Raw genomic sequence first — 55,530 nt, forward strand, 5'->3', positions numbered from 1 at the left:
CGAATCCCGCCCACCGATCCGTTCATCCCCGTCCACCCGCCACTGCAGGAGAACCGCCATGCCTTTCACCACCCGCCGCCGCTTTGCCGCCGCCACGCTCGCCACCGCGGCCTGGGCTGTCCTGGGCACCGCCCATGCCGCCGATCCGATCAAGGTCGGCCTGGTCACCGCGCTCTCGGGCCAGTCGGCGCTGGCGGGGGACGCCATCACGCGCGGCCTGACCATCGCCATCGAAGAGATCAACGCCAAGGGTGGCCTGCTCGGCGGCCGCAAGCTCGAACTGGTGCGCCGCGACGACGAGGCCAACCCCGCCAAGGGCGTGACCGCAGCGCGCGAGCTGATCTACAAGGAAAAGGTGGCCGTGCTCTTCGGCGGGCTGGACACGCCGGTCTCCATCGCCATCGTGCAGCTGGCCAACCAGGAGAAGGTGCCTTTCATGGGCCCCTGGGCCGCAGGCACGCCGGTGACCAAGAACGGTGCCAAGCCCAACTTCGCGTTCCGCGTCTCGGCCGTGGACGAGATCGTCGACCGCGGCATGCTGGCCTATGCGCAAAAGACCTTCAATGCCAAGAACCCCGGCATGATCCTGGTGAACAACCCCTGGGGCGAGTCCAACGAGAAGGGCCTGACCGCAGCGCTGACCGCCAAGGGCATGAAGGCCGCCGGCATCGAGAAGTTCGGCGACAGCGACGTGGACGTGGTGCCCCAGCTCACGCGCCTGAAGGCCGCCGGCGCCGACGCGCTGTTCCTGGTGGGCAACGTGGGTCCCTCGGCCCAGGTGGTCAAGTCGCTGGACCGCATGGGCTGGCAGGTGCCCATCGTTTCGCACTGGGGCCCTGCGGGCGGCCGCTTCACCGAACTGGCCGGCCCCAACGCCAAGAACGTGCACTTCGTGCAGACCTACAGCTTCTTCGGCAAGCAAGGCCCGGTGGGCGAGAAGGTGGTGGCGGCGCTCAAGGCCAAGTACCCCGAGATCAAGGGCCCCGACAACATCACCCCCGCCGTGGGCGTGGCCAATGCCTACGACGCCATGCAGCTCGCGGCCCTGGCCATCACCCAGGCCGGCAGCACCGAAGGCGATGCCGTGCGCCAGGGCTTCTACAAGATCGGCAAGTACGAGGGCCTGATCAAGGGCTATGACAAGCCCTTCAGCGAAGCCAACCACGACGCGCTGAGCGAGAACGACTACGTCTGGGCACAGTTCATCGGCAACCGCATCCTGCCAGTCGGCCTCGAAAAATAAGCCCTGCACGCCTCGCGGTCCCGCGCCCCCATCGGCGCGGGACTTTTCCTGCTTTTCCCCATTTCTTCGATCACCACGATGCTCTTTCTCTCCGCCCTCATCAGCGGCATCGGCCTGGGCAGCATGTACGGGCTCATGGCCCTGGGCTTTCACGTCACCTTCGTGGTCTCCGGCACCGTGAACTTCGCCCAGGGCAGTTCCATGATGCTGGGCGCCGTGCTCACCTACGGCTTTGCCATGGTGCTGGGCTGGCCCATGGCGCTGGCCGTGCTGCTGGCGCTGCTGCTGTGCGCGCTCTATGGCCTGGCCGTGGAGTTCTTCGCCGTGCGGCCGTTCGCGCGCCGCAACTCGGACGCCTGGCTCATGGCCACGGTGGCGCTGGGCATCGTGGTCGACAACCTGGCCATGTTCACCTTCGGCAAGGAGCCGCGCAGCCTGCCCTCGCCCCTGGCCCAGGCGCCGATGACGCTGGGCGACATCGGCCTGGGCGTGTACCCGCTGCAGCTGCTCATCCCGGCCATCGGCCTGGTGCTGGCCGCCGTGCTGCACTTCGTGGCGCGGCGCACGCGCTGGGGCACGGCCATGCTGGCCGTGGTGCAGAACCGCGATGCCGCGCGGCTCATGGGCATTCCCATCGGGCGCGTGGTGTCGGCGGCGTTCGCGCTGTCGGCCGTGTTCGCGGGCGTGGCCGGCGTGCTCATCGCGCCGCTCGTGAACGTGCAGTCCGACATGGGCACGCTGTTCGGCCTCAAGGCCTTTGCGGTCGCCATCCTGGGCGGCATCGGCAGTGCCTGGGGCGTCATGGCCGCGGGCCTGCTCTTCGGCGTGGCCGAGGCGCTGATCACCTCCACGCTGGGCTCGGGCTACACGCAGATCCTCACTTTCTCGCTCGTCATCGTGGCGCTGGCCGTGCGCCCCAACGGGCTGTTCGGGCGTGCCCTGGTGCGCAAGGTATGACGAAGAAGAACACGCCTCTTTCCATGCAGACTGCATCCCTTCACCTTCCTTCGTCCGCACGCGGGCTGGCCATGCCGGCGCTGCTGGGCCTCACCGCGCTGGGCGTGGCCGTGGGCCTGGCACTGGCCACGCAGGTCAACGGCTACTACGTCTTCGTGCTGGCCAATGTGGCGCTGCTGGCGCTGGTGGGCATCGGCCTGAACGTGCTGCTCGGCCTGTCGGGCCAGGTGTCCTTCGGGCACGTGGGCTTCTACGCCATCGGCGCCTATGCGGTGGCCATCCTCACCACCAAGGCGGGCTGGAGCTTCTGGGCCGCCTGGCCGGTCGCGGCCGTGCTGGCCGGCGCCATGGGTGCGCTGCTCGCGTTGCCGGCGCTGCGCGTCAAGGGCCCCTACCTGGCCATGGTGACCATTGCCTTCGGCCTGATCGTGGAGCACAGCGCGGTGGAGATGCGCGACCTCACGGGCGGGCAGAACGGCATCATGGGGATCGCCGCACCGGCAATGGGCATGGCCGCGCTGCGCGGCGAACGGGCCATCGCGGTGCTGGCCATCGTGGCCGTGGCGGTGGCGCTGCTGGCCTATGTGCGGCTGTCGCGGGGCGCCTGGGGCGCCGCGCTGCGTGCGGTGCGTGATTCCGAGACGGCGGCCGAGTCCATCGGCCTGAACCCGCTGGCCGTGAAGACCGTGGCGTTCGCCCTGTCTGCCCTGCTCGCGGGGCTGGCGGGCGGGCTGTATGCGCCGCTCTCGGGTTTCGTCACGCCGCACAGCTTTTCCTTCCTGCAGTCCATCCTGTTCGTGCTGGTGGTGATGATCGGCGGTGCGGGCAGCATCGCCGGGCCGCTGGTGGGCGCCGTCATCGTCGGTCTGCTGCCCGAGCTGCTCTCGAGCCTGGAGGAGTACCGCCTGCTGTTCTTCGGCGCACTGCTGCTGGTGGTGCTGTGGGTGGCGCCGCAGGGCCTGGTGGGGCTGCTGGCGCGGCTGCACCGCAGCGCACCCGCGCCCGTGGATGGCACGGCCGCGCATGGCGACGCGTTGCCGGCCCTGAAGCCGGCACAGGGCAGGGCGCTGAGCGCGCAGGGCCTGTCCATGGTCTTCGGCGGCGTGCGCGCGGTGAGCGAGCTGTCGTTTGCCGTGCGGCCCGGTGCCGTCACCAGCCTGATCGGGCCCAACGGCGCGGGCAAGAGCACGGTGCTCAACATGCTCAGCGGCTTCTACACCCCCACCAGCGGCGGCGCGCTGCTCGGCGCCGATCCGCTGCAGGGCCGCGGTGCCTGGCGCATCGCGCGGGCCGGCGTGGCGCGCAGCTACCAGACCTCGCAGCTCTTCGGCTCGCTCAGCGTGCTTGACAACGTGGCCCTGGCGCTGGCGCGCGGCACCCTGGGCCCCTTGCTGGGCGATGGCCGTGTGTGCTCGCCCGGCGCGCGGGACGGGGCGCGCGCCCTGCTGGCCTGGTGCGGCTACAAGGGTGCCGTGCAGGTGCCGGCGGCCGACCTGGCCCACGTCGACCGGCGCCTGGTGGAGATCGCCCGCGCCCTGGCCCTGCGGCCCGAGGTGCTGCTGCTCGACGAGCCGGCCGCAGGCCTGTCCACCGAGGACAAGGACCAGCTTTCCGCGCTGCTGCGCCGCATTGCCGACCAGGGCGTGGGCGTGCTGCTGGTGGAGCACGACATGGCGCTGGTCATGGGCCTGTCGGACCATGTGGTGGTGATGGAGTCGGGCCGCCACCTGGCCGAAGGCACGCCGGCCGAGGTGCAGGTCCATCCCGCCGTGCGCAAGGCCTACCTGGGCGAGGGCGCAGGCGGCGCCGTGGCGGTGCATGCCGCCGTCGGCCGCCAGTTGCCGGGCGATGCGCCCGAGGTGCTGGGCGTGGGCCGGCTCACCACCGGCTACGGTGCCGAGCCCGTGCTGCACAACGTGGACCTGCGTGTGCGCCAGGGCGAGATGGTGGCCCTGCTGGGCGCCAACGGCGCCGGCAAGTCCACGCTGATGCGCACCCTGGCCGGCCTGCACCGGCCCGTGTCGGGCGGCATTCACCTGCAGGGGGTGGAACTGGGCCCGCTGCGCGCCGAGCAGATCGTGGCGCGCGGCCTGGTGCTGGTGCCCGAGGGGCGCCAGGTCTTCCCCGAGCTCTCGGTGCTCGACAACATCCGCCTGGGCGCCTTCCTGCACCCCGAGGGCCGCGAGGCCCGGGTGGAAGAGATGCTGCAGCGCTTTCCGCGCCTGCGCGAGCGCCTGCACCAGCGCGCCGGCCTGCTCTCGGGCGGCGAGCAGCAGATGCTGGCCATTGCCCGCGCCCTCATGAGCCGCCCGCGCGTGCTGCTGCTCGACGAGCCCTCGCTGGGCCTGGCGCCCAAGGTCATCGAGGAGCTGTTCGCCTCGCTGGCGCGCCTGCGCGACGAATCCATGACCCTGGTGCTGGTGGACCAGATGGCGGCGCTGGCCCTCTCGCTGGCCGACCGGGCCTATGTGCTCGAAGGCGGGCGCGTGGTGGCCCAGGGTACTGCGGCGGAGATCGCGGCCAACGATGCCCTCACACGGGCGTATCTCGGCGGTGGACACTGACATGAACGACAGCACGACAACCATCAACCTGCCCGATGTCCTCGCCGAGGTCACGGCTGCGTTTGCGCGCTACGAGCATGCACTGGTCCACAACGAAGTGGACGTGCTCGACGCGCTGTTCTGCCATGGCCCGCAGACCGTGCGCTATGGCGCCACGGAATGCCTCTATGGCATCGATGCCATCCGCGCCTTTCGCAGCGGCCGTTCACCTGCGGGCCTGGCGCGCACGCTGCGCAATACCTGCATCACGGCCTACGGGCGCGACTTCGCCACCGCCAGCACCGAGTTCACGCGCGAGGGCAGTGCGCGCACCGGCCGCCAGCAGCAGACCTGGGTGCGCATGCCCGGCCAGGGCTGGTGCGTGGTGGCAGCGCATGTCTCGCTGATGGACTAGCATCTTTCCCCATAACCGGAGACTTCTCGATGTTGCACAGCCTGCAAAGCCGCGGTGGCATGGTCACCGCTCCCCACCACCTGGCTGCACAGGCCGGCGCTGCCGTGCTGCGCGAGGGCGGCAACGCGGTGGAGGCCATGGTCGCGACAGCCGCCGCCATCGCGGTGGTCTACCCGCATATGAACAGCCTGGGCGGCGATGGCTTCTGGCTCATCCACACGCCAGGCGCGGCGGCCCCGGTCGCAGTGCGCGCCTGCGGCGGCGCGGCGCAGGCGGCGGACGCGGCCTTCTACCAGGCGCACGGCGATGCGGCCATCCCTACGCGCGGGCCGCGCGCGGCGCTCACCGTGGCCGGTGCCATCGGCGGCTGGGCCGAGGCCCTGGAAGTGGCGCGCGCCTGGGGCGGCAAGCCGCTGCCGCTGGCGCGCCTGCTCGAAGACGCCATCCGCCATGCGCGCGAGGGCATGCCCATCACCACCTCCCAGGTCGAGCTGACGCGTGCCAAGTGGGCCGAGCTCGAACACGTGCCGGGTTTCGCTGCCGCCTTTGCGCCCGAGGGCCAGCCGCGCCGCGGCGACACCCTGCGCCAGCCGCGCATTGCGGCCACGCTGCAGCGCCTGGCCGAGGCCGGGCTGCACGACTTCTACCGTGGCGACCTGGCACGCAGCATGGCGCGCGACCTGCAGGCCCTGGGCAGCCCGCTGGCGCTGGCCGACCTGGAGGGCTGGCACGCCGCGCAGGTGGCGCCGCTGTCGGTGCAGCTGTCGGCCGGCCGCGTATTCAACCAGCCGCCGCCCACGCAGGGCGTGTCCTCGCTGGCCATCCTGGGCCTGTTCGACCGCCTGGGCGTGGTCCAGGCCGAGGGCTTCGACCATGTGCACGGCCTGGTGGAATCCACCAAGCGCGCCTTCGCCTGGCGCAACCGGCATGTGGGTGACTCGGCGTACATGCGCGCCGACCCGGCCGCCTTCCTGCAGGCAGCATCGCTCGACGCCGAGGCCGCACGCATCGACAAGGCGCGCGCCGCGCCCTGGCCTGAGCCCACGGAGCCCGGCGACACGGTATGGATGGGCGCCGCCGATGCCCACGGCAATGTCGTCAGCTACATCCAGAGCATCTACTGGGAGTTCGGCAGCGGCATCGTGCTGCCCGAGACCGGCCTGCACTGGCAGAACCGCGGCGCTTCGTTCACCCTGGGCGCCGGGCCCAACCAGTTGGCGCCCGGGCGCCTGCCGTTCCATACCCTGAACCCGGCGCTGGCGCACCTCAAGGACGGGCGCGTGCTGGCCTACGGCACCATGGGCGGCGAGGGCCAGCCGCAGACGCAGGCGGCGGTGTTCACGCGCCATGTGCTCTTCGGCCAGGACATGCAGGCCGCGGTGACCGCACCGCGCTGGCTGCTGGGCCGCACCTGGGGCGACCAGTCCACCAACCTCAAGCTCGAATCGCGCGTGGACCCGGCCCTGGTGGACCGGCTGCGCGCGGCCGGCCACGACGTGCAGGTGGTGGGCGCTTTCGAGGACATGATGGGCCATGCCGGGGCGGTGGCCTTCCATCCCGACGGGCGCATCGAGGGCGCGACCGACCCACGCGCCGACGGGATCTGCGCCGGGGTCTGATGGCTAGCTAGGCTGGCGGCTGCGCCACCCGGTGCGCCTCGCGCCGCAGCATGTCGCAGAAGTACCCGGCCGCGGGCGTCAGCGGCATGCCGCCGCGCGCCACCAGGCAGATCGGTGGCGCGGGGATCAGCTCGCGCACCGGGATCTGCTGCACCAGCCCGAGCAGGGGCGATTGCGTCCACTGGATCGGCAGGACCATGAGCAGGTCGGAATAGACCATGGACGTGAGGAAGGTCAGGGTGGAGTGCGAGCTCATCACCAGCCGCGGCGGCGGCAGGCCGTGCTGGCGGAACAGCGGGCCGATCTCCTCCTCGGCCTTGTGGGTCACCGAGCTGGTGATCCACTCCGCACCGGCCAGCTCCTTCAGGGAGCGGGCGCCGGCCAGCGGATGCCCCTTGCGCCCGACGACCACGCGGGTGTTGTCGAACAGCCTCTCCACCGCCAGCCCCGCCGCCGTGTCCGCAGGCGCGGGGCCGGCGTAGAAGTCCAGGCTGCCGTCGAGCAGGCGCGCTTCGACGCGCGGGTACACCGCGTCCATGATGTCCAGCCGCACCTCGGGGTAGCGCTGGCGGAAGGCGCGCAGCGCCCCCGGGTAGAGCGCCAGGTGCGGCACGCTGGACATGGCGATGGCCAGGCGGCCGTGCACCTGCCCGCGCAGCTGGTCGATCTCCTCGCGCGCGCGGCGCACGTCTTCCACCACGGAGCGGGCACGGCGCAGGAACACCTCGCCCATGGGCGTGAGCGACACGCCGCGGCTGTTGCGCTCGAACAGCGGCACGCCCAGGTCCTTCTCCAGCTCCTGGATGCTGTGGCTCAGGGCGGCCTGGGCACTGCCCAGGTGGCGCGCCGCGCCGCGCAGGCTGCCGCGCTCGGCCACGGCCAGGAAGTCGCGCAGGGCATTGAATTTCATGAACGCTCCATGGCTGCTGGGTGATCGAATATTTCGATCAGTGTGTGAATTTTGCCGTCTTTCGCAGACGCGGGCCACTGCCTACGATCGCCCCATGCCCGTGATCCAGATCCCGAAAAAAGTCCCGCCATGCAATCCGTCCAGGTCCTGATCGTCGGTGCCGGCCCCGTGGGCCTGGCGCTCGCCATAGAACTCGGCCACCGCGGCATCCGCTGCCTGCTGGTGGAGCGCAACGACCGCGTGGGCTACGCCCCGCGCGCCAAGACCACCAATGTGCGCACCCGCGAGCACCTGCGCCGCTGGGGCATCGCCGACCAGCTGCGCGCCGCATCGCCGCTGGGCATGGACTACCCCTCCAACGTGGTCTTCGTCACCCGCCTGGCCGGGCCCGAGCTCACCCGCTTCGAGAACGCCATGTACTGCGCGCCGGGGCGCAATCCGCTGTACTCCGAACATGCGCAGTGGATTCCGCAGTACACGGTGGAGGAGGTGCTGCGTGCCCATGCCCAGTCGCTGCCCGGCGTGGAGCTGCGCTTCAACTGCGAGCTCGGCGGCTTCGACCAGGACGAAGAGGGCGTCGAGGTCCATCTGCACGACCGGGTGGGCGACACCGACTTCTGCGTGCGCGCCGACTACGTGGTGGGCGCCGACGGTGCGCGCAGCAAGGTGCGCGAACTCATCGGTGCGCGCATGGAGGGTACCTACGGCCTCTCGCGCAACTACAACATCGTGTTTCGCGCCCCGGGCCTGGCCCAGGCGCACCGCCATGGCCCGGCCATCATGTACTGGCAGGTCAACACCGATCTGCCCAGCCTCATCGGGCCCATGGACCGGGGCGACACCTGGTTCTTCATGCCCACCCGGGTGCCCGAGGGCGTGAAGCTGTCGGACCTGGACGCCGCCGCCCTGATCCGCCAGGCCACCGGCCTGAACCTGCCCTACGAAGTGCTGAGCAGCGACGAGTGGGTGGCCAGCCGCCTGATTGCCGACCGCTACAGCGACCGCCGCGTGTTCCTGGCCGGGGATGCCTGCCACCTGCATCCGCCGTTTGGCGGCTATGGCATGAACATGGGCGTGGCCGACGGGGTCGACCTGGGCTGGAAGCTCGCCGCCCGGCTGCAGGGCTGGGGCGGCGATGCCCTGCTGGCCAGCTACGAAGCCGAGCGCCGGCCGGTGCACGAGTGGGTGATGGCCGAGGCCGAGGCCAACCACGCGGTGCTGGGCAACCAGCTGTCCGCCGCAGGCCTGGAGGACGACACGCCCGAAGGCCGGCGCCTGCGCGCGGAGATCGGCGTGCGCATCCAGGCCACCAAGATGCGCGAGTTCGCCACCCTGGGGGTGGTGCTGGGCTATCGCTACGAGGATTCGCCGGTCACCGTGCCCGATGGCACGGCAGCACCGGCCCGCGACTTCATCAACTACGTGCCCACCTCGCGCCCGGGCAGCCTGGCCCCGCATGCCTGGCTGCACGACGGCAGCTCCCTGTACGACCTGTTCGGCCCGGGCTTCACCCTGCTCGCCGCGCCGCAGGCCGACAGGGCCGAGCTGGAACGCATCCGGCTGCAGTGCGCGGCCGCCCGGCTGCCGCTCAAGGTGCTGCAGTGCGAGGAGGGTGGTGTTGCCAGCCTCTACCCCACGCGCTACACCCTGGTCCGGCCGGACCAGCATGTGGCCTGGCGCGGCGACGACTGGCCCGAGGACGGCCGGGGCCTGTTGGACCGCGTGACCGGGCGCGCCCCGGGGTAGCAGCAATCCAAGAATTCCACCAGGCCAGCCATCCAAAAAGAACGGAGACAAGACATGCCAACCATCACCCGCCGTGCCGCCGGCCTCCTGGCCCTGGCGGCCCCCTTCGCCACCTGGGCACAGCCTGCGCCGGGCCTGCCCGTGCGCATCACCACCGTGTTCCCCACCGGCAGCGGGCCCGACGTGGTGGCACGCATCGTGGGCGAGAAGCTGCAGGCCCGCTGGGGCCGGGCCGTGGTCATCGATGCCAAGCCCGGCGGCGCCAGCATGGTGGCCATCAACGGCGTGAAGGGCGCCGCGCCCAATGGCAGCGAGCTGGTGGTGGCGGACGTGGGCAACCTGTCCATCAACCCCCTGATCTTCAAGAAGCTCTCGTACGAGCCCGACAAGGACCTGGTGCCGGTGGCCGTGCTGTACAAGACGGCGTTCTTCGTCGCCGTGGGGGCGTCCAGCCCTTACAAGAGCGTGCAGGAGCTGATGGCGGCGGCCGCCGACAAGCGCAAGCCGCTGACCTACGGCTCCAACGCCGTGGGCGGGCCGATCCACCTGCATTCCGAGCGCCTGGCGCATGCCGCCGGCGTGGAGATGGTGCACGTGCCCTTCAAGGAGACCAGCCAGCTCTATGCGGCGGTGGCCATGGGCGAGGTGGACTGGGCCTTCGGCAGCATCGCCAGTGCTGGCCCGCTGGTGCGCGGCGGCAAGCTGCGCCTGCTGGCCGTGGCCGACAGCGCGAAGTCGCCGGCCATGCCCGAGGTGCCCACGCTGGAGGCCGCCGGCGGCCCCAAGAGCCTGCATGCCTCGACCTGGGTGGCCCTGATGGCGCCGCGCGGCACGCCGGCGGCCACGGCAGCCGACATCAACAAGGCCGTGAACGAGGCGCTGGCCCTCCCCGATGTCCGGGACAAGTTCGCGAACTTCGGCTTCGTCCCGAGCCCGGGCCCGGTGCAGCAGGTGGTGGACCTCACGCAGGAAGACCGCACCCGCTACGCCGAGGTGGTCAAGCGCGTGAAGCTTTCCATCGACTGAGGCAGAACGGCCGTTCGGGCGCGCCTGCCCTGGCCAGGGGCCGGGGTCAGCGCGGCGCCAGGATGGCCATGGTGATGCGCGACACGCAGGTCATCTCGCCCGCGTCGTTGACCATGTCGATCTGCCACACATGCGTGGTGCGGCCGATGTGCACCGGGCGGGCCGTGCCCGTCACCCAGCCGCTCTGGGTGGAGCGCAGGTGGTTGGCGTTGATATCCAGGCCCACGGCGCGGTAACCCTCGGGGCAGGCGTGGGCCGCGCCCACCGAGCCCAGGGTCTCGGCCAGCACCACGCTCACGCCGCCGTGCAGCAGGCCGTAGGGCTGGTGGGTGCGCTCGTCCACGGGCACGCGGCCGCGCACGAAGTCGTCGCCGACCTCCAGGAACTCGATGCCCAGGTGCGGCACGGCCGTGCGCAGGCTGTGGTGGGTGAGCGACTCGACGGTGATGGGTTTCTTCCAGATGGCAGGCATCGTTCTTTTCTTTCTCGCAAAGGGTGAGCAGGGCCCCTTGGTGGTTGGCAGATGAGCCTGCCATTGTGCTTCGGTTCAAGCGCCCGGGCCCTGGGCCGCGTCGCCTGCGGGTCAGCCGGCCGGCGCGCTACCATGGCCGCATCCCGCCGGCTTTTCCTTTGTCCATGCAGCACCTCCCTTCCTGCCCCTCCTGCCGCCAGCCCATGCAAGAGCACCGGTTCGCCACCAACCTGGGCGGCGAGCTGGCGCTCGACATCTGCTTTCCCTGCCAGGGCATCTGGTTCGACCGGCACGAGAACCTCAAGCTGACGCCCGCGGCGGTGGTGGAGCTGTTCAAGCTGCTGCACGAGCACCGCACCGACGAGCGGCGCCCTTTGCAGAACAGCATGGCCTGCCCGCGCTGCGTGCGCCCGCTCGCGCACGGCTTCGACCTGGTGCGCAGCGGCCGCTACGTCCTGTACCGCTGCGCCAGCCAGCATGGCCGCTTCAGCACCTTTTCGTCCTTCATGGTGGAAAAGGGCTTCGTGCGCCACATGACCCAGCCTGAGGTGGCGGACCTCGCCAGGCGTGTCGGCGCCATCTACTGCACCAGCTGTGGCGCCCCCGTGGACATCCGCAAGGACCACGCCTGCCCCTACTGCCGCGCGGCGTTCTCGCTCATCGATCCGGAGGCCGTGAAGCGCGCGCTGGATGGCTATGCCCAGGCCGGCCAGCGTGCCGCCCAACTGCACCCGCCCCAGCGCACCGACCTGGCCGATGCGCTGGTGTCGCTCGAACGCGACCGCACGCGCGCCGAGCGTGAGCGGCAGAAGGAGCGCTTCAGCAGTGCCGGCGCGACCGAGGCGAGCGTGACCGGTGATCTGCTGGTCGCCGGCGTGGCGCTGGTCTGGGGCATGCTCAGCGCTTAGGACACCCTCTCAGTCCCAGGGGCGCAGCGCGCTCCGGTGGGCATGTGGGGAAGCGCCCAGGGGCCCGGTGAGCTGCCCCACGATGGCTGCCCGCAGCGGTGGCAGGCGCCGTGCCAGCTGCAGCACCCCCTGGCGCAGCAGGCGTGGCACAGGCCGGGCGTCGGTGTAGAGCCGCACGATGGCGTTCGTTCCCTGGTACATCGGCCAGGCATGGCGGTGGTGCTCGCTCGCATAGCGGGCCAGTGCCGCGGTATGGCCGGTGTCATGCCCCTGGTGGCGGCCTGCCACCAGGGCGGCCACCAGGCGCTCCACGCCCGCCAGCCCGAGGTTGAAGCCGTGCGCCGTCACCGGGTGCATGCCCACGGCGGCATCGCCCAGCAGCGCACAGCGTGGGCCCGCAAAGCGCCGGGCATACACTCCCACCAGCGGGTAGGCATGGCGCTCGCCTTCCAGTTCCATGGCCCCCAGCCGCTGCTGGAACTGGGCCTGCACCTGCGCAGCAAAGGCCTCGGGTGGCAGGGCCATCAGCGCCGCGGCATCAGCCGCCCCGGCCGTGACCACCACCGAGCAGGCGGCCCGGCCATCGGCGGCATCGGGCAGGGGCAGGATGGCCAGCGTGCGCGCGTAGCCAAAGCATTCGTGGGCTGTGCCGCCATGGGGCTGTGCGTGCGGCAGACGATGACGGTGCGGCCGAAGTCCGTGATGTCCGCCCCGATGCCGAGCTGGCGCCGCGTGACCGAAAAGCGGCTGTCGGCCGCCACCAGCAGGGGCGCCTGCAAGCGCAGCGTTTGCGAAGCCGTCGTGCCCTCGGCCGGGCCCAGCGTGCAGTCGAGTTCGGCATGCTCGACCCCGGTGGCGACCCGCGTCACCTGCGCGCCGGCGAGGATGCGCACGCCCGCGGTGCGCGCAGCCACGGCGTGGGCGGTGCGCCGCAGCGCGTGGTTGGAGACGATGGCGCCCAGCGCCTGGGCGCCGCCGGTGTGCAGCCGCAGGGGGCCGTGGCGGCCCAGGGGGCCATCGTGCACCTGGGCCTCGCGGATCGTGCCGCGCTCGTGCGCCTGCAGGCCGGCCCAGGTGCCCAGGCGCTGCAGCGTGGCCACGCTGGGGTGCGTGAGCGCGATCTCGCGGCCATCGGGTGCCGGGTCGGCCAGCGCCGCCCCGGGCTGCTGCTCCACCACGGTGGCGCTGAAGCCGGCCTGCGCCAGCGCGATGGCGAGCGAAAGCCCGGCGGGGCCGGCGCCCACGATGAGAACGTCACTTCGGGAGGTCATGGCAACAGGGTGTGAACGCACCCGCTGCGGGTGCGTCCCCATTGTGCTGCCCTGGTGCCAGCAGGGGCTTTGCCGTGGGTCAAGCCTTGCGGGACTTGGCCGAGGCCCTGGCCGGCTTTTTCTTCTTGCCAGCGCCCGATTTGCCGCCGCCGCGCAGGTGCAGCACCCAGGCCACCAGCAGCCACAGGCAGGACAGCGGCACCGAATACGCCGCCATCGCAGCCAGCGACAGCGGTGGCGCCGTGATGGAGCGCGGGTTGGCAATGGTCTGCAACAGCTGGCGCGTGCCGTCGCCCAGCACCGGCGTGCCCTGCACGCCGCCCGTGCGCGACATGCGCGCGGCCATGAAGAGCATGAACTCCATGAGCAGCGCCCCGATCAGGAAACAGGCCACCAGGGCCAGCAGCTGCAGGAAGGCGCGGCGATCACCCCGGGCGAGAAAGAAAATGGCGGACAACACGACCAAGGCGAGCAGCACCCAGACCAGGATGGGCCAGGCAGAGATGAGCAGGGGCATCAGGAATTCGGGTCGGCAGGAACAGGCTGCCGATCATAGGCCTGGCGCCCTGGGCGGCATCAAGCCTGTATGAAATTCGCCACGGCGTGCAGCACGGCCTCGTCCTGCAGCAGCTTGCGGTGGCCCAGCCCGTCGGTGGCCAGCAGTTGCGCGCCCGCAATGTGGTCGCGGTAGGCCTCACCGTCGGCAAAGCGGTTGATGCGGTCGCCCCGGTCGTGCACGACCAGGGTGGGCTGGGCGATGCGCGGCCCCACGGCCTGGGGTTCGAACTGGGGCATGAGGATGCCTTCGCGCGCCTCGATGCGCCGCTCCATCGCGGCGCGCGTGGTCTCGCTCAGGCCGAACACCTGCGCGAACAACCGGGTGTATTCCCTGGGTGATGCGGGCGGCGCCAGCAGCACCAGCCGGGCGGCCGGCAGTCCCCGGCTCGCGGCATGGGCTGCGGCGTTGGCGGCCAGCGAGTGGGCCACCACGGCTGCCAGCGTGTTGCCCCGGGCCTGCAGGCGCGCCGTGGCGTATTCGAGGGCGCGGGCGAACTGCGGCAGGTTGCTCACGCGCCCCCGGCTGCCGCCGTGCGCGGGCAGGTCCACGAGCACGGGGTGCATGCCGCGCGCGGTCAGCGCATCGGCCAGGGGCAGCATGTGCCGCGCATGCCCGCCCCAGCCATGGGACAGCAGCACCACCGGGCCCTCGGTAGGCAGGTCGCTGCGGGTGTAGAGCGTGATCTCGGCGTCCTCGAAGGGCCAGCGCTCGGCCTGCCAGCCGGCGGCCACCAGGGCCTGGTGGCCCGGCTTGCGCAAGGGCAGGGGCGTGCCGAAGAGGCGGTAGGCGGTGCGCACGGCGAGCCGGGGCCACAGGTGCTGCGCCGTGCCCAGTGCCAGGCGCACCAGGCGCATGCCGGCATGGGCGCCGTAGAAGTTCGAGGTGGCCTGCACGGCGGTGGACTGGCTCATGGTGGGGCTCCGTAGGGGGGTGGAAGGGTTCCAGAGAGGGAGAGGCGCGTGCGGTCAGTAGAAGACCCAGTCGTGGTTGCTGCGCGGAAGGCGGGCCAGGGTCTGGCGCACCGCATGCAAGGCGCCTGCGAGGGCCGCGGCAGCGGCAAGTCCGACAAGGATCAGCATGGTGTTTTCCTTTCTTCGCACGGTTGTGCGAAATTTGGGCGAACAAGAAGCAAGGGTTCCATGGCGCGCAAAGGGGGTTTAGGCGGTCTGGTAACTCTTGACGAGGCGCGCCCACGACGCCTCGGTGCGTTGCGCCGCCTGCGGATCACGCAGGAAGCGCACGTCGTGGAGCAGGCCCATGACCATGGCGTAGATCTCTGCCACCAACTGGTCGGCCGGGGTGTCTGCGGGCAGGTGCCCGGCCTCGATGGCCTGCAGCACGGTGCGGCGCAGGGCGGCGCGCCAGCGCGTGATCTCGGTGTGCAGCAGGTCGCGCAGCTCGCCTTCGCGGTCGTCGAGTTCGAAGGCGCCGGCGACGTAGATGCAGCCGGTGAAGGCCTCCACGTCGCGCGTGCGCGCAATCCAGCGGCGCACGATATCGTTCAGGCGGGGCAGGCCCTTGGGCTGCTGCATGGCGGGCACGAACACCTGGGCCAGGAAGCCGCGGCCGTACTCCTCGATCACGGCCTTCTGCAGTGCCTCGCGCGAACCGGCGCGCGAGAACACGCCGCTCTTGGACAGGCCCACGCGGTCGGCCACGGCCTGCAGGGTGATGGACTCCAGCCCGTCGGCCGCAGCCACGTCCAGCGCGGCGCCGATGATGGCGGCGCGCGTGAGCTCGGCTTTCTGGGTCTTGGCATCCATGGCGTTAATTTAGCACATGTGTGCGAAAAATCAAGGCGATGGGTTTCTGCAGGTTTTCCCGGCCCGCGCCAAGGCCCTGATGCCAGCGGGAGTTTTTCCTACGGCGCCTTTTCGCCATGGGCAGTAGAGTGGCTTCTTTGTAACCGCCAAAGGACCAACCATGCGCGTGGACATCTACCGTCGGGCCGAAGCTGAGGGCCGTTTCACCCACCTGGCCGTGCCGGAAGGAAAGCGAATTCCGGAAGAAGCGACCAATACGGACTGGGACACCGAGGTGAAAGGCCAGGACCTGGACGAAGATGCCGACCGCTGGGACCACTACGGAATCGTCAAGCCAGGCGCTCAGCTGCAGGAAAAAGGCTACGCCATCACCGGCCTGCACGAGCCCGAAGGCGGCTGACCACCTCGGCCGCCGCGATCAAACGGGGCCGCAGGCGACCCCGTGGCGTCAGTACTGGTGCCCGCGCTGGGTGCGGCGGGCGTCGCCTGCCGGCAGTCCGGTGGTCGGCCCGGAGCCGGTCAGCACGCTGGTGGGGCTCACGCTGCTGCCCGATGCCGCCGTGTCCTGGCCGTAGGTGCCTTGCCACACCGACCATGCCATGTCGTTGCCCGTGCACTCGCTGTCCTTGAAGGCCAGGGGGGCCGTGCTTTCGATCCAGTTGGCGCGTGCCGCCAGCTGCGTGGCCAGGCCGGCTGGCCGGCTCTGGCACGACAGGCCGCCATAGGCCGGCGTGCTGCCGCTGCTGAGGATGTTGTGGCTGATGCGCGTGCCCGAACTCATGGGGTTGAACGGCCCCCAGCTCAGGGCGATGCGCTGGTTGACGACCGTGTTGTGGTGCACGTCGTGGTCGCGCATAGAGCAGGTGCTCTGGAAGCACTGCGTTCCCAGCAGGATCCCGGCGTTCACCAGCAGGTTGTGGTGGATGTGCACCCCCACCGAATTGTCCTGCGCTGACACCTGGATGCCCGAAGTGGTGCGGTTGGCTGCCGAGAACTCGATGTAGTTCTCGCGGTAGGTGTTGTTCTGCGAATTGTCCTTGTCGTGGAAGCCGCCATTGACCTTGCCCAGTCGCAGCTGGTTGTTCTCGACGAGCGACTCGCCGGCATCGAAGAAGGTGGTGGCATAGCCCGCACCTACGTAGGTGCCGAAGTCGTTGTCCTGCACCAGGAACTGGTGGCGCCAGGCGGGGCCCGTGTCGCCCCAGCCATGGATGAAGGCGGGGTTCTCGCTCAGGGTGGGGCCTTCCTCCCCGTTGACGAAGCGCACGTGGCGCACCACCAGCCCGGCCTTGCTCGGGTCGCTCACGATGCCGTACTGCTTGACGTTGGCGATGTCCACGCCCTCGATGCGCGGTGCCGGTGCGGTCGAGGAGGCCACGGAAATGGTGTCCACCCTGTTCATGTCCAGCGTGGCCACCTCGTCGGGGTAGGCGAGGATCTGCTTGGCCTTGTTGTCCAGCAGCCGCAGGGGGCCGCTCAGGTAGGTGCCCTGGCGCAGCACGAGGGCCTGGCCCGCGGTGCTGCGTGCCAGGGCATAGGCGAGCGTCCTGTAGGGCGCTGCGCGCGTGCCCCGGCCACTGGCGTCCTGTCCATCCGGAGCGACGAATACAAAGCGCGAGGCCGCCGTGTCGACGGTGAAGCTGCGCACCAGCGTCTGCGGCGTGCTGCCACTGTCCTTGATTTCCAGCGTGATGGTGTAGCTGCCCTCGGCAGGCGGCGTGAAGCGCACCGTGCCACGCCGGAAGTCGAGCGACAGGTCGGCGCTGCTCTGCGCCACGCCATTGCGCGTGAAGCCCTGCAGCCGGTACTCATAGGGAAAGGTGCCGCCCACCACGCCGGGCCGGCTTTCGTAGGCGATGCCCGGGTAGGCCAGCTCGCGCAACGCAAAGCCCACGGCCAGCGGCTTGCGGGGCTCGGTGTCGGGCAGGGTGAGGTGGGCGCCAGCGGTGTGCACGCAGCGCACGAAGACCGGAGCGCCGTCGGCCGGTACGGTGGCCGGGGCGGACTCCGACACGGCGCAGCGCTGCCCGGTGGGCTGGGCCGTGACGCGCAGGTCCAGCGGGGCGCCCGCTGCCGCCTGGGGCGCGAAGCGGTAGGGCTCGTTCAGGGTGGCGTCCAATGTGGCCGTGCCGTGGCCGAGCTGCAGCGTGCGGCCGAGGCCAAGCCCCTGCACGCGTACGTTCAGGGCGGCCAGGCTGCCGGACGGCGCGGGGTTGGGCGTTGCGCCCCCGCCGCCCGCACCGGGCGCGGTGGTATCGCATGGGTCGCGCAGGGGCTCGTTGCCCGCGATCTGCGCCACCACGCCGAAGCGCTGGCGCGCCAGCAGGTCGGCAAAACTCTGGGCCCCGCTGGCGCCATAGCCCACGAACACCGTGAGCCCGGGCAGGGCCGCGGCGGAGCGCAGGCCAGGTTCGGTGACCGCCACCTCCAGCGTGTTCACGCCTGCGCCCTGGCTGCGCTGGGGGTGGCGTACGGCGTTGCCGGCCACGGGCACCAGGCCGATCGAGGGGGGCAGCACCACCCACTGCCCCTGGCTGTTCTGGAAAGCCCATTGCCCCTGGTAGTGCGCGCCTTTGTAGATGTCGAAGAGCCCATCGGGGCTTTCAGCGCTGAAATCCAGCTGGGCCCGGGCGACGAAGCCCCGGTCCTTGTGAAAGCAGGTGCTGGCGCCCGACACGGCGGGTGGCAGCGGGCTGAGCGCCTGGGCGCTGCCCGCGCAGGCCAGGCCCAGCAAGGCCGCGATGGCCCACGGCATGCGTTGCAGCGGGCGCACAGCGGTGCCCCCGGCCGTCCAGGTGTTTTTCATGTCCATCCCCCCTCGCTCCTGGCGATGCATTTGTTGTGGTGCCACGGGGCTCTCCCGGGCGACACCGAGTATTTCCGAGCGGTTGTCGTACCTCGCAAGGGTTTTCCCGAGAAAATGTGTCCGTCTGTGGTGCGCGCGGGAAGGTGGACCGGGCCGCCCCGGGTGTCAATCCGGGGACGGCGCCCGATGGCAGGCCTGCGCCAGCGCTGGTACGCTGCGTCGCCATGGAGACAACCAACAACACCCCCCCGTTCATTCCCCAGATCCGCCTGTACCAGGACTGGCTGCGCGACCAGCGCGGCCTGGCCTTCGACAGCTACGACGCGCTGTGGCGCTGGTCCACGACCGAGCTCGATGCCTTCTGGCACAGCGTCTGGGATTACTTCGAGATCGAGTCGCCCACGCCGCCCACGGTGGCGCTGGCCAGGAACACCATGCCGGGGGCCGAGTGGTTCCCGGGCGTGCAGCTCAACTATGCGCGCCAGGCGCTGCGCCATGTGCAGGCGGCCCATGCCGCCGGCTTGCCGGCCATCGTCAGCCGCAACGAAAAAGGCCAGCACCGCGAGTTGGACTGGCCCGAGCTGCGCCGCCAGGTGGCCGCGCTGGCGCTGCACCTCAAGGCCCAGGGCGTGCAGCCCGGCGACCGCGTGGCCGCCTACCTGCCCAACATCCCCGAGGCCATGGTGGCCCTGCTGGCCACGGTGAGCATTGGCGCGGTGTGGAGCATCTGCGCGCCCGACATGGGCACCAACGCCGTGCTCGACCGCTTCCGCCAGATCGAGCCCACGGTGCTGATCGGCGTGGACGGCATCACCTACGGCGGGCGCGACCACGACCGCATGGGCGTGCTCAGCGAGCTGCGCGCGGCCCTGCCCAGCGTGCAGCACGCCATCCTGGTGCCCAACCTCGCTGCGGATGCGGCGCTGGCCGGCTGGTCCGACTGGGCGGCCGACGTGGCCGCCACCGGCCCCGCGGTCGACGCCTTCGTGCCCGAGTGGATGCCCTTTGACCACCCGCTGTGGATCGTCTATTCCAGCGGCACCACGGGCCTGCCCAAGCCCATCGTGCACGGCCATGGCGGCATGGTGCTGGTGGCGCTGCAGCTCAAGGTGCTGCACAACGACATCGGCTGCAGCTACGAGGCCAACAGCCTCGGCGAGCGCTACCACTGGTACAGCTCCACCGGCTGGGTGATGTGGAACGCCCAGGCCAGCGGCCTGCTGTCGGGCACCACCTGCGTGATCTACGACGGCAACCCGGGCGGCAGCAAGGACCGGCCCGACTGGGGTACCTTGTGGCGCTTTGCGGCCGAGACCGGCGTCACCTTCTTCGGTGCGGGTGCGGCGTTCTTTGCCAACTGCATGAAGTCGGGGCTGGACCTGGCCGCCTGCGGCGACCTGTCGCGCGTGCGCGCCCTGGGTACCACGGGCTCGCCGCTCTCGCCCGAGGTGCAGGCCTGGGGCACGGCGCAGTTCGAGCGCATCGGCACCCCGGACATCTGGTGGAACAACATCTCGGGCGGCACGGACTTCTGCGGCGCCTTCATCGGCGGCCACCGCGAGATGCCCCATGTGCCCGGCGAAATGCAGTGCCGCATGCTGGGCGCGGCCGTGGAGTCCTGGAACGCCCAGGGCGAACCCGTGAAGGACGAGGTGGGCGAGCTGGTCTGCGTGCAGCCCATCCCCTCCATGCCGCTGTACCTGTGGAACGACACCAACGGCGAACGCTACCTGTCGAGCTATTTCGACATGTACCCGCCCGGCCATGGCCGCCGCCCCGGCGGCGGCGACACGGGGCCCGAGGCCGGCGCCGTCTGGCGCCATGGCGACTGGCTCAAGATCGACGGTGCCAGCGGTGGCTGCACCATCTACGGCCGCTCGGACGCCACCATCAACCGCCACGGCCTGCGCATGGGCACCAGCGAGATCTACAGCGCCGTGGAGGCCCTGCCCGAGGTGCTCGACAGCATGGTCGTCGACCTCGAGTACCTGGGCCGCGAAAGCTACATGCCGCTGTTCGTGGTGCTGCGCGAGGGTGTGGCGCTCGACGAGGCCACGCGCCAGCGCCTGAACGGCGCCGTGCGCACCGCGCTGAGCCCGCGCTTCGTGCCCGACGACATCTTCCAGGTGCCCGAGATCCCGCGCACCCTGAGCGGCAAGAAGCAGGAGCTGCCCATCAAGAAACTCCTGCTGGGCCAGCCCATCGAGAAGGTCGTCAACAAGGACGCCATGGCCAACCCGGGTTGCCTGGACTGGTATGTGGCGTTTGCCAACCAGCGGGCCGCCAAGGCGGCAGCGCAAGGCTGAGCAAGGCTCTCGGCCTGCAAAACGGGCGCGCCCGAAGCCAGTGCCCCCGTGCAAGGGCCGCCCCGCCGCACCGGGGGCGTCCCCCTTCAGGGGGATGCTGCGAAGCAGCTCAGGGGGTCAGTCAAGCTTTGCGCCGGATTGCTTGATCAAACGCTCCCACACGGGCCGCTCCTTCATGTACGCGGCCTTGAACTCGGCCGGTGAGGAGTTGGTGCGGGCCTCGAAGCCCATGCCCGCGATGCGCTGCGCCACGTCGGGCAGTTGCACGGCCTTGCGCACCTCGGCGGCCAGGCGCTCCAGGATGGCCGGCGGCGTGCCCGCCGGCGCGGCAAAGGCCAGCCAGCCCGCCACGCGGTAGGCCTCGTCGGTCATGCCCTGCTCGGTCAGCGTGGGCACGTTGGGCAGGATGCCCATGCGCCGCTCGCCGGTCACGCCCAGCGCCTTGAGCTTGCCGGCGTCGATGTGCGGCTTGGCGACCAGGGCACTCGCGTAGGCCATCTGGATCTGGCCGCCGATCAAATCCTGCACCATGGGTGCCTCACCGCGGTAGGCCACATGGCTCATGTCGGCGTTCTGCGTGAGGCTCATGTAGGCCCCCGCAAGGTGCGGGTAGGCGCCCGTGCCGTAGGAGCCATAGGCCACCTTGCCCTTGTTGGCGGCGGCGTACTTGAGCAGCTCGGGGCCGGTGGCCACGGGCACGCTGGGGTGGGCGACCAGCACCAGCGGGGCGATGGCGATCTGGTAGACCAGGGCCAGATCGCGCTGCGGGTCGTAGGGCAGCTTCTCGTAGAGGAACTGGTTGGTCAGCAGCGAATTGCTCAGGCCCAGCACGATGGTGTAGCCATCGGGTGCGGCCTTGGCTACCGCATCGGTGCCGATGATGCCGGCCGCGCCGGGCTTGTTGTCGATGACCAGGGGCTGGCCCAGGCCGGCCGCCATCTTCTCGGCCAGCACGCGGGCCAGCACGTCGGTGGCGCCGCCCGGCGCAAAGGGCACGACCACCTTGATCGGCTTGGCAGGGTAGGCCGGCTGCTGGGCCTGGGCGGCCGTGCCGGCGAGAGTGGCGATGGCGAGCGCGGCCGCGCCGAGCCAGGTGCGGCGTTGAAGGGTCTGGAAAGTTCGCATGGTGGTTTGTCTCCTGGAATCGTTATGGGTCTTGGGGGAAAAGCTCAGGCACCGGGCGCTGACAGCACCACCTGCATCTGGATGGGCAGGGGCGCCAGTACCTGGCGCAGGCGGTCGGCGAGGGCTGGTGCGCCACCGTCGACCGCTACGCGCACGGCGCTTTCGCCTTCTGCCTGCACGCTGGGGCGCGTGGTGGCGCCGAGTTCGGTGCACACGCCGTCGACCAGCGCCTGCACCGTCCGGCAGGCGGCCTGCAGGCGCAGGGCGGGCTTGTAGATCTTGCCCACATTGGTCACGGGCATGGTCTCCAGCACGGTCAGCGTGCGCGGGCGCGACACGGCCTCGTCCACGCCCGCGCAGACGAAGTCCAGCAGCTCGGCCTCGCTGGCCTGGGCGCCCGGCACCAGCGTGGCGAACACCACGGGCAGCTCGCCCGCATAGGCATCGGGGGCCCCCACGGCGGCGCACAGCTGCACGGCGGGGTGGGCGCCCAGGGCGTCCTCGATCACCTTCGGGTCGATGTTGTGGCCGCTGCGGATGATGAGGTCCTTGGAGCGCCCGCTCAGGTGCAGGCGGCCTTCGGCATCGACAAAGCCCAGGTCGCCCGTGGCCAGCCAGCCATCGGCCGTGAAGGCCCGGGCCGTGTCGGCAGCATCGAGAAAGCCCGAGAACAGGTTGGGCGAGTGGAACAGCACCATGCCCGGCTGGCCGGGCGGCATCTCCTGGTCCGAGGCATTGCCGTGCGCATCGAGCGCCACGATGCGCAGCCGCGTGTAGGGCAGGCGCCAGCCAACGCAGCCTGCGGGCGCGTTCACGCCCGGTGGCGTGATGGTGGAGATGCCGGCCATCTCCGTCATGCCCAGGCTCTCGTGCACATGCAGGCCGAACAGGCGCTCAAAGCGCGCCGCGAGCTCGGGCGCCAGCACCGCCGCACCGGTGCGGCAGTAACGCAGGCCCGAGATGTCCGCACCATCGAGTGGCACATTGGCCAGCGCCGCCAGCACCGTGGGCACGGCCGACAGGTAGGTGCAGCGGTAGCGCTCGGCCAGGCGCCAGTAGTTGGCGATCACCTGGCGGTTGCGGAACAGCCCGGTGGTCGGGATGATGGTCTCCACCCCGGCCGACAGTGCCGCCAGCGCGCCCGGCAGCACGCCCGCCACGTGGAACAGCGGGTAGCCGTTGATGCCGGCGTCCTCGGGCCGGATGCCCTGCATCTGCACGCAGGCCCAGGCCGTGAACACCTGCGCGCCATGGCTGTGGCGCGCGAGCTTGGGGGCGCCCGTGGTGCCCCCGGTATGGAAGTAGGCCGCGATGTCACCGGCCGCGATGCGACGCCCGCTCACCAGCCGGTCGTCGGGCTGGGCGCTGCGGCTGGCAAAGTCGATCACGCCGTCGGGCAGCGGGCCGGCGGCGCCCGCTGCCTCGCCGTGCGGGGCCACGCGCAGCACGGTGCGCAAGGTCGGCACCTGGCTGCGCAGGCCCATGGCCTTGGTCCAGAAGCCCGAATCGCCGTCCTCGCCATAGGCGATCAGCACCTTGGCGCGGGCGAGGGTCATCATGGAGGCGAGCTTCTCGGGTGTGAGCAGCGGGTTGAGCGGCTGCACGATGGCGGCCGCCTCGCCGCCCCACAGGGCCAGGTGGTATTCCAGGCAGCCGGGCAGCAGCACGGCCACGGCATCCTGCGGGCCCACGCCCAGGTCGTGCAGCAGGTTGGCCGTCTGGTGGATGCCAGCGAGCAACTGCGCGTACGACCAGCGCATGGGTTCATCCGCCGGGTTGGCGGTGGGCAGAAAGCTCAGCGCCGTCTTGTCGCCAAAGGCATGGGCCGAGTTGCAGAAGATCTCGTAGGTGCTCTGCACCGGCAGCGCCTGGGCCAGTGGCAGCGCCTCCAGGCGCTCCACGTCCTGCAGGCTGCGCACCGGAAACGCGGGGGCGAAGGGGGCCGACAGGGGCGGGCGTGCGCGCGCGCCGCCGGTGCCAAGGGGGGCCGCCGTCATGGAGCGGGGGCCCCCGCGGCGACAGGGGTGGGGCAGGGCGAGAGTGCGCTCCCGGCAGTGTGCATGGTTTGTCTCCTGGCAAATCGGGGCCCATCCTGGGAAACAGGTGGGCCGGTCATTGTTGGTGCGCGATGATTTTTTGACAATTGCACAAAACCATGGACACACTGTTCAAAAAACATTGACAGTCGCAAGGCCATCGCGCGGGGCCTGGGCTGCATGCGCCTGCTGCCGGGGCCATCCCACCCGCGCGGGGAGTGTGCCTACAGAAGGCGGTGCGCGCCGCCGCCCATAATGTGGCGTCACCACTTTCCCTGGCGCGACCGGTGCGCTCCTGACATGACCACTCCCCAAACCCATCCCAAGCGCTTTTCGATGATCCGCGAGTTCCACCTGGCCGACTGGTTCACGCTGGGCAACGCGGTGTGCGGCGTCGGGGCGCTGTTCTCGGCCATGACCTACCTGGGCACGCGCGACGTGCTGCACATCTACTTTGCCGCCGCCCTGGTGCTGGCGGCGCTGGTTTTCGACGTGCTCGACGGGCGCATCGCGCGCTGGCGCCAGAAGAGCTCGGCCATGGGGCGCGAGCTCGATTCGCTGGCCGACGTGATCTCGTTCGGCGTGGCGCCTGCCATCATTGCCTATGGCTGCGGCATGCAGGGCCTGTACGACCGTGTGGTGCTGGCCTACTTCGTGGCCTGCGGCGTCTCGCGCCTGGCGCGCTACAACGTCACGGCCGAGTCGCTCTCGGGCGACGACGGCAAGGTCCGTTACTTCGAGGGCACGCCCATCCCCACCTCCATCGTGCTCGTGGCCCTGATGGCCCTGGCCGGCTACATGGGCGCGCTGGGCGAGAACCTGTGGTTCGGCAAGGTGCTGATCGGTGGCTTCACGCTGCACCCGCTGGTGCTGGTGTTTGCGGCTTCCGGCTCGCTGATGATCAGCCGCATCCGTATCCCTAAATTCTGAACATCCCCCTGGGTCGCTTCGCGCCTGGAACGTCTGTGCCGAGGCGCCGTGTGGCTCTCAGGCCGCAGCCGGCTTGCGATTGACCAGCACAATCCCCACCGCCACCAGCCCCAGGGCCACCAGCAGCCCCGGGGTCACGGGTTCGCCCAGCCACCAGGCGCCGAACAGCAGGGCGAAGACGGGGGTCAGGAAGACGAACACCGAGATGCGCGTGGCCGGGTAGTGGGCCAGCATCCACATCCAGGCCAGGTAGCTCACGAAGGCGCCCACCAGGGCCTGCACCAGCAGCGATCCCCAGGCGAAGCCGCTGAAGTGCCAGGTCCAGGTCTCGCCCAGCACCAGGGACAGGAGGGGCAGCACGGCAGCGCTCACGCCCACCTGGTAGAGCAGCTGCTTGGCCGGGGCGACGCGCGCCAATGGCGTGGTGCGGATCACCACCGTGGTCAGCGCCCACATCAGGCCCGAGGCCACGCCCAGCAGGTCGCCGAGCCAGGCCAGGGGCATGGCGGCGTTGGCCGGGCCCAGCATGCCGTCGCCCAAGGCCAGCGCCACGCCCACGAAGGCGGCAGCCAGGCCCAGCCACTGCCAGCCGCGCAGCCGCTCGCTGGGGATGAAGCGCGGCAGCAGCAGGGCCACCCAGAATGGCGCCCCGTACAGGAACACCGTGAGCCGCGAGGCGCTGGTGTACTGCAGCCCCAGGTAGATGCAGGCGAACTCGCCCGCGAACAGGGCCCCGGCCAGCAGCCCGGCGCGCAGCGCGCCCGCGGGCTCGCCACGGCTGGACAGGGGCACGCCGCGCCACAGGCACCAGGCGGCAATGGCCAGCGCCGCCAGCACGAAGCGCACCGAGGCCTGGAACACCGGGGCCACCTCGGCCACGGTGGCCTTCACCAGCACCTGCTGGAAGCCCCAGAACATGCAGCAGGCGAGCAGCAGGCCGATGGCCAGGGAATCGAGGTGGGTCTTGCGGGCAATGGGCATCGGCCGATTATGGAAGGGGCGTGCCCAGGCCGCAGGGCAGCGCCCGGCCGCGGCCTGAAACGTCGCGAGACAAGGCCTCTTTGGGCCCACGGTACACTTTGCGGCTGGCGATACCGGCTTTCGGGCGCTTTCTTCACCCAACTCCGTTGACATGGCCTTTTCCACGGCGGCCCAGGTCCGCACCCGCTTCGATCTCAAGAGCGCTTCGCTGTCCGTGGTGGCGGTGCTGCTCAAGACCACTGATGCCGCCCAGTTCGCCGCCGAACTGGCCGAGCGTGTGGCCGATGCACCGGGGTTCTTCGACAACGACCCGGTGCTGATCGACCTGGCGCTGGTGCGCGAGGCCGAGGAGTCCATCGACTTCGCGGCCATCGTCGCGGTGCTGCGCGAGCACCGCACCCTGCCCGTGGCGGTGCGTGGCGGCAGCCCGGCCCAGATGGACGCCGCGCGCGCCGTGGGGCTGGCGGCGGTACCCGATGCCCCGGCGGCCCGTGCCGAGACGGCAGCCGCCCCGGAACAGGAGCCCGAACCGGACCCGGAGGCGCAGGTCCAGGTGCAGGAGGTCATCCGCGAGGTGGTGCACGAGGTCGAGGTGGTGCGCGAAGTGCCCGTGGCCGGCCCCGGCACCATGGTCATCGACAAGCCGCTGCGTTCGGGCCAGCAGGTCTATGCGCGCGGCTGCGACCTGGTGGTGCTGGCCATGGTCAGCTTCGGTGCCGAGGTGATCGCCGACGGCAACATCCACGTGTATGCCCCGCTGCGCGGGCGCGCCATTGCCGGCGCGCGCGGCAACACCGAGGCACGCATCTTTTCCACCTGCATGGAGCCGCAACTGGTGTCCATTGCAGGCATCTACCGCACCACGGAGACCGCCCTGCCCGATGAGGTCGCGGGCAGGCCGGCCCAGGTGCGCCTGGAAGGCGAGAAGCTCTTCATCGAGCCGCTGCGCAATCCCGTACGTATCAACCCCAGAGAGATCCAATAATCCATGGCCAAAATCGTCGTCGTGACCTCCGGCAAGGGTGGTGTGGGCAAGACCACCACCAGCGCCAGCTTTGCCACCGGCCTCGCCCTGCGCGGCCACAAGACCGCCGTGATCGACTTCGACGTCGGCCTGCGCAACCTGGACCTCATCATGGGCTGCGAACGCCGCGTGGTGTACGACCTCATCAACGTGATCCAGGGCGAGGCCAACCTGAACCAGGCCCTCATCAAGGACAAGCAGTGCGAGAACCTGTTCGTGCTGGCTGCCAGCCAGACACGCGACAAGGACGCCCTCAAGCAGGACGGCGTGGAGAAGATCCTCAAGGACTTGGCCGAGATGGGCTTCGAGTACATCGTCTGCGATTCGCCCGCCGGCATCGAGAGCGGCGCGCTCATGGCCATGCACTTCGCCGACGAGGCTCTGCTGGTCACCAACCCCGAGGTCTCCTCGGTGCGCGACTCCGACCGCATCCTGGGCATGCTGGGCAGCAAGACAAAGCGCGCCATCGAGGGTGGCGAGCCGATCAAGGAGCACCTGCTGATCACCCGCTACAACCCGAGCCGGGTCGAGGACGGCCAGATGCTCTCGCTCGAGGACATCCAGGACATCCTGCGCATCAAGCTGATCGGCGTGATCCCCGAATCCGAAGTGGTGCTGCAGTCGTCCAACCAGGGCACGCCCGCCATCCATGCCCAGGGCACGGATGTCTCGGAAGCCTACAAGGACGTGATCGACCGTTTCCTCGGCCAGACCGACAAGCCCCTGCGGTTCATTGACGCAGAGAAACCCGGCTTCTTCAAACGCCTGTTCGGGAGCAAGTAAGACATGGCATCGTTTCTTTCCTTTCTTCTCGGCGAAAAGAAGAAGACGGCCAGCGTTGCCAAGGAGCGCCTGCAGATCATCCTGGCGCACGAACGCAACGGCCGCAACGCCTCCGAACCCGACTACCTGCCCGCGCTGCAGCGCGAACTGGTGTTGGTGATCTCCAAGTACGTGAAGATCAACCCCGAAGACCTCAAGGTGCACCTGGAACGCCAGGACAACCTGGAGGTGCTGGAGGTCAAGATCGAGCTGCCCGATACGGTGCGCTGAGGGCGCCGCGCGCCCGGCGCCCTGTGACCGCTGAAGGGGGTTCCATGCTGTCCCATGTCCATGTCGGCGTGAGCGATTTCGGGCGCGCCCTGGCGTTCTATGGGCCGGTGCTGGAGCGCCTGGGCCTGGCGCAGCGCTTTTGCGAGCCTGAAGTGCCCTGGGCCGGCTGGCAGGTGCCGGGCGTTGCGCGCCCGCTGTTCCTCATTGGCCGCCCCTTCGACGGCCAGGCCGCCAGCCCCGGCAATGGCGCCATGAACGCGTTGCTGGCCGCCGACCGCAGCACCGTGGACGAGGTCCATGCCCTGGCCTTGCGCCATGGCGGCACCTGCGAGGGGCCGCCTGGACTGCGGCCCCAGTACCACGCGAACTACTACGGGGCGTATTTCCGCGATCCGGACGGCAACAAGCTGTGCGTGTGCTGCCACGGGGCTGCCTGAACAGGCACCTGGCCTGCCACCGGGACTGTTTCGTGCCCCCGCCGGTCGCCATGGCCGGCTTATTGCTTAATACTTAGGGTAATCCCTGATATGAGGCATTCCCGTGGACGAATCCTGGAAATCCAGCTGGCAGCGCGCACGCAACCATGAGGGCTTCACGCGCGGCGCGGGTGCCTTCTGCGCGCTGGCGGCCGTGCTGGCCTGGGGCTGGTGGGCCGGCTGGCAGGCCGAGCTGATGCCGGTGCTGCTGGGCGTGATCGCCAGCGCCCTGACCGAAACCGATGACAGCTGGCGCGGCCGGCTGCGCGCGCAGCTGCTGGCGCTGGGCTGCTTTGGCCTGATGGCGCTGGCGGTGTGGGCCACGGTGGCGTGGCCCTGGGCGCTGATGGGGGTGCTGGCGCTGTCAGCCCTGGGGTTCAGCCTGCTGGGCGCGCTCGGCGAGCGCTGCCGGACCGTCGCCTTCGGCTCCCTGGTGCTGTTCATCTATGCGGCGCTGGCCGCCCACACCAGCCGTGCCGGGGCGGCGCAGGCGGCACCGCTGATGCTGGCGGGAGCGGCCTGGTACGGGCTGGTCTCGGTGGCCTGGGCCGGGGCCATGCCGCGCGCGCCGGTGCGCTTTCGCCTGGCCCGGCTGTATGCGGTGCTGGGCGAGTACCTGCGCCTGAAGGCCCTGCTGCTCGAACCCGTGCGCGATGTGGACCTGGAGCGCCGGCGCATGGCGCTGGCCCTGCACAACGGGCGCGTGGTGGACGCCCTCAACGCCGCCAAGGAAAGCCTGATGAGCCGCATGGGCCGGGGTCAGCCCCCTGCCTGGCTGCAGGCTGCCATGCACCAGTACCTGGCCGCGCAGGACGTGCACGAGCGCGTGAGCTCCTCGCACGAGCACTACGACCTGCTGGCCACGGCGTTCTTCCACAGCGACGTGCTGTACCGCTGCCAGCGGGTGCTCACGCTGCTGGGCGAGCAGGCCCTGCGGCTGTCGCTCGCCATCCAGCAGCAGTCGCCGCCGCAGCACGGGGGCATGACCTCCCGCGCCATCGAGGACCTGCAGGCCGCCATCGCGCACCAGGACGGCATTGCCGCCGACCTGGCGGGCACGCAAGGGGCCGCCTCCATGGCCCGGCCCCTGCGCTCGCTGCACGCCCTGGGCAACAACCTGGCGGCCATGGCCGCGGTGTTCGCGACCGCCCTGGGGGGCGCCGCCGCCGGCGAGCGCGGCGGCGTCGACCATGCCCTGTTCGACCGCGAGCCGCGCAGCCTGCGCGATGCCTGGGGCCGTGTGCGTGCGCAGCTACATGCGCAGTCGCCCTGGCTGCGGCACGGCGTGCGGCTGGCGCTGTCGCTGTTGGCGGGCTTTGGGCTGATGCAGGCCACCAGCGACCCGCACGGCTACTGGATCCTGCTGACCATCGTCTTCGTGAGCCAGCCGCAGTATGCGGCCACGCAGACGCGGCTCATGCAGCGCGCCAAGGGCACGGCCATCGGCCTGGCCCTGGGCTGGGCGGCGATCCAGCTGTTCCCCGGGGCGCTGGTGCAGGCTGCGCTGCTGGTGTTCGCCGGTGCCGTGTTCTTTGGCGCGCGCCACACCCGCTACGTGCTGGCCACGGCGGCGGTGACCACCTTGCTGCTGCTGGGCTTTCACCAGATGGGCATGGCCCAGGGCGTGATCCTGGCGCGTCTGCTGGACACTGCGGCCGGCTGCCTGATCGCGGCGGCCGCCGCCTGGCTGGTGCTGCCGCACTGGCAATCGCGCCAGTGGCCACGGCTGGCAGCCCAGGTGCTGCAGACCCAGGCCCTGTACCTGCGCGCCATCCTGGCGCAGTACCACAGCGGCAAGCACGACCACCTGGAATACCGCCTGGCGCGGCGCAATGCGCACAATGCCGATGCCGCGCTGTCCAACTCCTACAGCGCCATGCTCAAGGAGCCGCGCGGCGTGCGCGGCAACGTGGATGCGGTGGCCAACTTCCTGCGCCTGTCGCACACCCAGCTCAACTACCTCTCGGCCCTGGGCGCGCAGCGCGGCGGTGCCGATGCCAGCCCCGTGGACGCGCGCGCGCAGGAGATGGCGAGCGCGCTGCTGGCGTCGCTGCAGCAACTGGCCGGGCAGCTCGAACAGGCCCAGCAGCAGGCGCGGGGCCGGATCTCCCGGGCGCCTGCGGCACCGGCCGTGGCACAGGTGCTGCAGGAGTTCGGCGAGCCCGCTGCCGCGCCGCCGGCCGTGCCTGCCCACAGCCTGATGGCGGCCCAGCTGGCACTGGTGGGCAAGGTGTTTCCGCAGCTCCAGGAGCAGGCGCGGCAATGGGCCGAACCGCAGCGCGGGCCGGCTGCGCAGCCATGAAAGCCGCTAGCGCGCGTGTTTGGCGAACTTGGCGGCGAAGGCCTGGGCAATGCTCAGCGAACGCCGGCCGGGCACCAGCGTGGCCCGCTGTCCCGCGGTGAGGGTGCCCGCCTCGTCCACCGCCAGGTAGTAGCCGCAGCAGCCCGCCAGCGCCATGGCGCGGCCGGCCTGGGCAAAGCCCATCACGGCGTTGAACTTGAAGCAGGGCTCGCGCGGCGCCGTCACGCGCAGCACGCAATCGGGGAAGTGCAGCTCGTCGCCGATGAAGACCTCACCCTCCAGCGGTCCGTCGACGGTGAGGTTCTCGCCCATGAATCCGGGCGGCAGCTCCTCGTCGAACAGGCTCACGCCCCGCTCGCGCCGCTGCGCCTGCCAGAAGGCATAGTGCGCAGCCGGGTAGGCATAGACCGCCTTGTCCAGGCCGCCGTGCACGTTCAGGTCCGCCTGTTCATCGCCGGCCAGGCCCAGCCGCCCCACGGCCACCGGGCCTGCGGCCGGCGCCTTGCCGATGGCGGTGAGCACGCTGCGCTCGCCCACCTTGAGGCGCCGCGCGCTGCCGGTGTTCACATGGCGCGCCAGCACGCCCTGCGTCACAGCGGGTGCTCGGTATAGAAGCGGCCGCCGTGGTACAGCAGCGGCGGTACGCCGGCGCGGTGGCTGCAGTGCTCGACCTCGCCCACGAAGATCAGGTGGTCGCCTTCTTCGTAGCGGCTGCGGTTGAAGCACTCGAAGCTCGCGGCGGCGCCGTCCAGCACAGGTGCACCATTGGTGCCGGGGTGGTGGCTGACGCCGGCCCAGCGGTCGATGCCGCGCGTGGCAAAGCGCTCGGCCAGCGCCTTCTGGTCTGCGGCGAGCACGTTGATCGCATAGTGGGCGCCGTTGGCGAAGGTGGACATGGTGCTGGCGCCGCGCGACAGGCTCCACAGCACCAGCGGCGGGTCCAGCGAGACGGAGTTAAACGAGCTGGCGGTGAGCCCCACCAGGCTGCCGTCCTCATTGCGCGCCGTGACGATGGTGACGCCGGTGGCAAACATGCCCAGCGCGTCGCGGAACTCGCGGGCGGAGAAGCTCGGGGGCCGGGCAAGGGCAGGGCGGGGCAGGGGGCGGTTCACGAAGGGCAGGCGCTGGGGCCGAAAAAAGGGCAGGAGACCATTATGGTCTGCATGCCACAGCCATGTTGCGGCCGGGGGCGCTGGAGGTGTCGCGCATGCGGGCCTGGGACCCGGGGCGTGGATGCCCCGACCGCCGTCCGGGGTTAAAAACACCTGGGCTATCATGAACCGACCCTTGCCATGGCAGGGATTGCGCAGGACATCCATGGCACTTCTTCCCCATTTCTCCACCCTGGGCAGCGGGCCTACCGTGCTCATGCTGCACGACGCCGACGGCGGCCACCTGAGCTTTGCGCCCCAGGTCGAAACCCTGGCCAGCCTGGGCTACCGGGCCGTGGCCTGGGACATGCCCGGCTATGGCAACAGCGCCCCCATCGAACCCTATGGCTTCAAGGGCCTGGCCGAAAGCTGCCTGGCGCTGATCGATGCGCTGCAGTGCGGCCCCGTGACGCTGGTGGGCCACGGCATGGGCGCCATGGTGGCGCTGGAAGTGGCCGTGCGCCAGAGTGCCGTGGTGCGCCGCCTGGTGCTGTGCGCGGGGGGGCCGGCCCTCGATGCCCAGGCCCGGCAGGACTGGGTGGAGCCGCGCCTGGCGGCCCTGGATTCCGCGCAGGGCGACATGGCCTTGCTGGCCCAGGGCCTGGTGCCGCAGTTCATCGGCAGCGGCGCCCTGCCCGAAGGCGTGCGCCTGGCCACCCATGCCCTGTCGCAGGTGTACCGGGGCTCCTACCGCCGCGCACTGGAGGCGCTGTCCACCTTCGACCGTGGCGCCAGCGTGCTCGGCCGCCTGCACATGCCCACGCTCATCATCGGTGGTGCACAGGACCGCTGCACGCCCCCCGCGGCCCTGCAGGCCCTGGCCCACGTGCTGCCCGACGCGCGCCACCTGAGCCTGCCGCATGCGGGCCACTGGCCGCAGCTCGAAGACCCCGACGGCTTCGACGGCGCGCTGGCGGAGTTCCTGGCTTCTGCGCGGGTACTGCATTGACCCAGGGCGATTCTTTCGCGTCCCGTGCGCGGACCCAGGGCTCGGCCTGGCCGGGTTCGTTGCTGGCCGGAGCTGTGCTCGCCGCCCTCACGGCGGGGGGCTTGTGGATCGCTCCGCGGGCCGGTGTGGAGCGCGGCACGACCGCACAGCGGGCAGCAACGCCGGTGCAGGTGCTCCAGGCGCCGGCGCCCCCGGACCCCTCCACTGCAGCCCCGGAGCCTGCGGCCCCTGTACCGGCTGCACCGGTGGCGGCCGCCGCTGCGCCGGCCGGTCCCGGGGCCTGTGCGCTCTTTCTTGCTCGCCTGCCCACCGTCTCGCGCGCGCAGTGCGAGGAGGCACAGCTCACGCCCAGTGGCGCGCTGTCGGCGCATGGCGTGCCCTTGTTCTGGCGCGATGTGCCTGCTCCGGTGGGCACGGGCGCTGCCGAGGCACCCTTGCGCGTGCTGATTGCCGGCGCCATTCATGGCGACGAGCTCACGGCGGCTGCGCTGGCGCTGCGCTGGATCGCTCTGGCCGAGCAGGCCGGGCGGCCCGTGCACTGGCGCTTCGTCCCCGTGCTCAACCCCGATGGTCTGCTGGCCAGGCCCGCCACGCGCACCAACGGCCGTGGCGTGGACCTGAACCGCAACTTCCCCACGCCCGGCTGGGAGAAGGATGCGCCGCTGTACTGGGACAAGCGCACCAAACGCGACCCGCGGCGTTTTCCCGGCAAGGCGCCGCTGTCCGAACCCGAGTCGCAGTTCCTGCACGCCCAGATGGCGGCCTTCCGGCCGCACCTGATCGTGAGCATCCATGCGCCCTATGGGGTGCTCGATTTCGATGGCCCGCTGTCGCCGCCCGAGCGGCTGGGCCGCCTGTGGCTGGACCAGGTGGGCATTTTCCCCGGATCGCTGGGCAACTATGGCGGCGTGCACCGCGGCATGCCGGTGGTCACCATCGAGCTGCCGCATGCGCTGAACATGCCTGCGGATGCCGAGGTGCGCTCCATGTGGCGCGACCTGCTGCGCTGGATGGGCGAGCACTGGCCCGAGGCCCCGGGCACGGAGCCCAGGCCCTGACACAGTGGCCCCGCCTGGGGAGGTCAGGAAGTGGCCAGCGTGGCACTGCGCGGCCGTGCCGCCTGCTCGCCCAGGAAGCCGAAGTTCATGGCCGGCTGCTCGCCGCTGATCAGTTCGGCCATCGCCTTGCCCGAGCCCGCGCCATGCGTCCAGCCCAGCGTGCCGTGGCCGGCGTTGACCCACAGCTTGCCCACGCGGGTGCGGCCGATGAAGGGGATGTTGGTCGGGGTGGCGGGGCGCAGGCCGGTCCAGTACTGCGGGTTGCCGCCCTGCTCGGGCGTGCGCGTGTCGCACACGCCGGGCAGGATTTCCTCGATGCGGCGCGACAGCATGTGGCAGCGGGCCTTGGCCACCGGCGAGTCGAGCGACAGGTCGTAGCCGCCAAGTTCGATGGTGCCGGCCACGCGCAGCACGTTGCCCAGGCGGCTCATGGCGATCTTGCGGCCGTCGTCGATGGTGGAGACCGAAGGCGCTGCCTCGGGGCGCAGCAGCGGGAAGCTGGCGCTGTAGCCCTTGCCGGGGTAGATCGGCAGGTCCACGCCCACCGTGCGCAGCAGCGGCGCACTGTAGGAGCCGCAGGCCACCACGACCGCATCGGCCTTGAGCAGGAAATCCTTCTTGAGGCCGCCCGCACCACCGCGGGCCATGACGGCCACCGAATCGATGGCGTCGCCGATCTTGTTCAGGCGCAGCACGTCGTGGCCGTACAGGAACTGCACGCCGCGCTCGGCGCAGCGGCGCGCCAGCGCCTGGGTGAAGACGCGGGCGTCGCCGCTCTCATCGGTGCTGGTGTAGGTGCCGCCCGTGATGTGCTCGCCGTAGGCCTTGAACGCCGGCTCGATCTGCAGCAGTTCTTCGCGGCTCACCAGGCGGCGCTGCACGCCATGCGTGCGCATCAGTTCCACGGCGTGGCCGGCATCGTCGAAGGACTTCTGGTCGGTATAGAAATGGGCAATGCCGCGTTCGAGCCGGTGGTAGTCGATGCCCGTGCTGGCCACCACCTCCTTGAGCGCCGTGTGGCTGTACGCGCCCAGGGCCACGATCTGCTGCACGTTGCGCTCGAAGGCCGTGTCATTGCACTGGGCCAGGAACTTGAGGCCCCAGCGCCACTGGTCCCAGTCCAGTTGCGGGCGGAACAGCAGGGGCGCCTCCTTGTCGAACATCCATTTGAGCGCCTTGAGCGGGGCCTCGCGGTTGGCCCAGGGCTCGCAGTAGCTCACCGAGATCTGGCCGGCGTTGGCAAAACTGGTCTCCAGCGCCGCATCGGGCTGGCGGTCGACCACGATGACCTCGTGGCCACGCTCCAGAAGGTGCCACGCGGTGCTGATGCCGATGATGCCGGCGCCCAGGATGATGGTTTTCATGGATGGCAGTGTGATCCACATTGCGTTCTACTAAAAGCAAAATTAAACTCAATCCAAACGCATCAGTCTGTCTAATGCAGCGGCCGCCCACGAGGCGCCCGCCGCCCGAGTTTTTTGCGAGCCTTGAAGCCATGAGCACCTACGACCCCGCCGCCCTGGAATGCCTTGCCGCCATCGTCGAAGAAGGCGGCTTCGAGCGCGCCGCCCAGCGCCTGAACGTCACGCAGTCGGCCGTCTCGCAGCGCCTGCGCGCGCTGGAGGCGCAGGTGGGCTCGGTGCTCATCGTGCGCAGCCGGCCGCTGCGGCCCACTTCGGCGGGGCAACTGCTGCTCAAGCACACCAAGCAGATGCGCCTGTTGCGCGCCGACCTGGAGCGCGACCTGCAGGAGCTGGCCCCGAGCGCGCCCGGCGCCACGCGCGAGGACGAGCGCATCTCGATCGCCATCAATGCCGACAGCATCGCCACCTGGGCCATGGGCGCCCTGCACGAGCTGGTGGGCCAGCGCCTGCCGCTGGAAATCATCGTCGACGACCAGGACTTCACGCAGGAGTGGCTGCGCTCGGGCCAGGTGCTGGGCTGCGTCACCACGCTCAAGCAGGCGCTGCGCGGCTGCAAGATGGTGCCGCTGGGCGCCATGCGCTACGTGGCCGTGGCGTCCCGGGACTTCGCCGCCAAGCACCTGCCCCATGGGCTCACGCCGCACAATTTCCGCGAGGTGTCCTTCCTCTCGTTCAACCGCAAGGACGACATGGCGGCCGAGTTCGTGGCGCGCACCTTCGGGCTCAAGCGCGTGGCGCTCAACCACCTGTTCGTGCCCAGCACCGAGGGCCAGATGCGCGCCGTGGCCGCCGGCTGGGCCGTGGGCGTGGTGCCCGAGCTGCTCGCGCGCGGGCCCGTGGCCGACGGCAGCATGGTCGACCTGGCGCCCGGCCATGCCCTGCCCATCCAGCTGTACTGGCACTGCTGGAACCTGGAGTCGGTGGTGCTCGATGCCCTGAGCGCCGCCCTTACCGCCACGGCCGCAAAGACGCTGACCCAGCCCTGAATTGGGGCCCGGAAGCGGCAAAAGCCGTCAACAGGGGGTAACCCGCACGAAATAACATTCCCCGCAGTGGGGCGGCACGATTCCTGCAGACTAAAACGTGAACGGCGTAGTTGTAAAGCAACTTAGTCATTTATTTTTTTACTGCAATGTATAAGATGGGGTCCATGTCCACCACGCTACAACCCAAAGTGTCCTTCAAGGAGCAGATGCACCAGGCGCGGGAGGGGGCGATCCTCCAGTCGGCCTGTCGCCTGCTGGGTGAAAAAGCCTTCGACGCCATGACCATGGACGATGTCGCCAATGCGGTGGGCATCGCCAAGGCCAGCCTGTACAAGCATTTCTGCAGCAAGGAAGAGCTGTGCAGTGCCGCCATGGTGCAGATCCTCGCGAGGGTGCGCACCTACCTTGCGGCGCTTCCGGCCGAGCTGCCGGCCCATGAGAAGCTGCGTGCCCTGGTGCGCTGGTCGCTCGAGCGCCTGCTGACCAACGAGATGCCGCTGCTGCCCAGCCGCAACTCGTCGCTGCGCGCCGTGCTCATGGCCGACAAGGATTACCTCGATGGCCTGGTCATCGTGAGCGACCAGATCGGCGAGTGGATCACCGAAGCCCAGGCGCAGGGCGTGATCAACCCCACGCTGCCGCCGCTGGTGGTGCTGTACACGCTGTATGCCCGTGCCTGCGACCCGGTCGTGACCTTCCTCAAGGAAGGCGGCCAGTACTCCGACGCCGAGATCGTCGACCTGGTGCTGCGCACCTGCTTTGACGGGCTCGTAGCCCGCTGACCCGCTGACGCCACCAGGGGCGCGCTGGCGCGGCCCGTGGCTCAGTGCGAAATCACCAGCTTGCCGAAATGCTGCCCGCCTGCTGCGAGGTGGGCATAGGCCTCCCGCGTGTCGCCGATGCCGAAGACGCGGTCGATGACCGGCACGATGCGGTGCGCCGCAATCGCCCGCGCGGCTTCGGCCAGGTCGGCCACCGAGCCGGTGTTGTTGCCCACCACGCGCAGCGCCTTGACGATCACGGGCAGCAGATCCACCGGGGCCGAGGTTCCGCCCACGAAACCCACCGTGAACACCGTGCCGCCCATGGCAGCGGCCTGCAGCGAGCGGGCGATGGTGGTCGCGCCCACCGTCTCCACGACCAGGTCGGCCCCATGCCCCGCGGTGAGTTTGCGCACCTCCTCGTCCCAGGCGGGCGTGGCGCGGTAGTTGATGAGGTGGTCTGCGCCGAGCCGGCGTGCACGTTCGAGCTTCTCGTCGGACGAGGAGGCGAGGATCACCGTGGCGCCCGAGGCCTTGGCGAACTGCAGCGCAAAGATGCTCACGCCCCCCGTCCCCAGCAGCAGAACCACCGAGCCGGGCCGCACCCCTGCCGAGCGCACGGCATTCCAGGCCGTGGTCGCAGCGATGGGCAGCGTCGCGCCGTGGGCGAAGTCCAGGTGCGCCGGCAGGGCCACGAGGCTGGCGGCGGGCACGGCCACGTAGTCGGCGAGCGATCCGGGCAGCGTCAGCCCGCGCATGGCGGCCACATGGCGCGGCGTGATGGCTCCCCCCTGCCAGTGGGGCATGAAGTGCGGAATCACCCGGTCGCCCAGGGCCAGGCCGCTGACGCCGTCTCCGAGTGCCGCCACCTCACCGGCCCCGTCGGCCACCGGCACCATCGGAAAAGCGGGCACCGGAAAGCCGCCGGTGGCGACGGCCACGTCCAGGTAGTTCAGTGCGGCGGCGCGCAGGCGCACCAGCACCTCGCCCGGACCGGCCACCGGGTCCGGCAGGTCGGTGGCGCGCAAGGCGGTGAGCGAGGGGGCGGTCAGTTCGATGGCTTTCATGGCGGTTGCTTTCAGGGATGCGGTGGTGATGAAGTGGCCGCCAGTGTGATTTCAAATTGGCAGCGGATAAACTGCGAATTCATTGATTGATTTGAAATCAGGGGTGTTTAATGGACGTGTTCGACAGCATGCAGGTCTATGTGCTGGCGGTCGAGAAAGGCAGCCTCAGCGCTGCCGCGGTGGCCTGCGGCATCTCGGCCACGATGGCGGGCAACCACCTGCGCACGCTGGAAAAGCGGCTGGGCATGCGGCTGCTGCAGCGCACGACCCGGCGCCAGCACCTGACGCCGTTTGGCCAGGACTACTATGTGCGCTGCAAGGAAATCCTGCGGCTCGTGGCCGAGACCGATGCCCAGGCGCAGAACCAGCAGCTCGCCCCGGCGGGCAGGTTGCGGGTGACGGCCCCAGTCACGTTCGGTACCGACGCCCTGATGCCGGCGCTGCCGGACTACCTGGATCGCTATCCCGAAGTCAGCATCGACGTATCGCTCTCCGACCGCGTGGTGGACCTGGTGGAGGAAGGCTTCGAGGCCGCGATCCGCGTTGGCGAGCTGCCCGATTCGGCGCTGATCGCCCAGCCGCTGGCCCCGTACCGGTTGATGGTCTGCGCCTCCCCGGCCTATCTGGAACGGCGCGGTACACCGCGGCAGCCGCAGGACCTGAGCCAGCACGAGTGCCTGTCTTTCGCGCCCACCGCCCTTGCGCACTGGCGCCTGGCGGACGGGGAGGGCAGCAGCAGCCGGGTGCCGGTTTCAGGGCGCCTGCAGGTCAACCAGGGCCAGGCGCTGCGGGTGGCGGCCGTGCACGGCCTGGGCATCGTGCTGCAGCCAGCCATCCTGCTGCAGGCGGACGTGCAAGCCGGGCGCCTGGTCCAGCTGTTCCCCGACCATGAACTGCCCAGCCGGCCGATGAACGTGGTCTACCTGCCGGACCGCTACCGCTCGGCCAGGCTGCGCAGCTTCGTGGACTTCCTGGTGGAGCGGTTTCGCTGACGGCAGGCACACGCGAAAACGCCCGGCATGCCGGGCGTTCTAAGGTTGTGCAGGGGCTCAGCGCACCAGCAGCACCGGCACCTTGCAGTGCGCCAGCACCTGGGTCGTGACGGAACCCACGACCAGGGTGGCGAGGGCACCGTGGCCGTGCGAGCCCATCACCAGCAGGTCGTAGCGACCGGAGTCCGCCACCTTGGCGATGGTCTCACCGACATGGCCGACCTTGACGATGGTCTTGGCCTGCACGCCCTGGCGGGAGATGAACTTGACGACCGGGGCCAGGACCTTGTCGGCCTCCTCGGCGTGGTAGGTGTCCACGGCTTCCTTGCCCAGGGCCGAACGGGCACGGGCGGGCAGGGGGGCCTGCACGGTGAGCACCGTGTAGTCGTGTTTCGGGCCCAGCAATTCCTCGTGCGCAGCGAGGTAGGCGAGCATTTTTTTCGTGTAGGCGCTGCCGTCGACAGCGAGCAGGATGTTCATTCGAGTTCTCCTAGTTGGTATGACAGACCGTACCTTGCGCTGTCGGTTGTTGTCTTGACCTGTGTCAGGCTTATTCGATCCTGCGCTTGGCAAGGGAGCGGCTCCCTCGCCAGGCCATCATACGGTCACGCAGTAGCGGGGCCGGAAGGTTTCCTGTTCCCCATTGCGGGCATAGCCCAGCGGGTTGGCCACCACGCGGCATTCCCAGGGGCTGCCATCGGCGCGCACGCCCTGGGCGATGTAGTCGCTGGGTGCATGCAGGTGGCCGTGGATCCAGACCTGGGCATCCTGCAGCAGCTCGTCGAGCACATTGCAAAAGCCCGCCGTGCCGGGCACCACGCCGTAGCGCGGGTCGGCACTGCGCAGGCTGGGCGCGAAATGGGTGATGGCCACCGTGGTGCCGTCGAAGGGCGTGGCCAGCGCCCCGCGCAGCCACTCGGTGCAAGTGAGCGCCAGCTCCCGCATGGGTTCGGCCAGGAAGGGCTCGCCATCCTTGGTGCCACCGGTCTTGCGCAGGTAGTGGTTGGCTGCGCGGAAGGCCTTCTCGCGCAGCTTCAGGCGCCGCGCCAGGTCGGTCACCTGGGCATCGTCGGCCAGCGCGTCGTAGTCGGCCCACAGCGTGGTGGCCACGAAGCGCACGTCATCGAGCACCAGGGTCTCGCGCTCCAGCATGCGGATGCCCAGGCGCTCGCAGGTGGTGCGCAGGCGTTCGTGGGCGACATCGAAGTCGAGCGCGTCGTACTCGTGGTTGCCGGGCACGAAGAGCACCGGCGTCGGCCAGCCCGCGAACTGCGGCAGCGGGGAAAACCGCGCCAGGCCGAAGTCCTCGTCCTGCATGCGGCCGCCCTCCTGGTAGGAGCCGATGTCACCCGCCAGCACCAGCAGGTCGGCGCCCGGCGCGGGCTCGGGCGTGAAATCGGGGTTGGCTTCGAGGTGCAGGTCGGACAGGATCTGGATTTGCATGGACCCCGCAGTCTAAGGCGTGATGCCGAACGACGTGCCCGCCGAATGGCCGGGCTCTCCCTGCGGAAACGCGCGCCGGGCCGAACGCGCCAGCGCCGACAGCAGCCAGCCCATGGCCGCCTCCTGCGTGCTGTTGCGGCGCCACAGCGCGTCCACGTGCACCGGCGGCACGTCGAAGGGCAGGCTGCGCTGCACCAGGGCGTCAGCGATCCCGGTCACCGGCACGAAGTGGCGCGGCAGCACGGTGAGCATGTCCGAACCCGAAACCACGCGGCCGGCGGTGAAGAACTGGTTCACCGTGAGCACCACGCGCCGGCGGCGCCCGAGCGAGGCCAGCGCTTCGTCGATGAAGCCGAAGGGCCGGCCCGAGAAGCTCACCAGCATGTGGCGTGCCTCGCAGTAGGCATCGAGCGTCAGCGGCGCATCGGCCAGCGGGTGGCCCTGGCGCATCACGCACATGTACTCGCTGTCGTACAGGCGCCGGCTCTCGAACGAGACCATGCCACCCGATTGCGCACGCGCCGTGAGGTCGGCCAGCACGGCCGGGAAGTAGCCCACGGCCATGTCGGCGGCCTCTTCCTCGAGCAGGCGGCGCGGGTCGCGCGTGGTCAGGGGCACCACGCGCACTGCGACACCGGGTGCCTCGCTTTCGAGGATTTCCACCAGGCCGGGCACCAGCGTCGCACCCGTGGCATCGGCCATGGCCAGCACGAAGGTGGATTCGGCCGTGGCCGGATCGAAGCGACTGGGCGACAGCGATTCCTGCAGCTGCGTGAGCGCGTCGCGGATGGGCGGCCACAGGGCCAGGGCCCGGGGCGTCGGCTCCACGCCCTGGCCGCTGCGCACCACCAGGTCGTCGCCCAGCACCTCGCGCAGGCGGCGCATGGCATTGCTCACGGCCGGCTGGGTCAGCGAGAGCTTGTGCGCGGCCTTGGTCAGGCTGCGCTCGGCCATCACTTCGTCAAAAACCCGGAGCAGGTTCAGGTCGAGCGAGCGGAAGTTGAGGCGGCTGGGCATGGCGTCAAATCATCACGAGTGTGAATATCAATGATTCAACATATAAATTTGAAAGACTAAAGGGTAAACCCTAGTATTGCGCCATCGCCCGGGCAATGTCGCCAAAAGCGCTGAATAGGGGAACCGAAATGACCAATTTTGTACACGTGGACTATCCAACCGAACATCCAGGCGTGGTTCGCGCCGAAAACGCCGCCGCTGCCCTCAAGGGCATTGCCGCAGGTTTCGACAGCGCCCGGGGCGCTGCTTCCCTGATGCTGGCCGCCGTGGTCTCCGGCCTGCTGGTGCTGGCCAACCAGGTGGTCGATAGCTGGACCGAAGGCCACCTGCTGTCGGCCTGGGTCGTGCTGTGGCTGGTGGCATTCGCCGCCCTGGCCCTGCTGTCCGCACCGGCCCGCCGTGCCGGCCTGGCCCTGCGTGCCGGTGTCACCCGCTGGGCCGAAAGCCAGCGCCATGCCGCCGAAGACCGCCGCACCTGGCAGGTCGCCCTGCGCGATCCGCGCATCATGGCCGAGCTGAACCACGGCCTGACCGACATCCGCAAGTTCTACTGAGCCGCCGCTCCTGCCCCCGGGCAGGGCCGACCTCGACATTCAAGCCGTGGCATTCCACGGCTTTTTTGTGGCCGGCCACCCCAGGGAAGACCGGCCACATCACTGCAGTGAATGGCGGTAATTCAAGATATAAACTTGATAACACATGGGGTAAACCCTAAGATTCAGTCACTCGCCCGGCAATGTCGCCACAAGCGCTGATAAGGGGAAACCAAATGACCAGTTTTGCACACGTTGACTATCCAACCGAACACTCGGGCGTGATCCGCGCCCAGAACGCCGCTGCCGCCATCAAGGGCATCGCAGCCGGCTTTGACAGCGCCCGTGGCGCCGCCTCCCTCCTGCTCGCCGCCATCGTCTCCGCCCTGCTGGTGGTGGCCAACCAGGTGATCGACACCTGGAGCGAAGGCCACTTGCTGGCCGCCTGGATGGTGCTGTGGCTGGTGGCGTTCGCCGCCCTGGCCCTGCTGTCGGCCCCTGCACGCCGTGCCGCCGCCGCCCTGCGCGTGGGTGTTGCCGGCTGGGCCGAAAGCCGCCGCCGCGCCGCCGAAGACGAGCGCACCTGGCAAGTCGCCATCCGCGACCCGCGCATCATGGCCGAGCTGAACCACGCCATGGGCGTGCGCACGGTGAACGACCTGCGCGCCGGCTACTGAGCGGGCCCTGCTCCTGCCTGCCGCACGACGGCTGGTGGAATCTGAAAAAGCCGTGGCATGCCACGGCTTTTTTCATGGGCGCTTGCGGGCCGTGGTGGGACGCGGGACGTGGAAACGGACAAAATAATCGGGGCGCATGTCGAAAAAGCCGAGGCGACGGCGTCCTTGGTGCACCGGAATCCCTGGCGCGCCAAGCCGCACCGGGCGGTTCCGGAGTCTTGACGTTCACCACTTCCAAGGAACCACCATGAAGTACATGCTCCTGATCTACAGCGACCCCCAACGCGAGCCCGCCTACGGCACGCCCGGCTTCCAGGCCATGATGGCCGGCTACTTCGCGCTGAGCGCGAAGATGCGGGACGATGGCGTCCTGGTGGCCGGCGATGGACTGCAAGGGATCGAAACCGCCACGTCGCTGCGCATCCGTGGCGGCAAGGTGGAAACCATGGACGGCCCGTTTGCCGAAACCAAGGAACACCTGGGTGGCTACTACGTGGTCGAGGTGCCCGACCTGGATGCGGCCCTGAAGTACGCGCAGGCCGTTCCCACCGCAAGCCATGGCACCGTCGAGGTGCGGCCGCTGATGGTCTACGACACGGCGGCCTGAGCCAGCCGCATTGCCTGGCCGCCGACCATGGGCCCATCCGCCTCAGCAGCGGTCGCCGTGACCCAGGCCCTGAACCGCCTGGCACGCGAGGACCGGGGGCGGCTGATGGCGGCGCTGATCGCCCGGCTCCGGGACTTCCAGCTGGCCGAGGATGCCCTGCAGGACGCCATGGAGTCGGCGGTGTCCCACTGGAGCCGCTCCGGCATCCCGTCGTCGCCCCTGGGCTGGCTGCTGCGCGTGGCCTACCGCAAGGCGCTGGACCGCATCCGCAGCCACCGGACGGCCGACCGGATCGGCGACAGCCTGCTGGTGCTTGCGGGCGGCGAGGCCCACGAAGTGGAGACCGACGAGATTCCGGACGAGCGTCTGCGCCTGATCTTCACCTGCTGCCACCCGGCGCTGGAGCAGAAGTCGCAGGTGGCGCTCACATTGCGCGTGGTGGCCGGCCTGTCCACCGCGCAGATCGCCCGGGCCTTCCTGGACCAGGAAGCCACGATGGGCCAGCGCCTGTCGCGTGCCAAGGCCAAGATCGCCGCGGCGCGCATCCGCTATGCGGTGCCGGAGCCGGCCGAATGGCCAGAGCGCCTGGCCGCCGTGCTCGCGGTCATCTACCTGGTCTTCAACGCCGGCTACTCCGCCGGGCCGCAGCGGGGGAACGGGCTGGCGCAGGAGGCCTTGTACCTGTGCGCGCTGCTGGACCGGCTGCGCCCCGGCGAGGCGGAGATCGAGGGCTGCCTGGCCCTGCTGGTGATCAGCCATGCCCGCCGTGCGGCCCGCACGGATGCCGGTGGCCAGACCATACCGCTAGGCCAGCAGCAGCGCGGGCTGTGGAAAACGGAAGAAATCGCCGCAGGCGTGGCGATCCTGGAGCGGGCGCTGGCCCGGCATGCCCTGGGGCCCTACCAGCTCAAGGCCGCCATTGCCGCCTGCCACTGCGAGGGTGAGCACTCGGACTGGGCGCAGATCGCCCTGCTCTACGACCGCCTGCTGGCCTTCGAACCCACCCCCGTGGTGCGGCTGAACCGGGCCGTGGCCCATGCCGAAGCCGGTGCGCTGGATGCCGCTTTGGCCGAGCTCGAGGACATAGCGCCGGGCCTGCAGGACTACCAGCCCTTCTTTGCCGCGCAGGCGGAGCTGCTGGTGCGCAAGGGCTTGCACGCACGGGCCCGCACAGCCTACGAGACGGCCCTGGCGCTGGCACCCTCGCAGGCCGATGCCGCGTGGCTGGCGTTGCGCCTGGGTCGACTCGCCGACAAGGGATAGGGACCTCCAGCCCAAAAAAAAGCCGCCCTGGCAGGGCGGCTTTGCTGTCGCAGGTGGGCTCAGGCCATCAGGCGGCCAAGCGCTTTTCGATGGCAGCCTTGGTGTCCAGCAGGGCCTGGGGCAGGTGGTAGGCCAGTTGCTCGAAGTGCGTGGTGTGCAGCTTGAGCTCTTCGGCCCAGGCGGCCTTGTCGATGCTGGTCACGGTGTTGAACTGGGCGGCGCTGAAATCCAGGCCCGACCAGTTGATCTCGGCGTAGGCCGGTGCCACGCCGAACATGGTTTCCTCGCCGGTGGCCTTGCCTTCCAGGCGGTCGATCATCCACTTGAGCACGCGCATGTTCTCGCCGTAGCCGGGCCAGACGAACTTGCCGGCCTCGTCCTTGCGGAACCAGTTGGTGGTGTAGATGCGCGGCAGGGTGGCGCCCGAGGCAGCCAGCTTCTCGCCCAGCGTCAGCCAGTGCTGGAAGTAGTCGCTCATGTTGTAGCCCATGAAGGGCAGCATGGCGAAGGGGTCGCGGCGCACCACGCCCTGCTGGCCGAAGGCCGCAGCGGTGGTTTCCGAGCCCATGGTGGCGGCCATGTAGACGCCTTCGGTCCAGTTGCGTGCCTCGGTCACCAGCGGCACCGTGGTGGAGCGGCGGCCGCCGAAGATGAAGGCGTCGATCTTCACGCCCTTGGGGTCGTCCCAGGCGTCGTCGAGCGCGGGGTTGTTGGTCGCGGCCACGGTGAAGCGGGCGTTCGGGTGGGCCGCCTTGGCGCCGGTCTGCTTGGCGATCTCGGGGGTCCAGTCCTTGCCTTGCCAGTCGATCAGGTGGGCGGGCTGGCCGCCGGTGTCCTTTTCCATGCCTTCCCACCAGACGTCGCCGTCGTCGGTCAGGGCCACGTTGGTGAAGATCACGTCCTTGTCCAGGCTGGCCATGCAGTTGGGGTTGGTCAGCGTGTTGGTGCCGGGGGCCACGCCGAAGTAGCCGGCCTCGGGGTTGATGGCGCGCAGGCTGCCGTCGGCCTGGGGCTTGATCCAGGCGATGTCGTCGCCGATGGTGGTGACTTTCCAGCCGCTGAAGGCGTCCGGTGGCACCAGCATCGAGAAATTGGTCTTGCCGCAGGCGCTCGGGAAGGCGGCGGCCACGTGGTACTTCTTGCCTTCGGGGTTGCTCACGCCCAGGATCAGCATGTGCTCGGCCAGCCAGCCCTGGTCACGGCCCATGGTGGAGGCGATGCGCAGCGCGAAGCACTTCTTGCCCAGCAGCGCATTGCCGCCGTAGCCCGAACCGTAGCTCCAGATCTCGCGCGTCTCGGGGTAGTGCACGATGTACTTGGTCTTGTTGCAGGGCCAGGACACGTCCTGCTCACCGGCGGCCAGGGGCGCGCCCACGGTGTGCACGCAGGGCACGAACTCGCCGTCCACGCCGAGCACGTCGTACACGGCCTTGCCCATGCGGGTCATGATCTTCATGTTCACGGCCACGTAGGGGCTGTCGGACAGCTCGATGCCGATGTGGGCGATGGGCGAGCCCAGCGGGCCCATGCTGAAGGGCACCACGTACATGGTGCGGCCCTTCATGCAGCCGTCGAACAGGGGCTGCAGCGTGGCGCGCATCTCGGCCGGGGCCATCCAGTTGTTGGTCGGGCCGGCGTCTTCCTTGGCGGCCGAGCAGATGTAGGTGCGGTCTTCCACGCGCGCCACGTCCGAGGGGTCGGACCAGGCCAGGTAGCTGCCGGGGCGCTTGGCGGGGTTGAGCTTCTTGAAGGTGCCGGCGTCCACCAGCTGCTGGCACAGGCGGTCGTACTCTTGCTGGCTGCCGTCGCACCAGTAGATGCTCTCGGGCTTGCACAGGGCGGCCATGTCGGCCACCCAGGCGAGCAGCCGGGCGTTCTTGACGTGCGAGGGGGCGTTGAGATTCAGGCCCTGCATGGTGGGTGCGTTCATCGGGAGCTTCCTAAGTTGAAAAACAGTCTTTTCAAAGGAAGCGTCCCGGGGCACGGGGCGAAAGGCCTGGCGCAGGTGCGGATGCTGAGCGCTGCCTTTGAAAAAACGGCTTTCTTGCTCAGTCGGCGGGCGGGGCGCGGTTCATCCCCACGGGGTGGAGGACGGATTCCACGGATTCCGCGGGTCGGCTGGGATGTCGATTTTATGAATCTGCCGCCAACTTGTCTGTCAGAAAGGTCCTAAAACCATGCAAAAAAAGCATGGGGTTATGCGGACCTGACGATGGTTCAGCCGTGGCCGTTCCCTGTCCAGCGTTCGTAGCCCGCCTTGCGCAGGGCGCAGGCGGGGCAGGTGCCGCAGCCGTAGCCCCAGGCGTGGCGCTCGCCGCGCACGCCGTGGTAACAGGTGTGCGACTCCTCCAGGACCACGTCCACCAGCGCCTGGCCGCCCAGGTCCTTGGCCAGTTGCCAGGTGTCGGCCTTGTCCAGCCACATCAGCGGCGTCTCGAAGGTGAAGCGCTGGCCCATGCCCAGCGACACCGCGACCTGCAGCGCCTTCAGGGTGTCGTCGCGGCAGTCGGGGTAACCTGAAAAGTCCGTTTCGCACATGCCGCCCACCAGGGTGTGCAGCCCGCGCCGGTAGCCCACGGCGGCCGCCAGGTTGAAGAACAGCAGGTTGCGCCCGGGCACAAAGGTGTTGGGCAGGCCGGCGGCCGTCATCTGGATCTCGGTCTCGCTGGTCAGCGCCGTGTCGCTGATGCGGCCCAGCACGGCCAGGTCGAGCATGTGGTCTTCGCCCAGGCGGCCGGCCCATTCGGGAAAACGCTCGCGCATGGCCGCCAGCACGGTCTGGCGGGCGGTGAGCTCGATGTGGTGGCGCTGTCCGTAGTCGAAGCCGACGGTCTCGACATGGGCGAAATGCGTGAGCGCCCATGCCAGGCAGGTGGTGGAATCCTGTCCACCGGAGAAAAGAACCAATGCGCTTCCGGGTCTCATGGCGAACTCCAGGCTGTGGATGAAAAAAGGGCAAAAAAAAGCCCCGCTGCGCGGGGCTTGCCATGGGGCGTGTGGGGCGCTCCGTGGCGATCAGGCCATGTTCACGGCGATGAACGCCAGCAGGAACATCATGATGCCGCCCACCACGGGCAGCACGATGGGCATCAGCGGGACCACGTTTTCCACGGCGTCGGCCGGATGTTCTTCAGGGGCGTGCGGGGTGTTGTGGTCGGACATGGCGGGGCTCCAGTGCTTAAAACTTGCCCAATTCTAGCCGGTGTGCGGGGCAGGCCCAAGCCCGTCAGATCAAGACGGCCTCCATGCCCCCGTCGTGCAGGTGCTCCAGCACCTCCTCGATGTGGGCCTTGCCGCGCGTCTGCAGCACCAGCTCGATCTCCACGTTCTGCGCGGCCAGCATGGTGAAGGCGCGCTGGTGGTGCACCTCCTCGATGTTGGCGCCCGTGTCGGCCACCATGGCGGTGATGCGCGCCAGCACCCCGGGCACGTCGCGCGCGCTGACCTTGACGCGTGCCAGCCGGCCCGAGCGCACCATGCCGCGCTCGATGATGGCGGCCAGCAGCAGCGGGTCGATGTTGCCCCCGCACAGCACCAGCCCGACTTTCTTGCCCTGGAAGCGCTCGGGGTAGCGCAGCAGAGCGGCCAGACCGGCGGCGCCCGCACCTTCGACCAGCGTCTTCTCGATCTCCAGCAGCATGAGCACGGCCTGCTCGATGTCGCCCTCGTCCACCAGCACCAGGTCGTCCACCAGCCGCTTGACGATCTCCTGCGTGATCTTGCCCGGCGTGCCCACGGCAATGCCTTCGGCGATGGTCGAGGTGCCCTGCGGGTGCTGTGTGCCCTGGATGGCGTTGACCATGGCCGGGAAGCGCGTGGTCTGCACGCCCACGATCTCGATGCCCGGGCGGATCGCCTTGGCCGCCGTGGCCACGCCCGAGATCAGGCCGCCGCCGCCTACCGCGATGACCAGCGTGTCGAGGTCGGGTACCGCCTGTAGCATCTCCAGCCCCAGTGTGCCCTGGCCCGCGGCCACGGCTTCGTCGTCGTAGGGGTGCACGAAGGTAAGGCGGCGCTCGCCGGCCAACTGGTAGGCGTGCGCGCGTGCCTCTTCGAGTGTGTCGCCATGCAGCACCACCTCGGCGCCGAAGCCGCGCGTGCGCTGCACCTTCACCCCGGGGGTGAAGCGCGGCATCACGATCACCGCATGCAGGCCCAGGCGCTGCGCATGGTAGGCCACGCCCTGGGCATGGTTGCCGGCGCTCATGGCGATCACGCCGCGCGCCTGCTCCTCGGCGCTCAGTTGCACCAGCTTGTTGCAAGCCCCGCGCTCCTTGAAGGAAGCGGTGAACTGCAGGTTCTCGAACTTGAGGAACACCTGCGCGCCCACGATCTGCGAGAGCGTCTTGGACTCGACGCAGGGCGTGTCGAGCACATGGCCCTGGACGCGGGCGGCGGCGGCGTGGATGTCTTGGAGGGTCAGCATGGGTGCCATTGTGGCGCCGCAAGGCCCCCTTGTGCGCTGACCGGGGGCCTTTTGTTCCGTTGGCACGCCGCCCCGGCGGCACCGCCCCCCTAACGGGTGAAGAAGCGCAGCGGCACCATCACCAGCTGCGGGAACAGGGTGAGCAGCAGCAGCACCGCCGTCTGCGCCAGCAGGTAGGGCATGACGGCGCGGATCACCGGCTCCATGCGCTCGCGCGCCACCCCGCAGACGACGTTGAGCACCGTGCCCACCGGCGGGGTGATCAGGCCGATGGCGTTGTTCATGATGAACAGCACGCCGAAGTACACCGGGTCGATGCCTGCCATGCGCACCACCGGCATCAGCACCGGCACCAGGATCAGGATGGTGGGCGCGAAGTCAAGCGCCGTGCCCACGGCGAAGATCAGCGCCATGATCACCAGCATCAGCAGCACCGGGCTGCCGACCAGGGGCTGCAGCATCTCGGCCACCACCATCGGGATGTTGGCGGCGGCGATGAGCCAGGCCGAGACCTGGGCCGCCGCCACCAGGAACATCACCACGGCCGAGGTTTTGGCGCTGGCGAGCAACAGGCCGTAGAGCTGCGACCAGCGCAGCTCGCGGTACACCGCGAAGCCGATGAAGAGCGCGTAGAACACGGCCACCACAGCGGCCTCGGTGGGGGTGAAGTAGCCCGCCTTGAGCCCGCCCACGATCAGCAGCGGCAGCAGCAGCGCCCAGAAGCCCGCCACGGTGGCCGAGATCCGCTGGCGCAGGGGCATGCGCTCGCCGCGCGGCATGTCGTCGCGGTGGGACTGGTAGATCCAGGTGAACACCAGCGCCAGCGCCATCATCAGGCCCGGCACGATGCCGGCGATGAACAGCTGCGTGATGGAGATGTTGCCCACCACCCCGAGCATCACGAAGCCGATGGACGGCGGCAGCACCGGCGCGATGATGCCGCCCGAGGCGATCAGCCCCGACGCGCGCGGGATGTCATAGCCGGCCTTGCGCATCATCGGGATCAGCAGCGCAGCGACGGCGGCCGTGTCGGCGATGGCCGAGCCCGACAGCGAGGCCATGACCACGCAGGCGAAGATGGCCACATAGCCCAGCCCGCCCTTGAAGTGCCCGACCCAGGCACCGGCCACGTCGACGATGCGCCGCGAAATGCCGCCGGCATTCATGAGCTCGCCCGCGAGCACGAAGAAGGGAATGGCCATCAGCGGAAAGCTGTCGGCCCCGGAGAGCATGTTCTGCGCGATGATCTGCGCATCAAACAGGTCCATGTAGAACATCATCGCCATGCCGCAGGCGATCAGCGAGAAGGCGATGGGCACGCCCAAGGCCATGGCGGCCAGCAGCGAGAGCACGAAGACGGCGACGACCATGGTGTCAGGCCCCTTCTTCGCTCACGGCAACCAGCGACGCGGGGCTTACCCGCCCGCTCAGCAGCCGCGCGATGTTGACCACCGTCATCACCCCGATGGACACCGCGCACAGGTAGGCCACCGAATACACCACGCCCAGCGAGATGCCGGTCACCAGGCCGGTGTTGGCCATGTTGAGCGCGTGCTGGCGCAGCAGGCCCCACAGCAGCACCGCGCAGCAGGCCAGCGTGATGCACTGCGCCAGCAGCACGGCCGCGAACAGCGCCTTGCCCGAGAGGCGGTGCACCACCATGTCCATGCCCAGGTGGCCGCCCTCGCGCATGGCGAGGATCGCGCCCAGGAAGATCAGCCAGATGAACATGAAGCGCGAGAGCTCCTCGGAGATGTTGATGCCCGAGTCGAACAGGTGGCGCAGCACCACGTTGCCGAAGACCATGACGCACATAGCGGCCAGGCACAGCACGACGACCGCCTCCAGCGCCTTGAAATACCAGTGGATGAGTTGCTTCATGGAAAGTGGGGGAAAGGTGGACAGGCCGCGTCAGAACGCGAAGACCTTGCCGGGGTTCATGAGGTTGTGCGGGTCCATGGCGTGCTTGATCTGGCGCATCAGCGCCACCGGGGCGGCGCCGAGTTCGTCAAGCAGGAAGCCCTGCTTGTGCAGGCCCACGCCGTGCTCGCCGGTGCAGGTGCCGTCCAAGGCCAGGGCGCGCCGCACCAGGCGTGCGTTGAGCGCTTCGGCCTGCTCCACCTCGGCGTGGTCGTTCGCATCCACCAGCATCTGCACGTGGAAGTTGCCGTCGCCCACATGGCCGACGATGGGCGCGAGCATGCCCGACCGCTGCAGGTCCTGCGCGGTCTGGCCCACGCATTCGGCCAGGCGCGAGATCGGAACGCAGACATCGGTGACCACCGAGCGGCAGCCTGGGCGCAGCTGCAGCGCCGCGAAGTAGACGTTGTGCCGGGCTTCCCACAGGCGCGTGCGTTCCTCGGGGCTGCTGGCCCACTGGAACTGCGCGCCGCCGCCGTCCATGGCCAGGGCCTGCACGGTGTCCACCTGTTCCTGCACGCCGGCTGCGCTGCCGTGGAACTCGAAGAACAGGTGGGGCTGCTCGGGCAGGCCGGTGCGGCTATGGCCGTTGAGCGCGCGGATGGCCGTGGCGTCGACGAACTCGCAGCGCGCGATCGGCACACCGAGCTGGATGGTCTGCACCACCACCTGCACGGCGGCATCGATGTCGGGGAAGGCGCACACGGCCGCCATCACGCTCTCGGGCAGCGGGTACAGGCGCACCGTGGCCTCCACCACCACGCCCAGCGTGCCCTCGGAGCCCACGAACAGGCGCGTGAGGTCGTAGCCCGCAGCCGACTTGCGCGCGCGCTGGCCGGTCTTGACCACCTCGCCGTCGGCTGTCACCACGGTGAGGTTGAGCACGTTCTCGCGCATGGTGCCGTAGCGCACGGCATTGGTGCCGCTGGCGCGCGTGGCGCACATGCCGCCGATGGTGGCGTCGGCCCCCGGATCGATGGGAAAGAACAGGCCCGTATCGCGCAGCTCGGCGTTGAGCGCCTTGCGCGTCACGCCCGGCTGCACCGTGGCGGTCTGGTCCTCGGGATGGATGGCGAGCACCTGGTCCATCTGCTGCAGGTTCAGCGTGAGGCCGCCGCGCGTGGCCAGGGTATGCCCTTCGAGCGACGAACCCGCACCATAGGGCACCAGCGGCACGCGGTGGTCGCGGCACAGGCGCACGATGGCCAGCACCTCGTCGCGCGTGCGCGCATGGGCCACGGCATCGGGCGGCATGGCGGCAAAGATCGACTCGTCGCGCCCGTGGTGCTCGCGCACCGCCAGGCTGGTGGACAGGCGCGGGCCGAGCAGCTGGCCCAGGGCATCGAGGAAGGCGGGCGGCAGGGCAGGGTGGGCAGCCATGTCGCTCACTGCGGCTTGGCCGCGGCACGCGCCTTGGCGATCTCGCTGCGCACCAGAGCCATGAACTCCGGGCCGATCTTCTCCAGGTGCGGTGCGATGGCCGGCGGCACCCGGTCGCGGATGGCCTGCAGGTCGGCCTCGGAGAACTGCGTCACCTGCATGCCCTTGTCCTTCATGCCCTGCAGGGCCGCGCCGGCCTCGGCGGCCGTGGTCTTGCGCTGGTAGGTGGTGGCGCTCCTGGCGGCGGTGCTCATCATCTGCTTCTCGTCGGCCGAGAGGCTGTCCCAGTATTTCTTGGACACGGCGAAGATCAGCGGCGAGTAGACGTGGCCCGAGAGCGTCATGTACTTCTGCACTTCATAGAAGCGCTGCGTGTACATCAGCACGATGGGGTTTTCCTGGCCGTCGAAGGCCTTGGTCTCCAGCGCCACGAAGAGCTCTGACCAGGGCAGCGGCGAGGCGTTCGCGCCGATGGCCTTGAAGGCGTCGAGCGTGAGCGGGTTGGGCTGGGTGCGCAGCTTCAGGCCCTTGAGGTCATCGATCTTGTTCACCGGCCGGCGCGAGTTGGTGATGTGGCGAAAGCCGTTCTCCCACCAGCCCAGCACGTGGATGCCCACGGCGGCGAGCTTGGTGTTGAGCTGCTGGCCCACGGGGCCGTCGAACACCGCGTGGGCCTCGGCCTCGGTGTTGAACAGGAAGGGCACGTCCTGGAAGCCCAGTTCCTTGACCTGGCCGAGCAGCGCCAGCGCGCTGCCGGTGTAGAACTCCTGCACGCCGCCCTGCAGGGCGCCAAGCATCTGCGGGTCGGGCCCCAGGGCCTGGTTGGCGATCACGGTGATCTTCATCTTGCCCCCGGTGGCCTTGTCCATGTCGGCGGCGAACTGCTTGGCCGCCAGGCCGGCAGGGTGGCTGTCGGCAAGCCCATGGCCGAAGCGGGCCGTGCGGGGCTTGGTGTCCTGGGCCTGCACGCAGACGGCGGCCAGGGCGGTGAGGGTGCCGATGAGGGCGGTGCGCAGCAGTCGGTTCAATGGCATGGCAGTCTCCTGGGGGTGGGCGTTATGCGGTGGCGGGCTCGAAGGGGCGGGGCGCCGTGGCGGTTGCGGCATGCACGGGGTTGCGCAGCAGGCCGATGCGCTCGATCTCCACCTCGCAGGTGTCGCCGGGCTTCATGTACAGGCGCGGCTCGCGCGCATGGCCGATGCCGGCCGGGGTGCCGGCCACGATCAGGTCGCCTGCCTCCAGCGTGATGGCCTCGCTGATGGTGACGATCAGCGACTCGATGTCGAACACCATGTCGTCGGTGTTGGCCGACTGCACGGTCTGGCCGTTCAACCGGGTTTCCAGCCGCAGGCCGCGCGCGCCGGGGGGCAGCTCGTCGGCGGTCACCAGGCAGGGGCCGAAGGCGCCGGTGCCGTCGAAGTTCTTGCCCATGGTCCATTGCGGCGTCTTGAACTGGTATTCGCGCACGCTGGCGTCGTTGAAGACCGAGTAGCCCAGCACGTGGGAGAGCGCTTTGTCCCGCGTGATGCGGCTGCCGCCGGTGCCGATCACCGCGACCAGCTCGCCCTCGAAATCGAGCGAATCCGACAGTGGCGAGTGCAGCAGCGGTGCGCCGTGCGCGATCACGCTGGAGTTGAAGCGCGCGAACAGGGTCGGGTAGGCGGGCTGCACGAAGCCGCTCTCGGCCGTGTGGTCGCGGTAATTCAGGCCCACGCAGATGATCTTGGCTGGCCGGGCCACGGGTGCCAGCAACTGCACGGCGGCCAGGTCCACGGCGTCCTGGCGGGCCATGGCAGCGGCAGCGGCGTCCAGCGCCGCGCGGCCCTGGCGCAGCAGGTCGTCCACGTCGCCGGGGTAGCCGGCCGCACCTTGGGTGGTGCCGTGCCATGCGCCGGTGGCGGCGTTGCACACGGCCCAGCCGTTGCGGCCGGTCGATTGGAAGCGAAGCAATTTCATCAGTTCTCCTGGTGGCAGCCGCGGGACCACTGCCCCGACCGCTTGGATATATATTTGATCGAATAATCTATTATTCGTATGTTGGTAGATTCCCGCATAAAATGGAGTGCCATGCTGACCACCCTTCCCAAGCGCACCCAGGCCGAGACGGCGTGCGACCTGATCCGTGCCGAAATCCTCGACGGGCGCCTGCCGCCGGGCGCCAAGCTGAACATCAAGGCCGTCGAAGAGCGGCTGGAGCTGAGCCTGGGCGCCGTGCGCGAGGCGTTGTCGCGCCTGGGGGCCGAGGGCATGGTGGTGGGCGAGTCGCACCGCGGCTACCGCGTGAGCCCGGTGAGCAAGGACGAGCTGCTGGACCTGACCCGTGCCCGGGTGGAAATGGAATCGCTGTGCCTGGGCCAGGCCATGGACCATGGCGATGTGGAGTGGGAGACGCGCATCGTTGCGGCGGCCCACCGCATGGAACGCCTGCAGTCCCTGCCCTCCGAGGCCGAGGCGCGCTCCACCACCGCCTGGAACGATGCCCATGGCGAATTCCACGAGGCCCTGGTCAGCGCCTGCCCCAACCAGTGGCTGCTGCGCATGCGCCACATGCTTTACAAGCAGAGCGAACGCTACCGCCGCCTCTCGGTGCCGCTGAGCACCGACCACCGCGACGTGCGCAGCGAGCACCGCCACATCATGGAAGCGGCCTTGGCGCGCGACAAGGCGCGGGCCTTCGCTGCCATCGACACCCACCTGTTTGCCACCGCGCAGATCATCCTGCGCTCGCCGCTGCTGCAGGACTCCTGAGACCTGTCCCGGGGGTAACCCCCGGGATCACACAGTGTTACGGGCTGTGCCGGGGCCGGGGTGTACCGTTGCAGGTTTACGGAGGTGTTCGCCATCGCACGCTTGCAGGCTTTTCTTTTGTCGCTGGCCCTGGCCAGCAGCGCGCTGGGAGCAGGCCCCGTTCACGCCCAGGGCGTGGCAGCGCAACGCCCCGCATGGCCGGACCTGTTGCAGGCCGAACTGGTGCAGGTGGCGGCGCAGAACACGGCCGGCATCGGCGTCTACGTGCGCGACCTGGAGACCGGGATTGCCGTGTCGCACCGCGGCATGGAGCGCTGGTACCTGGCCTCTACCGTCAAGGTGCCGGTCGCGCTGGCGGTGCTGCAGGCGGTGGAGCGCGGCGAATTCGCGCTGGACACGAAACTGCGCGTGCGCGCCTCGGACTACGTGGACGGCGCGGGCCAGACCAATTCCAAGGCCGTGGGAACGGCGCTGAGCGTGCGCTACCTGCTTGAGCAGATGGTCATCTACAGCGACAACACGGCCAGCGACATGCTCATCGGGCTGGTCGGCATCCGCGCCGTGAATGCCCTGGTCGAGCAACTGGTACCCCGGGGCTTCGAGCGCATCACCAGCCTGGCCGACGTGCGCCGGCACGCCTACGGCCAGCTCACGCCG

The 55,530-nt window shown here is 69.6% G+C and carries 52 protein-coding genes and 1 pseudogene (1 of these 53 running past the window's edge); 27 read left to right on the forward strand and 26 right to left on the reverse strand.

Annotated features, from left to right (window positions below; genetic code table 11):
• The first annotated feature begins 58 nt into the window (after window positions 1-58).
• The 5 genes from AC07PA_RS02835 (at window position 59) to AC07PA_RS02855 (ending at window position 6,777) form a co-directional block, all read left to right on the forward strand.
• Window positions 59-1,243 (forward strand): ABC transporter substrate-binding protein, encoded by a 1,185-nt coding sequence (locus AC07PA_RS02835; RefSeq protein WP_494603334.1) that lies wholly within the window; start codon window positions 59-61, stop codon window positions 1,241-1,243.
• A gap of 78 nt (window positions 1,244-1,321) precedes the next feature.
• Window positions 1,322-2,200 carry a branched-chain amino acid ABC transporter permease gene (locus AC07PA_RS02840; protein ID WP_494603332.1) on the forward strand — a complete coding sequence of 293 codons (879 nt, stop codon included), beginning with the start codon at window positions 1,322-1,324 and terminating at the stop codon, window positions 2,198-2,200.
• 23 nt (window positions 2,201-2,223) lie between these two features.
• Entirely contained in the window at window positions 2,224-4,764 is a 2,541-nt protein-coding gene (locus tag AC07PA_RS02845) for a branched-chain amino acid ABC transporter ATP-binding protein/permease (protein ID WP_494603330.1), read from the forward strand.
• 1 nt (window position 4,765) lies between these two features.
• Complete coding sequence (gene hpxZ, locus AC07PA_RS02850; protein ID WP_494603328.1) at window positions 4,766-5,158, forward strand: oxalurate catabolism protein HpxZ; 393 nt, start codon at window positions 4,766-4,768, stop codon at window positions 5,156-5,158.
• A gap of 29 nt (window positions 5,159-5,187) precedes the next feature.
• Complete coding sequence (locus AC07PA_RS02855; protein ID WP_494603326.1) at window positions 5,188-6,777, forward strand: gamma-glutamyltransferase family protein; 1,590 nt, start codon at window positions 5,188-5,190, stop codon at window positions 6,775-6,777.
• A 7-nt stretch (window positions 6,778-6,784) separates the two neighbouring features.
• On the opposite strand, the gene AC07PA_RS02860 is transcribed toward AC07PA_RS02855, so the two are convergent.
• Complete coding sequence (locus tag AC07PA_RS02860; RefSeq protein WP_494603325.1) at window positions 6,785-7,687, reverse strand: LysR family transcriptional regulator; 903 nt, start codon at window positions 7,685-7,687, stop codon at window positions 6,785-6,787.
• A 129-nt stretch (window positions 7,688-7,816) separates the two neighbouring features.
• Here AC07PA_RS02860 and AC07PA_RS02865 point away from each other — a divergent pair, with 129 nt between their 5' ends.
• Both AC07PA_RS02865 and AC07PA_RS02870 read left to right on the forward strand, forming a co-directional pair.
• Complete coding sequence (locus AC07PA_RS02865) at window positions 7,817-9,433, forward strand: FAD-dependent monooxygenase (protein ID WP_494603323.1); 1,617 nt, start codon at window positions 7,817-7,819, stop codon at window positions 9,431-9,433.
• A 54-nt stretch (window positions 9,434-9,487) separates the two neighbouring features.
• Window positions 9,488-10,459, forward strand: coding sequence for a Bug family tripartite tricarboxylate transporter substrate binding protein (locus AC07PA_RS02870; RefSeq protein WP_494603321.1), 972 nt, complete (start codon window positions 9,488-9,490; stop codon window positions 10,457-10,459).
• Between the two features lie 46 nt (window positions 10,460-10,505).
• Here the strand turns inward: AC07PA_RS02870 and AC07PA_RS02875 are convergent, their stop codons facing one another.
• Window positions 10,506-10,931, reverse strand: coding sequence for a hotdog fold thioesterase (locus AC07PA_RS02875; protein ID WP_184855097.1), 426 nt, complete (start codon window positions 10,929-10,931; stop codon window positions 10,506-10,508).
• A 164-nt stretch (window positions 10,932-11,095) separates the two neighbouring features.
• On the opposite strand from AC07PA_RS02875, the gene AC07PA_RS02880 reads away from it, so the two are divergent.
• On the forward strand, window positions 11,096-11,839 hold the full coding sequence (locus tag AC07PA_RS02880; RefSeq protein WP_494603318.1) for a zf-TFIIB domain-containing protein: 744 nt from the start codon (window positions 11,096-11,098) through the stop codon (window positions 11,837-11,839).
• 9 nt (window positions 11,840-11,848) lie between these two features.
• Here the strand turns inward: AC07PA_RS02880 and ubiM are convergent.
• From ubiM to AC07PA_RS02900, 4 genes and pseudogenes are all read right to left on the reverse strand, one after another.
• Window positions 11,849-13,110: pseudogene (gene ubiM / locus AC07PA_RS02885) on the reverse strand (5-demethoxyubiquinol-8 5-hydroxylase UbiM).
• Window positions 13,111-13,189: 79 nt separating this feature from the next.
• Complete coding sequence (locus tag AC07PA_RS02890) at window positions 13,190-13,627, reverse strand: hypothetical protein (protein WP_007855977.1); 438 nt, start codon at window positions 13,625-13,627, stop codon at window positions 13,190-13,192.
• Between the two features lie 59 nt (window positions 13,628-13,686).
• On the reverse strand, window positions 13,687-14,580 hold the full coding sequence (locus AC07PA_RS02895; RefSeq protein ID WP_494603316.1) for an alpha/beta fold hydrolase: 894 nt from the start codon (window positions 14,578-14,580) through the stop codon (window positions 13,687-13,689).
• Between the two features lie 246 nt (window positions 14,581-14,826).
• Complete coding sequence (locus AC07PA_RS02900; protein WP_007855974.1) at window positions 14,827-15,432, reverse strand: TetR/AcrR family transcriptional regulator; 606 nt, start codon at window positions 15,430-15,432, stop codon at window positions 14,827-14,829.
• A gap of 160 nt (window positions 15,433-15,592) precedes the next feature.
• Here AC07PA_RS02900 and AC07PA_RS02905 point away from each other — a divergent pair, with 160 nt between their 5' ends.
• Window positions 15,593-15,832, forward strand: coding sequence for a DUF6139 family protein (locus AC07PA_RS02905; RefSeq protein ID WP_007855973.1), 240 nt, complete (start codon window positions 15,593-15,595; stop codon window positions 15,830-15,832).
• Window positions 15,833-15,880: 48 nt separating this feature from the next.
• On the opposite strand, the gene AC07PA_RS02910 is transcribed toward AC07PA_RS02905, so the two are convergent.
• Complete coding sequence (locus AC07PA_RS02910) at window positions 15,881-18,244, reverse strand: right-handed parallel beta-helix repeat-containing protein (protein WP_494603313.1); 2,364 nt, start codon at window positions 18,242-18,244, stop codon at window positions 15,881-15,883.
• A gap of 218 nt (window positions 18,245-18,462) precedes the next feature.
• Here AC07PA_RS02910 and AC07PA_RS02915 point away from each other — a divergent pair, with 218 nt between their 5' ends.
• Window positions 18,463-20,544, forward strand: a complete 2,082-nt coding sequence (locus tag AC07PA_RS02915) for an acetoacetate--CoA ligase (RefSeq protein ID WP_494603311.1) — start codon at window positions 18,463-18,465, stop codon at window positions 20,542-20,544.
• A gap of 117 nt (window positions 20,545-20,661) precedes the next feature.
• On the opposite strand, the gene AC07PA_RS02920 is transcribed toward AC07PA_RS02915, so the two are convergent.
• Window positions 20,662-21,669, reverse strand: coding sequence for a Bug family tripartite tricarboxylate transporter substrate binding protein (locus AC07PA_RS02920; RefSeq protein WP_494603309.1), 1,008 nt, complete (start codon window positions 21,667-21,669; stop codon window positions 20,662-20,664).
• Between the two features lie 44 nt (window positions 21,670-21,713).
• On the reverse strand, window positions 21,714-23,588 hold the full coding sequence (locus AC07PA_RS02925) for an acyl-CoA synthetase (protein WP_494655361.1): 1,875 nt from the start codon (window positions 23,586-23,588) through the stop codon (window positions 21,714-21,716).
• 417 nt (window positions 23,589-24,005) lie between these two features.
• Here AC07PA_RS02925 and pssA point away from each other — a divergent pair, with 417 nt between their 5' ends.
• Window positions 24,006-24,635 carry a CDP-diacylglycerol--serine O-phosphatidyltransferase gene (gene pssA, locus AC07PA_RS02930; protein WP_007855955.1) on the forward strand — a complete coding sequence of 210 codons (630 nt, stop codon included), beginning with the start codon at window positions 24,006-24,008 and terminating at the stop codon, window positions 24,633-24,635.
• A 57-nt stretch (window positions 24,636-24,692) separates the two neighbouring features.
• On the opposite strand, the gene AC07PA_RS02935 is transcribed toward pssA, so the two are convergent.
• The gene (locus tag AC07PA_RS02935; RefSeq protein WP_494603307.1) at window positions 24,693-25,616 is read right to left on the reverse strand and encodes a DMT family transporter; all 924 of its coding nucleotides are present in this window, start codon (window positions 25,614-25,616) and stop codon (window positions 24,693-24,695) included.
• 151 nt (window positions 25,617-25,767) lie between these two features.
• Between AC07PA_RS02935 and minC the strand changes: the two genes are divergently transcribed.
• The 5 genes from minC to yccS all read left to right on the forward strand — a co-directional run bounded on the left by minC (window position 25,768) and on the right by yccS (window position 30,471).
• On the forward strand, window positions 25,768-26,601 hold the full coding sequence (minC, locus tag AC07PA_RS02940; RefSeq protein ID WP_007855952.1) for a septum site-determining protein MinC: 834 nt from the start codon (window positions 25,768-25,770) through the stop codon (window positions 26,599-26,601).
• A gap of 3 nt (window positions 26,602-26,604) precedes the next feature.
• Window positions 26,605-27,423 carry a septum site-determining protein MinD gene (minD, locus tag AC07PA_RS02945; RefSeq protein WP_007855951.1) on the forward strand — a complete coding sequence of 273 codons (819 nt, stop codon included), beginning with the start codon at window positions 26,605-26,607 and terminating at the stop codon, window positions 27,421-27,423.
• A gap of 3 nt (window positions 27,424-27,426) precedes the next feature.
• Complete coding sequence (gene minE, locus AC07PA_RS02950; RefSeq protein WP_007855949.1) at window positions 27,427-27,693, forward strand: cell division topological specificity factor MinE; 267 nt, start codon at window positions 27,427-27,429, stop codon at window positions 27,691-27,693.
• 44 nt (window positions 27,694-27,737) lie between these two features.
• On the forward strand, window positions 27,738-28,130 hold the full coding sequence (locus tag AC07PA_RS02955; protein ID WP_494603304.1) for a VOC family protein: 393 nt from the start codon (window positions 27,738-27,740) through the stop codon (window positions 28,128-28,130).
• A 103-nt stretch (window positions 28,131-28,233) separates the two neighbouring features.
• Window positions 28,234-30,471, forward strand: coding sequence for a YccS family putative transporter (yccS, locus tag AC07PA_RS02960; protein WP_494603302.1), 2,238 nt, complete (start codon window positions 28,234-28,236; stop codon window positions 30,469-30,471).
• A 6-nt stretch (window positions 30,472-30,477) separates the two neighbouring features.
• Here the strand turns inward: yccS and AC07PA_RS02965 are convergent, their stop codons facing one another.
• Complete coding sequence (locus tag AC07PA_RS02965; protein ID WP_494603300.1) at window positions 30,478-31,065, reverse strand: MOSC domain-containing protein; 588 nt, start codon at window positions 31,063-31,065, stop codon at window positions 30,478-30,480.
• Window positions 31,062-31,583: a flavin reductase family protein gene (locus tag AC07PA_RS02970; protein ID WP_007855944.1), complete on the reverse strand. Its 522-nt coding sequence runs from the start codon at window positions 31,581-31,583 to the stop codon at window positions 31,062-31,064. The genes AC07PA_RS02965 and AC07PA_RS02970 overlap by 4 nt, the downstream gene beginning before the upstream one ends.
• 205 nt (window positions 31,584-31,788) lie before the next feature.
• Here AC07PA_RS02970 and AC07PA_RS02975 point away from each other — a divergent pair, with 205 nt between their 5' ends.
• Both AC07PA_RS02975 and AC07PA_RS02980 read left to right on the forward strand, forming a co-directional pair.
• A complete protein-coding gene (locus tag AC07PA_RS02975; protein ID WP_494603298.1) occupies window positions 31,789-32,571 on the forward strand; it encodes an alpha/beta fold hydrolase in 783 nt (260 codons plus the stop codon).
• Window positions 32,572-32,645: 74 nt separating this feature from the next.
• Window positions 32,646-33,629 carry a M14 family zinc carboxypeptidase gene (locus tag AC07PA_RS02980; RefSeq protein ID WP_494603296.1) on the forward strand — a complete coding sequence of 328 codons (984 nt, stop codon included), beginning with the start codon at window positions 32,646-32,648 and terminating at the stop codon, window positions 33,627-33,629.
• A 23-nt stretch (window positions 33,630-33,652) separates the two neighbouring features.
• Here AC07PA_RS02980 and AC07PA_RS02985 read toward each other — a convergent pair whose 3' ends face one another.
• The gene (locus tag AC07PA_RS02985; protein ID WP_494603294.1) at window positions 33,653-34,993 is read right to left on the reverse strand and encodes a D-amino acid dehydrogenase; all 1,341 of its coding nucleotides are present in this window, start codon (window positions 34,991-34,993) and stop codon (window positions 33,653-33,655) included.
• 131 nt (window positions 34,994-35,124) lie between these two features.
• Between AC07PA_RS02985 and AC07PA_RS02990 the strand changes: the two genes are divergently transcribed.
• Together AC07PA_RS02990 and AC07PA_RS02995 are read left to right on the forward strand one after the other, a co-directional pair.
• Complete coding sequence (locus tag AC07PA_RS02990) at window positions 35,125-36,039, forward strand: LysR family transcriptional regulator ArgP (protein ID WP_007862149.1); 915 nt, start codon at window positions 35,125-35,127, stop codon at window positions 36,037-36,039.
• 164 nt (window positions 36,040-36,203) lie between these two features.
• Entirely contained in the window at window positions 36,204-36,821 is a 618-nt protein-coding gene (locus tag AC07PA_RS02995; protein WP_007862151.1) for a TetR/AcrR family transcriptional regulator, read from the forward strand.
• 41 nt (window positions 36,822-36,862) lie between these two features.
• Here the strand turns inward: AC07PA_RS02995 and AC07PA_RS03000 are convergent, their stop codons facing one another.
• A complete protein-coding gene (locus AC07PA_RS03000) occupies window positions 36,863-37,867 on the reverse strand; it encodes a zinc-dependent alcohol dehydrogenase family protein (protein WP_007862157.1) in 1,005 nt (334 codons plus the stop codon).
• Window positions 37,868-37,977: 110 nt separating this feature from the next.
• Between AC07PA_RS03000 and AC07PA_RS03005 the strand changes: the two genes are divergently transcribed.
• The gene (locus tag AC07PA_RS03005) at window positions 37,978-38,859 is read left to right on the forward strand and encodes a LysR family transcriptional regulator (protein ID WP_007862159.1); all 882 of its coding nucleotides are present in this window, start codon (window positions 37,978-37,980) and stop codon (window positions 38,857-38,859) included.
• Between the two features lie 57 nt (window positions 38,860-38,916).
• On the opposite strand, the gene AC07PA_RS03010 is transcribed toward AC07PA_RS03005, so the two are convergent.
• From AC07PA_RS03010 to AC07PA_RS03020, 3 genes are all read right to left on the reverse strand, one after another.
• Window positions 38,917-39,339, reverse strand: a complete 423-nt coding sequence (locus tag AC07PA_RS03010; protein WP_007860510.1) for a universal stress protein — start codon at window positions 39,337-39,339, stop codon at window positions 38,917-38,919.
• Between the two features lie 117 nt (window positions 39,340-39,456).
• Window positions 39,457-40,302, reverse strand: a complete 846-nt coding sequence (locus tag AC07PA_RS03015) for a metallophosphoesterase (RefSeq protein ID WP_494603290.1) — start codon at window positions 40,300-40,302, stop codon at window positions 39,457-39,459.
• Between the two features lie 12 nt (window positions 40,303-40,314).
• A complete protein-coding gene (locus AC07PA_RS03020; protein ID WP_494603288.1) occupies window positions 40,315-41,319 on the reverse strand; it encodes a LysR family transcriptional regulator in 1,005 nt (334 codons plus the stop codon).
• 128 nt (window positions 41,320-41,447) lie between these two features.
• Between AC07PA_RS03020 and AC07PA_RS03025 the strand changes: the two genes are divergently transcribed.
• The 4 genes from AC07PA_RS03025 to AC07PA_RS03040 all read left to right on the forward strand — a co-directional run bounded on the left by AC07PA_RS03025 (window position 41,448) and on the right by AC07PA_RS03040 (window position 44,399).
• Window positions 41,448-41,873: a hypothetical protein gene (locus AC07PA_RS03025; protein WP_494603286.1), complete on the forward strand. Its 426-nt coding sequence runs from the start codon at window positions 41,448-41,450 to the stop codon at window positions 41,871-41,873.
• Between the two features lie 215 nt (window positions 41,874-42,088).
• A complete protein-coding gene (locus tag AC07PA_RS03030; protein ID WP_494603284.1) occupies window positions 42,089-42,529 on the forward strand; it encodes a hypothetical protein in 441 nt (146 codons plus the stop codon).
• A gap of 247 nt (window positions 42,530-42,776) precedes the next feature.
• The gene (locus tag AC07PA_RS03035) at window positions 42,777-43,136 is read left to right on the forward strand and encodes a YciI family protein (protein ID WP_145694272.1); all 360 of its coding nucleotides are present in this window, start codon (window positions 42,777-42,779) and stop codon (window positions 43,134-43,136) included.
• A gap of 27 nt (window positions 43,137-43,163) precedes the next feature.
• A complete protein-coding gene (locus tag AC07PA_RS03040; protein WP_494603282.1) occupies window positions 43,164-44,399 on the forward strand; it encodes an RNA polymerase sigma factor in 1,236 nt (411 codons plus the stop codon).
• Window positions 44,400-44,466: 67 nt separating this feature from the next.
• Here the strand turns inward: AC07PA_RS03040 and AC07PA_RS03045 are convergent, their stop codons facing one another.
• From AC07PA_RS03045 to AC07PA_RS03085, 9 genes are all read right to left on the reverse strand, one after another.
• Window positions 44,467-46,329 (reverse strand): phosphoenolpyruvate carboxykinase (GTP), encoded by a 1,863-nt coding sequence (locus AC07PA_RS03045; RefSeq protein WP_494603280.1) that lies wholly within the window; start codon window positions 46,327-46,329, stop codon window positions 44,467-44,469.
• 287 nt (window positions 46,330-46,616) lie between these two features.
• The gene (queC, locus tag AC07PA_RS03050; protein WP_494603278.1) at window positions 46,617-47,324 is read right to left on the reverse strand and encodes a 7-cyano-7-deazaguanine synthase QueC; all 708 of its coding nucleotides are present in this window, start codon (window positions 47,322-47,324) and stop codon (window positions 46,617-46,619) included.
• Window positions 47,325-47,414: 90 nt separating this feature from the next.
• Window positions 47,415-47,561 (reverse strand): hypothetical protein, encoded by a 147-nt coding sequence (locus tag AC07PA_RS03055; protein WP_007860492.1) that lies wholly within the window; start codon window positions 47,559-47,561, stop codon window positions 47,415-47,417.
• A gap of 64 nt (window positions 47,562-47,625) precedes the next feature.
• Window positions 47,626-48,825: a threonine ammonia-lyase gene (locus tag AC07PA_RS03060; protein ID WP_494603276.1), complete on the reverse strand. Its 1,200-nt coding sequence runs from the start codon at window positions 48,823-48,825 to the stop codon at window positions 47,626-47,628.
• Window positions 48,826-48,914: 89 nt separating this feature from the next.
• Window positions 48,915-50,195: a TRAP transporter large permease subunit gene (locus AC07PA_RS03065; RefSeq protein ID WP_494603274.1), complete on the reverse strand. Its 1,281-nt coding sequence runs from the start codon at window positions 50,193-50,195 to the stop codon at window positions 48,915-48,917.
• Between the two features lie 4 nt (window positions 50,196-50,199).
• Window positions 50,200-50,706, reverse strand: coding sequence for a TRAP transporter small permease (locus AC07PA_RS03070; protein WP_494603272.1), 507 nt, complete (start codon window positions 50,704-50,706; stop codon window positions 50,200-50,202).
• A 30-nt stretch (window positions 50,707-50,736) separates the two neighbouring features.
• Window positions 50,737-52,125 carry an FAD-binding oxidoreductase gene (locus AC07PA_RS03075; RefSeq protein WP_494603270.1) on the reverse strand — a complete coding sequence of 463 codons (1,389 nt, stop codon included), beginning with the start codon at window positions 52,123-52,125 and terminating at the stop codon, window positions 50,737-50,739.
• A gap of 5 nt (window positions 52,126-52,130) precedes the next feature.
• Window positions 52,131-53,159, reverse strand: coding sequence for a TRAP transporter substrate-binding protein (locus AC07PA_RS03080; protein WP_494603268.1), 1,029 nt, complete (start codon window positions 53,157-53,159; stop codon window positions 52,131-52,133).
• Between the two features lie 22 nt (window positions 53,160-53,181).
• Entirely contained in the window at window positions 53,182-54,081 is a 900-nt protein-coding gene (locus AC07PA_RS03085) for a fumarylacetoacetate hydrolase family protein (protein WP_494603266.1), read from the reverse strand.
• A 111-nt stretch (window positions 54,082-54,192) separates the two neighbouring features.
• Here AC07PA_RS03085 and AC07PA_RS03090 point away from each other — a divergent pair, with 111 nt between their 5' ends.
• Together AC07PA_RS03090 and AC07PA_RS03095 are read left to right on the forward strand one after the other, a co-directional pair.
• Window positions 54,193-54,873, forward strand: a complete 681-nt coding sequence (locus AC07PA_RS03090) for a GntR family transcriptional regulator (protein WP_494603264.1) — start codon at window positions 54,193-54,195, stop codon at window positions 54,871-54,873.
• A gap of 84 nt (window positions 54,874-54,957) precedes the next feature.
• Window positions 54,958-55,530, forward strand: partial view of a serine hydrolase gene (locus AC07PA_RS03095; RefSeq protein ID WP_494603262.1) — the 5' portion only. The gene runs 579 nt beyond the window's last position; the window shows 573 of its 1,152 coding nt (coding positions 1-573); it begins with the start codon at window positions 54,958-54,960; its stop codon lies off the right edge, out of view.

Source organism: Acidovorax sp. GW821-FHT09B03, from assembly GCF_059418305.1.

Coding starts and splice junctions, on each gene's coding strand:
- AC07PA_RS02870 (WP_494603321.1), top strand. CDS start 9,488: ATGCCAACCATCACCCGCCGTGCCGCCGGCCTCCTGGCCCTGGCGGCC.
- AC07PA_RS02880 (WP_494603318.1), top strand. CDS start 11,096: ATGCAGCACCTCCCTTCCTGCCCCTCCTGCCGCCAGCCCATGCAAGAG.
- AC07PA_RS02845 (WP_494603330.1), top strand. CDS start 2,224: ATGCAGACTGCATCCCTTCACCTTCCTTCGTCCGCACGCGGGCTGGCC.
- AC07PA_RS02920 (WP_494603309.1), bottom strand. CDS start 21,669: ATGCGAACTTTCCAGACCCTTCAACGCCGCACCTGGCTCGGCGCGGCC.
- AC07PA_RS03080 (WP_494603268.1), bottom strand. CDS start 53,159: ATGCCATTGAACCGACTGCTGCGCACCGCCCTCATCGGCACCCTCACC.
- AC07PA_RS02990 (WP_007862149.1), top strand. CDS start 35,125: ATGAGCACCTACGACCCCGCCGCCCTGGAATGCCTTGCCGCCATCGTC.
- AC07PA_RS03020 (WP_494603288.1), bottom strand. CDS start 41,319: ATGCCCAGCCGCCTCAACTTCCGCTCGCTCGACCTGAACCTGCTCCGG.
- AC07PA_RS02910 (WP_494603313.1), bottom strand. CDS start 18,244: ATGGACATGAAAAACACCTGGACGGCCGGGGGCACCGCTGTGCGCCCG.
- minD (WP_007855951.1), top strand. CDS start 26,605: ATGGCCAAAATCGTCGTCGTGACCTCCGGCAAGGGTGGTGTGGGCAAG.
- AC07PA_RS03055 (WP_007860492.1), bottom strand. CDS start 47,561: ATGTCCGACCACAACACCCCGCACGCCCCTGAAGAACATCCGGCCGAC.
- AC07PA_RS02890 (WP_007855977.1), bottom strand. CDS start 13,627: ATGCCCCTGCTCATCTCTGCCTGGCCCATCCTGGTCTGGGTGCTGCTC.
- AC07PA_RS03045 (WP_494603280.1), bottom strand. CDS start 46,329: ATGAACGCACCCACCATGCAGGGCCTGAATCTCAACGCCCCCTCGCAC.
- AC07PA_RS03025 (WP_494603286.1), top strand. CDS start 41,448: ATGACCAATTTTGTACACGTGGACTATCCAACCGAACATCCAGGCGTG.
- AC07PA_RS03000 (WP_007862157.1), bottom strand. CDS start 37,867: ATGAAAGCCATCGAACTGACCGCCCCCTCGCTCACCGCCTTGCGCGCC.
- AC07PA_RS02835 (WP_494603334.1), top strand. CDS start 59: ATGCCTTTCACCACCCGCCGCCGCTTTGCCGCCGCCACGCTCGCCACC.
- minE (WP_007855949.1), top strand. CDS start 27,427: ATGGCATCGTTTCTTTCCTTTCTTCTCGGCGAAAAGAAGAAGACGGCC.
- AC07PA_RS03075 (WP_494603270.1), bottom strand. CDS start 52,125: ATGGCTGCCCACCCTGCCCTGCCGCCCGCCTTCCTCGATGCCCTGGGC.
- AC07PA_RS02995 (WP_007862151.1), top strand. CDS start 36,204: ATGTCCACCACGCTACAACCCAAAGTGTCCTTCAAGGAGCAGATGCAC.
- AC07PA_RS03085 (WP_494603266.1), bottom strand. CDS start 54,081: ATGAAATTGCTTCGCTTCCAATCGACCGGCCGCAACGGCTGGGCCGTG.
- queC (WP_494603278.1), bottom strand. CDS start 47,324: ATGAGACCCGGAAGCGCATTGGTTCTTTTCTCCGGTGGACAGGATTCC.
- AC07PA_RS02955 (WP_494603304.1), top strand. CDS start 27,738: ATGCTGTCCCATGTCCATGTCGGCGTGAGCGATTTCGGGCGCGCCCTG.
- AC07PA_RS02855 (WP_494603326.1), top strand. CDS start 5,188: ATGTTGCACAGCCTGCAAAGCCGCGGTGGCATGGTCACCGCTCCCCAC.
- AC07PA_RS02895 (WP_494603316.1), bottom strand. CDS start 14,580: ATGAGCCAGTCCACCGCCGTGCAGGCCACCTCGAACTTCTACGGCGCC.
- AC07PA_RS03065 (WP_494603274.1), bottom strand. CDS start 50,195: ATGGTCGTCGCCGTCTTCGTGCTCTCGCTGCTGGCCGCCATGGCCTTG.
- AC07PA_RS02935 (WP_494603307.1), bottom strand. CDS start 25,616: ATGCCCATTGCCCGCAAGACCCACCTCGATTCCCTGGCCATCGGCCTG.
- AC07PA_RS02915 (WP_494603311.1), top strand. CDS start 18,463: ATGGAGACAACCAACAACACCCCCCCGTTCATTCCCCAGATCCGCCTG.
- AC07PA_RS02985 (WP_494603294.1), bottom strand. CDS start 34,993: ATGAAAACCATCATCCTGGGCGCCGGCATCATCGGCATCAGCACCGCG.
- AC07PA_RS03005 (WP_007862159.1), top strand. CDS start 37,978: ATGGACGTGTTCGACAGCATGCAGGTCTATGTGCTGGCGGTCGAGAAA.
- hpxZ (WP_494603328.1), top strand. CDS start 4,766: ATGAACGACAGCACGACAACCATCAACCTGCCCGATGTCCTCGCCGAG.
- minC (WP_007855952.1), top strand. CDS start 25,768: ATGGCCTTTTCCACGGCGGCCCAGGTCCGCACCCGCTTCGATCTCAAG.
- AC07PA_RS02865 (WP_494603323.1), top strand. CDS start 7,817: ATGCAATCCGTCCAGGTCCTGATCGTCGGTGCCGGCCCCGTGGGCCTG.
- AC07PA_RS03015 (WP_494603290.1), bottom strand. CDS start 40,302: ATGCAAATCCAGATCCTGTCCGACCTGCACCTCGAAGCCAACCCCGAT.
- AC07PA_RS02905 (WP_007855973.1), top strand. CDS start 15,593: ATGCGCGTGGACATCTACCGTCGGGCCGAAGCTGAGGGCCGTTTCACC.
- AC07PA_RS02875 (WP_184855097.1), bottom strand. CDS start 10,931: ATGCCTGCCATCTGGAAGAAACCCATCACCGTCGAGTCGCTCACCCAC.
- AC07PA_RS03090 (WP_494603264.1), top strand. CDS start 54,193: ATGCTGACCACCCTTCCCAAGCGCACCCAGGCCGAGACGGCGTGCGAC.
- AC07PA_RS03070 (WP_494603272.1), bottom strand. CDS start 50,706: ATGAAGCAACTCATCCACTGGTATTTCAAGGCGCTGGAGGCGGTCGTC.
- AC07PA_RS03030 (WP_494603284.1), top strand. CDS start 42,089: ATGACCAGTTTTGCACACGTTGACTATCCAACCGAACACTCGGGCGTG.
- AC07PA_RS03060 (WP_494603276.1), bottom strand. CDS start 48,825: ATGCTGACCCTCCAAGACATCCACGCCGCCGCCGCCCGCGTCCAGGGC.
- AC07PA_RS03040 (WP_494603282.1), top strand. CDS start 43,164: ATGGGCCCATCCGCCTCAGCAGCGGTCGCCGTGACCCAGGCCCTGAAC.
- AC07PA_RS02900 (WP_007855974.1), bottom strand. CDS start 15,432: ATGGATGCCAAGACCCAGAAAGCCGAGCTCACGCGCGCCGCCATCATC.
- AC07PA_RS02840 (WP_494603332.1), top strand. CDS start 1,322: ATGCTCTTTCTCTCCGCCCTCATCAGCGGCATCGGCCTGGGCAGCATG.
- AC07PA_RS02860 (WP_494603325.1), bottom strand. CDS start 7,687: ATGAAATTCAATGCCCTGCGCGACTTCCTGGCCGTGGCCGAGCGCGGC.
- AC07PA_RS03010 (WP_007860510.1), bottom strand. CDS start 39,339: ATGAACATCCTGCTCGCTGTCGACGGCAGCGCCTACACGAAAAAAATG.
- pssA (WP_007855955.1), top strand. CDS start 24,006: ATGACCACTCCCCAAACCCATCCCAAGCGCTTTTCGATGATCCGCGAG.
- AC07PA_RS03035 (WP_145694272.1), top strand. CDS start 42,777: ATGAAGTACATGCTCCTGATCTACAGCGACCCCCAACGCGAGCCCGCC.
- AC07PA_RS02975 (WP_494603298.1), top strand. CDS start 31,789: ATGGCACTTCTTCCCCATTTCTCCACCCTGGGCAGCGGGCCTACCGTG.